This is a genomic window from Nitrosomonas nitrosa (assembly GCF_003051105.1).
Taxonomy (GTDB): Bacteria; Pseudomonadota; Gammaproteobacteria; order Burkholderiales; family Nitrosomonadaceae; genus Nitrosomonas; species Nitrosomonas nitrosa.
In genome coordinates, this window is record NZ_QAOO01000002.1 from 57,672 (window position 1) to 115,342 (window position 57,671).

The 57,671-nt window shown below is 46.5% G+C and carries 48 protein-coding genes, 1 tRNA gene and 1 pseudogene (2 of these 50 cut by a window edge); 26 read left to right on the forward strand and 24 right to left on the reverse strand.

Annotated elements, in window-relative coordinates:
- The 6 genes from C8R30_RS01250 to C8R30_RS01275 form a co-directional block, all read right to left on the reverse strand.
- Positions 1–180, reverse strand: partial view of a protein-L-isoaspartate(D-aspartate) O-methyltransferase gene (locus tag C8R30_RS01250; protein WP_090669651.1) — the start only. The gene continues 534 nt to the left of window position 1, outside the view; 180 of the gene's 714 nt are visible here — the first part of the coding sequence; it begins with the start codon at positions 178–180; the stop codon falls past the left edge of the window.
- Between the two features lie 3 nt (positions 181–183).
- Positions 184–1,509 (reverse strand): erythromycin esterase family protein, encoded by a 1,326-nt coding sequence (locus tag C8R30_RS01255; protein ID WP_181258677.1) that lies wholly within the window; start codon positions 1,507–1,509, stop codon positions 184–186.
- A 271-nt stretch (positions 1,510–1,780) separates the two neighbouring features.
- Positions 1,781–2,956, reverse strand: a complete 1,176-nt coding sequence (locus C8R30_RS01260; protein ID WP_107789352.1) for a DUF3322 domain-containing protein — start codon at positions 2,954–2,956, stop codon at positions 1,781–1,783.
- Positions 2,953–6,351: an ATP-binding protein gene (locus tag C8R30_RS01265; protein ID WP_107789353.1), complete on the reverse strand. Its 3,399-nt coding sequence runs from the start codon at positions 6,349–6,351 to the stop codon at positions 2,953–2,955. Before C8R30_RS01265 ends, C8R30_RS01260 begins: the two co-directional genes overlap by 4 nt.
- Positions 6,344–6,991 (reverse strand): DUF4194 domain-containing protein, encoded by a 648-nt coding sequence (locus tag C8R30_RS01270; RefSeq protein WP_219908806.1) that lies wholly within the window; start codon positions 6,989–6,991, stop codon positions 6,344–6,346. Before C8R30_RS01270 ends, C8R30_RS01265 begins: the two co-directional genes overlap by 8 nt.
- A 2-nt stretch (positions 6,992–6,993) precedes the next feature.
- Positions 6,994–8,460: a DUF3375 domain-containing protein gene (locus C8R30_RS01275; protein WP_107789354.1), complete on the reverse strand. Its 1,467-nt coding sequence runs from the start codon at positions 8,458–8,460 to the stop codon at positions 6,994–6,996.
- A 694-nt stretch (positions 8,461–9,154) separates the two neighbouring features.
- Between C8R30_RS01275 and C8R30_RS16535 the strand changes: the two are divergent.
- The 3 genes and pseudogenes from C8R30_RS16535 to C8R30_RS01290 all read left to right on the forward strand — a co-directional run.
- Positions 9,155–9,838: pseudogene (locus C8R30_RS16535) on the forward strand (Mur ligase family protein); the annotation flags it as partial.
- A gap of 30 nt (positions 9,839–9,868) precedes the next feature.
- Positions 9,869–10,459: a glutamate ligase domain-containing protein gene (locus tag C8R30_RS16540; protein WP_338065843.1), complete on the forward strand. Its 591-nt coding sequence runs from the start codon at positions 9,869–9,871 to the stop codon at positions 10,457–10,459.
- A 334-nt stretch (positions 10,460–10,793) separates the two neighbouring features.
- On the forward strand, positions 10,794–11,792 hold the full coding sequence (locus C8R30_RS01290; RefSeq protein WP_146162666.1) for a hypothetical protein: 999 nt from the start codon (positions 10,794–10,796) through the stop codon (positions 11,790–11,792).
- A gap of 39 nt (positions 11,793–11,831) precedes the next feature.
- Here C8R30_RS01290 and C8R30_RS01295 read toward each other — a convergent pair whose 3' ends face one another.
- The 4 genes from C8R30_RS01295 to C8R30_RS16605 all read right to left on the reverse strand — a co-directional run bounded on the left by C8R30_RS01295 (position 11,832) and on the right by C8R30_RS16605 (position 15,673).
- Positions 11,832–12,977, reverse strand: a complete 1,146-nt coding sequence (locus C8R30_RS01295; protein WP_107789358.1) for a sugar-transfer associated ATP-grasp domain-containing protein — start codon at positions 12,975–12,977, stop codon at positions 11,832–11,834.
- Positions 12,978–13,294: 317 nt separating this feature from the next.
- A complete protein-coding gene (locus C8R30_RS01300; RefSeq protein WP_107789359.1) occupies positions 13,295–13,981 on the reverse strand; it encodes a GNAT family N-acetyltransferase in 687 nt (228 codons plus the stop codon).
- A gap of 40 nt (positions 13,982–14,021) precedes the next feature.
- A complete protein-coding gene (locus C8R30_RS01305; protein WP_107789360.1) occupies positions 14,022–15,209 on the reverse strand; it encodes a GNAT family N-acetyltransferase in 1,188 nt (395 codons plus the stop codon).
- A gap of 266 nt (positions 15,210–15,475) precedes the next feature.
- Entirely contained in the window at positions 15,476–15,673 is a 198-nt protein-coding gene (locus tag C8R30_RS16605; protein ID WP_107789397.1) for an integrase core domain-containing protein, read from the reverse strand.
- Between the two features lie 268 nt (positions 15,674–15,941).
- Here C8R30_RS16605 and C8R30_RS01315 point away from each other — a divergent pair, with 268 nt between their 5' ends.
- From C8R30_RS01315 to C8R30_RS01340, 6 genes are all read left to right on the forward strand, one after another.
- Positions 15,942–16,298 (forward strand): nucleotidyltransferase domain-containing protein, encoded by a 357-nt coding sequence (locus C8R30_RS01315; RefSeq protein ID WP_107789361.1) that lies wholly within the window; start codon positions 15,942–15,944, stop codon positions 16,296–16,298.
- Positions 16,285–16,467 (forward strand): hypothetical protein, encoded by a 183-nt coding sequence (locus C8R30_RS01320; RefSeq protein ID WP_107783149.1) that lies wholly within the window; start codon positions 16,285–16,287, stop codon positions 16,465–16,467. Before C8R30_RS01315 ends, C8R30_RS01320 begins: the two co-directional genes overlap by 14 nt.
- Positions 16,468–16,797: 330 nt before the next feature.
- The gene (locus C8R30_RS01325) at positions 16,798–17,058 is read left to right on the forward strand and encodes a hypothetical protein (protein ID WP_204799729.1); all 261 of its coding nucleotides are present in this window, start codon (positions 16,798–16,800) and stop codon (positions 17,056–17,058) included.
- On the forward strand, positions 17,036–17,467 hold the full coding sequence (locus C8R30_RS01330) for a type II toxin-antitoxin system VapC family toxin (protein ID WP_107783150.1): 432 nt from the start codon (positions 17,036–17,038) through the stop codon (positions 17,465–17,467). The genes C8R30_RS01325 and C8R30_RS01330 overlap by 23 nt, the downstream gene beginning before the upstream one ends.
- A gap of 551 nt (positions 17,468–18,018) precedes the next feature.
- On the forward strand, positions 18,019–19,254 hold the full coding sequence (locus C8R30_RS01335) for a vanadium-dependent haloperoxidase (protein ID WP_090665781.1): 1,236 nt from the start codon (positions 18,019–18,021) through the stop codon (positions 19,252–19,254).
- Positions 19,255–19,324: 70 nt separating this feature from the next.
- Positions 19,325–20,287, forward strand: coding sequence for a hypothetical protein (locus tag C8R30_RS01340; RefSeq protein ID WP_090665779.1), 963 nt, complete (start codon positions 19,325–19,327; stop codon positions 20,285–20,287).
- Between the two features lie 46 nt (positions 20,288–20,333).
- Here the strand turns inward: C8R30_RS01340 and C8R30_RS01345 are convergent, their stop codons facing one another.
- The 3 genes from C8R30_RS01345 to C8R30_RS01360 all read right to left on the reverse strand — a co-directional run bounded on the left by C8R30_RS01345 (position 20,334) and on the right by C8R30_RS01360 (position 25,064).
- A complete protein-coding gene (locus C8R30_RS01345; RefSeq protein WP_090665777.1) occupies positions 20,334–21,737 on the reverse strand; it encodes an MBL fold metallo-hydrolase RNA specificity domain-containing protein in 1,404 nt (467 codons plus the stop codon).
- A gap of 24 nt (positions 21,738–21,761) precedes the next feature.
- A complete protein-coding gene (bioA, locus tag C8R30_RS01350; protein ID WP_107789362.1) occupies positions 21,762–23,099 on the reverse strand; it encodes an adenosylmethionine--8-amino-7-oxononanoate transaminase in 1,338 nt (445 codons plus the stop codon).
- Between the two features lie 858 nt (positions 23,100–23,957).
- Positions 23,958–25,064, reverse strand: coding sequence for a serine hydrolase domain-containing protein (locus tag C8R30_RS01360; protein ID WP_107789364.1), 1,107 nt, complete (start codon positions 25,062–25,064; stop codon positions 23,958–23,960).
- Between the two features lie 480 nt (positions 25,065–25,544).
- Here C8R30_RS01360 and C8R30_RS01365 point away from each other — a divergent pair, with 480 nt between their 5' ends.
- The 11 genes from C8R30_RS01365 (at position 25,545) to lon (ending at position 39,283) form a co-directional block, all read left to right on the forward strand.
- Positions 25,545–26,021 (forward strand): hypothetical protein, encoded by a 477-nt coding sequence (locus tag C8R30_RS01365; RefSeq protein WP_107789365.1) that lies wholly within the window; start codon positions 25,545–25,547, stop codon positions 26,019–26,021.
- Positions 26,018–28,981 (forward strand): HsdM family class I SAM-dependent methyltransferase, encoded by a 2,964-nt coding sequence (locus C8R30_RS01370; RefSeq protein ID WP_181258678.1) that lies wholly within the window; start codon positions 26,018–26,020, stop codon positions 28,979–28,981. The genes C8R30_RS01365 and C8R30_RS01370 overlap by 4 nt, the downstream gene beginning before the upstream one ends.
- On the forward strand, positions 28,978–29,655 hold the full coding sequence (locus tag C8R30_RS01375; RefSeq protein WP_181258679.1) for a hypothetical protein: 678 nt from the start codon (positions 28,978–28,980) through the stop codon (positions 29,653–29,655). Before C8R30_RS01370 ends, C8R30_RS01375 begins: the two co-directional genes overlap by 4 nt.
- A gap of 357 nt (positions 29,656–30,012) precedes the next feature.
- Entirely contained in the window at positions 30,013–30,303 is a 291-nt protein-coding gene (groES, locus tag C8R30_RS01380; RefSeq protein ID WP_090665774.1) for a co-chaperone GroES, read from the forward strand.
- 56 nt (positions 30,304–30,359) lie between these two features.
- Positions 30,360–32,003, forward strand: coding sequence for a chaperonin GroEL (gene groL / locus C8R30_RS01385; protein WP_090665772.1), 1,644 nt, complete (start codon positions 30,360–30,362; stop codon positions 32,001–32,003).
- A 358-nt stretch (positions 32,004–32,361) separates the two neighbouring features.
- The gene (locus tag C8R30_RS01390; protein ID WP_177182253.1) at positions 32,362–33,120 is read left to right on the forward strand and encodes an SDR family NAD(P)-dependent oxidoreductase; all 759 of its coding nucleotides are present in this window, start codon (positions 32,362–32,364) and stop codon (positions 33,118–33,120) included.
- A 67-nt stretch (positions 33,121–33,187) separates the two neighbouring features.
- A tRNA-Leu gene (locus C8R30_RS01395) sits at positions 33,188–33,273 on the forward strand.
- Positions 33,274–33,364: 91 nt separating this feature from the next.
- Positions 33,365–34,684 carry a trigger factor gene (gene tig / locus C8R30_RS01400; protein ID WP_090665770.1) on the forward strand — a complete coding sequence of 440 codons (1,320 nt, stop codon included), beginning with the start codon at positions 33,365–33,367 and terminating at the stop codon, positions 34,682–34,684.
- A gap of 9 nt (positions 34,685–34,693) precedes the next feature.
- A complete protein-coding gene (gene clpP / locus C8R30_RS01405) occupies positions 34,694–35,308 on the forward strand; it encodes an ATP-dependent Clp endopeptidase proteolytic subunit ClpP (protein WP_090665768.1) in 615 nt (204 codons plus the stop codon).
- Positions 35,309–35,388: 80 nt separating this feature from the next.
- Positions 35,389–36,675: an ATP-dependent Clp protease ATP-binding subunit ClpX gene (clpX, locus tag C8R30_RS01410; protein WP_090665766.1), complete on the forward strand. Its 1,287-nt coding sequence runs from the start codon at positions 35,389–35,391 to the stop codon at positions 36,673–36,675.
- 187 nt (positions 36,676–36,862) lie between these two features.
- Positions 36,863–39,283 carry an endopeptidase La gene (gene lon, locus C8R30_RS01415; protein WP_090665764.1) on the forward strand — a complete coding sequence of 807 codons (2,421 nt, stop codon included), beginning with the start codon at positions 36,863–36,865 and terminating at the stop codon, positions 39,281–39,283.
- A gap of 18 nt (positions 39,284–39,301) precedes the next feature.
- Here the strand turns inward: lon and C8R30_RS01420 are convergent, their stop codons facing one another.
- Together C8R30_RS01420 and C8R30_RS01425 are read right to left on the reverse strand one after the other, a co-directional pair.
- Positions 39,302–39,721 (reverse strand): DUF2231 domain-containing protein, encoded by a 420-nt coding sequence (locus C8R30_RS01420; RefSeq protein WP_090665762.1) that lies wholly within the window; start codon positions 39,719–39,721, stop codon positions 39,302–39,304.
- Between the two features lie 22 nt (positions 39,722–39,743).
- Positions 39,744–40,082 carry a hypothetical protein gene (locus tag C8R30_RS01425; protein WP_090665760.1) on the reverse strand — a complete coding sequence of 113 codons (339 nt, stop codon included), beginning with the start codon at positions 40,080–40,082 and terminating at the stop codon, positions 39,744–39,746.
- 114 nt (positions 40,083–40,196) lie between these two features.
- Here C8R30_RS01425 and C8R30_RS01430 point away from each other — a divergent pair, with 114 nt between their 5' ends.
- Both C8R30_RS01430 and C8R30_RS01435 read left to right on the forward strand, forming a co-directional pair.
- The gene (locus C8R30_RS01430) at positions 40,197–40,850 is read left to right on the forward strand and encodes a helix-turn-helix transcriptional regulator (protein ID WP_090665758.1); all 654 of its coding nucleotides are present in this window, start codon (positions 40,197–40,199) and stop codon (positions 40,848–40,850) included.
- Between the two features lie 58 nt (positions 40,851–40,908).
- A complete protein-coding gene (locus C8R30_RS01435) occupies positions 40,909–41,376 on the forward strand; it encodes a DciA family protein (protein WP_090665756.1) in 468 nt (155 codons plus the stop codon).
- 139 nt (positions 41,377–41,515) lie between these two features.
- Here C8R30_RS01435 and nirK read toward each other — a convergent pair whose 3' ends face one another.
- Positions 41,516–42,622 carry a copper-containing nitrite reductase gene (gene nirK, locus C8R30_RS01440; protein ID WP_090665754.1) on the reverse strand — a complete coding sequence of 369 codons (1,107 nt, stop codon included), beginning with the start codon at positions 42,620–42,622 and terminating at the stop codon, positions 41,516–41,518.
- Positions 42,623–42,933: 311 nt separating this feature from the next.
- Here nirK and gshA point away from each other — a divergent pair, with 311 nt between their 5' ends.
- Together gshA and gshB are read left to right on the forward strand one after the other, a co-directional pair.
- Positions 42,934–44,220, forward strand: a complete 1,287-nt coding sequence (gshA, locus tag C8R30_RS01445) for a glutamate--cysteine ligase (RefSeq protein ID WP_090665753.1) — start codon at positions 42,934–42,936, stop codon at positions 44,218–44,220.
- Positions 44,221–44,256: 36 nt separating this feature from the next.
- Entirely contained in the window at positions 44,257–45,216 is a 960-nt protein-coding gene (gene gshB, locus C8R30_RS01450; RefSeq protein WP_107789366.1) for a glutathione synthase, read from the forward strand.
- Between the two features lie 68 nt (positions 45,217–45,284).
- On the opposite strand, the gene C8R30_RS01455 is transcribed toward gshB, so the two are convergent.
- The 8 genes from C8R30_RS01455 to C8R30_RS01490 all read right to left on the reverse strand — a co-directional run bounded on the left by C8R30_RS01455 (position 45,285) and on the right by C8R30_RS01490 (position 54,659).
- Complete coding sequence (locus C8R30_RS01455) at positions 45,285–45,914, reverse strand: HpnM family protein (protein WP_090665749.1); 630 nt, start codon at positions 45,912–45,914, stop codon at positions 45,285–45,287.
- Positions 45,898–46,962, reverse strand: coding sequence for a glycosyltransferase (locus C8R30_RS01460; RefSeq protein WP_258191905.1), 1,065 nt, complete (start codon positions 46,960–46,962; stop codon positions 45,898–45,900). The genes C8R30_RS01455 and C8R30_RS01460 overlap by 17 nt, the downstream gene beginning before the upstream one ends.
- A 167-nt stretch (positions 46,963–47,129) precedes the next feature.
- Entirely contained in the window at positions 47,130–48,299 is a 1,170-nt protein-coding gene (gene hpnH / locus C8R30_RS01465; RefSeq protein ID WP_090665745.1) for an adenosyl-hopene transferase HpnH, read from the reverse strand.
- Positions 48,300–49,069: 770 nt separating this feature from the next.
- Positions 49,070–49,681 (reverse strand): peptidoglycan-binding protein, encoded by a 612-nt coding sequence (locus C8R30_RS01470; RefSeq protein WP_107783160.1) that lies wholly within the window; start codon positions 49,679–49,681, stop codon positions 49,070–49,072.
- Between the two features lie 205 nt (positions 49,682–49,886).
- Positions 49,887–51,167: a glycolate oxidase subunit GlcF gene (glcF, locus tag C8R30_RS01475; protein WP_107789367.1), complete on the reverse strand. Its 1,281-nt coding sequence runs from the start codon at positions 51,165–51,167 to the stop codon at positions 49,887–49,889.
- Positions 51,168–51,170: 3 nt separating this feature from the next.
- Positions 51,171–52,244, reverse strand: a complete 1,074-nt coding sequence (gene glcE / locus C8R30_RS01480; protein ID WP_107783162.1) for a glycolate oxidase subunit GlcE — start codon at positions 52,242–52,244, stop codon at positions 51,171–51,173.
- Between the two features lie 64 nt (positions 52,245–52,308).
- Positions 52,309–53,760, reverse strand: a complete 1,452-nt coding sequence (locus tag C8R30_RS01485; protein ID WP_107789368.1) for an FAD-linked oxidase C-terminal domain-containing protein — start codon at positions 53,758–53,760, stop codon at positions 52,309–52,311.
- Positions 53,754–54,659 (reverse strand): 2-hydroxy-3-oxopropionate reductase, encoded by a 906-nt coding sequence (locus tag C8R30_RS01490; protein WP_107789369.1) that lies wholly within the window; start codon positions 54,657–54,659, stop codon positions 53,754–53,756. The genes C8R30_RS01485 and C8R30_RS01490 overlap by 7 nt, the downstream gene beginning before the upstream one ends.
- Positions 54,660–54,914: 255 nt before the next feature.
- On the opposite strand from C8R30_RS01490, the gene carA reads away from it, so the two are divergent.
- Together carA and carB are read left to right on the forward strand one after the other, a co-directional pair.
- Positions 54,915–56,075: a glutamine-hydrolyzing carbamoyl-phosphate synthase small subunit gene (gene carA, locus C8R30_RS01495; RefSeq protein ID WP_107789370.1), complete on the forward strand. Its 1,161-nt coding sequence runs from the start codon at positions 54,915–54,917 to the stop codon at positions 56,073–56,075.
- A 48-nt stretch (positions 56,076–56,123) separates the two neighbouring features.
- Positions 56,124–57,671, forward strand: the start of a protein-coding gene (carB, locus tag C8R30_RS01500; protein WP_107789371.1) for a carbamoyl-phosphate synthase large subunit. It continues 1,650 nt past the right edge of the window; the window shows 1,548 of its 3,198 coding nt (coding positions 1–1,548); it begins with the start codon at positions 56,124–56,126; the stop codon falls past the right edge of the window.

The window sequence follows — 57,671 nt, forward strand, 5'->3', positions numbered from 1 at the left end:
ACGGGGAACGGCACGCATGGCGCGCAGGACATGGCTATCCTCGATACCCCTTGCCGCGATTTGCTTGGCCACCATTTCCTCGCGTGCGAGGCGTGTCTGATCCGTATCCTTCGCCTGCACCGTCCAGGCGCCAAACAGAAAAATAAACACAGGGAACAATCGCTGTCGATTCATTGCCATGGGTTACTCCTTCTCATGCAACGGTGTCAGGGCAGTGCTATTATCAACGTACAACAAGGCATTGTAGCGCCGTGCGGGCGTGGTGGGCACATATTGCCGATGATCTTGCTCTGGTTGATAAATTACGCCGATGGCCCTATGGCCAATGGTATGTTGCAAAACGGGCGGTAACGCATCCGATGGTGGAAAGATCAACAATGCGTCACCCATGGCGAGCGTTTTCAGCACAGCTTCGAAGCTATCATTGGGCGGGGAGGGTATCCGCATGGATTCTCGCGGTCCTCCCCACCGCCGGCTGGCGAGTACCGTTCCCTGCCCAGTCGTGAAACCGACTAGAAAAACATTGTTTTCCCCAAGTTGCTGGCGGGATAGTTGGCCAATATTATGCATTCCCCGCTGCACCATGCTCGTCGCCCGCGCATCACCGATATGGGTGTTATGCGCCCAAACGATCCCCTTCGATTTAGTGCCGTCAACGGCCAGTAGCCGTCTCACCGTTTCATGCATATGCGTCGCGCGCGTATTCCAGGCATGCGAGGCGGATTGCCCCATGGTGCGATAGTATTCCTCGGCGGCTGAAACGACATGGGCGGATTGTTTGGCGAAGAATGCAGCCTGACGGGTGCTGTCTTGCGAGTTTTGCCACAAAGCAATTGTATTGCGCAGAACTTTTGCTACGCCGCGTTCTTGGTCGTCCATCGCTTCCACTGCCCGGGCGTAGCCATGCGGGTCATCGCGAAACGCTGCAAAAGTCGCGTATTGGTCGCTCATCCGGTCGAATTGATCGGGATGGTGCGAGCGGTACCAATCCAGTACGGCATCCATCGCTTCCCAAGGGGAAAAAATATCGATGCCATACAGGCTTACCCGATTCTCTGGTGAGCGCGCACTGTTGAATGCCCTTAGCCATTCTGCGAATTCGACGAATTCTTCGTTTGCCCACATCCAGCGCGGCCAACGATTGGGTATCATCAATGCATGGCGTGCGCTCGCTAATGTCCACGGCTCGTGCCTGATATAGCGATTGAGACGTGCCAGTGAAATCCAATCCCCCTCTACGGCGATAAAAGAAATACCCCCTGTTTCGATCAGACGGCGAGAAATTTCCGCACGCCAAGTATAAAATTCCCGGGTCCCGTGGCTCGACTCACCCAACAGCACGAGCCGCTTGTCTTTAGCTGCGGAAATCAAGGGCGTTAAATCGCTGGTTGCGGAAAGTGGCCGGGCATGTTTCCGGTAGACGGCGCTCAAATCCTGGGGTGGGGTTCCCTGGGCTAAGGGAATGAACAGCCCCGTGCAGATAAAAACGATTGCCAGACAGTATTTCATAGGTATCCTTCTTTTAAGGCGGGTGGTAAGGGCGTGGCTGGTCGGCATCATGATGGCATACCAAAATCAGACCGAAGTCGATTACGATGATTCCCAGGGTAAGGGTGTTTCCGGCGAAAATTGTGGGTCAGAAAGAATTGTGTACGATCATCAAGGCAAGACACATAAATATTAAGCATACATGGGAGGGTGTATAAGTTTTTCTACCATCAAGAAGCTGCATAATGAAGCCGTTCTGCAGGCGTGGATAGGGCCAATAGGTAAACAGGTTTTACGCAAGTGCATTGAGGGCTGTCGTTACCCAATCGAAGCCAATGCGCTCTTGCTCAAGCCTGACATGCTTGCCCAGGCGGTTATCGCGTAAATCGTCGTACAGTGCTCGTTCTTCTGGGGTCAGACGTGACAAGTTACGCAGGGTGGGCTTGGTCTCCGTGCCCCAGTGCATTTCGAATGCGAGCAAGGTGGCGCGATCCATCAGGAATGATTCGACATGCGTGAACTGGCTGCGTAACTGATCGAGCATGGCGAAGCCGTGGGTGTCGATATCGCCCCAGTAATGGATACGGCAATGTTGTAGCCAGGCCGCCTGACGCAACATTTCAAAGCCATAGCCTGCGCCAAACAGAATCAGGCTGTTTTTGACATCCGGGAAAGCCAGAAAGTTAATTTCATTCTCCGTGATGAACACCCGTGACACTCTGGGATTGAGGCGGGCAAAGCTGTTGGCATCCAACGAAACATCTCGTTCGTAAATTTGGGGGAGCAGGGCATGCGCCTGATCCAGCATGCGAAAACGAATACACAGCGGTTTCTCAAGAAAGCCGTAACGCCGTGCGAACTGATTCACACCCGATGCACTGAAATCGATTGCCCCCGCTGGCAGGATGATGTCCAACCATTCGCTGAGCACGCCGCGATGCCGTTCGATGAATTTACTGTGTATACCAGGTATATCGACCTGTCTGAGATAGACACCTGGACGAGGATGCTCTCTGAGCCAGGCGGCGATAGCTAGCAGCCGGTGCCAATCGTCGGCCAACTCCAATGCCCGCAGTGGTTTTTTTGCCATCCAGCTTAACAGCTCCGGTTGTTGTTCACCTGTCATGGCAGCCAGTGCAGTAAAGCGATCAACTTCCCGTTGTTTGCCTATCAGACTCAAGGCATCTTCCAGGGTGTCGATCCAAATTGCTGATGGAATGGTATTGGTGCCGAATAACCGGTGCTTGAATGCTCGCATCTCCACCCGACAGTGCGGCAACGCTCTGAGGGTCGCGATCCAACTGCGCACTGCGGTAAACTGGTCTGCCATTTCAGCAGAGGTGGGGGGCTTGATCAGCAAACGCAGCGGAAATAGCGCTTTGTCAGTCAACAGACAACTTAAAATTTCCCCCCGATCCCACAGCTTTTGTAGTTGTGCGCGTAAATCTGCTGGACGAGTCCAGTTCATCCGGTCATCCTGGCTTTTTCCTGTTTATATTCTTCGATCGACAGATTGCGCAATTTGGAGGCGCGGCCATCTTCGTTGTGAACAAAGCCTACACTGGAGACGAAAGGTTCGATAATGTGGATTTTCTGTAAGGGAGTGACGATAAGCAATTGCAGATTAAGTTGCGCAAACAATCGTAGTCCATAGTGTGCCGACTCATCAGAACCCCGCCCAAAAGCTTCGTCGATCACCACGAAGCGGAAGGAGCGGGAGCGTACTGCCCCCCATTCCAGACCAAACTGGTAGGCTAGACTGGCAGCCAGAATGGTGTAGGCCAGTTTTTCCTTTTGGCCACCCGACTTACCGCCTGAATCGGAATAATGTTCATGTTCGCTGTGGTCCTCGCGCCAGCGCTCGCTGGCGGCAAACGTGAACCAATTGCGCACATCGGTGACTTTGGCAGACCAGCGGCGGTCTTGCTCCGACAAACCCTCCCGCCCTCGGAAGCGCTCGATGATATGCCGGACTTGCAAGAATTTGCTTTCAGAGTATTGAGCATCATCAGAGCCAGTCAATGCGCCTTCGGTGCAGGCACGCAGTTCGAGCTGAAAATCACGGATATCGGCATCGATCGTTGGTTGAGCTTCCAGCACGATATAGCGGCCGGGGTTGTAGTCGATGCCGGTCAATGATTCATTGATGCGTGCAATTCGTTCCTTGATCGTTTCCCGCTCGCGCGCCAATTGCGACTGAAAATTGGCTACTTCACGGATGGTGTTTTCGTTGAGCAGTTCCTTGAAGCGCGCTTCAAAGCGCGGCAAATCATCGCTTTGCAGATTATGCAGCATATTGCGGTATTCGAAAGCAGCTCCGATGCTGGCATCGATCTCTGAAGTCTCCAGCTTGAATTCTTCCTTGAAAGCGGTCATGGCCTTGACGATCCGCTCTCCCAGCGAACTGAGATGACTGCTTTTGTTGTCGATCTGCTTTTGCAACCAGTCGCGCATATCCCGTTCGCGCTGTTCACACGATTCGACTGTAAGGGTATGTTCGCCCAACGCTTCACTGCGCAGCGTGTCGAGCCTGTCAAAGCTGGCAGCGTGCGTGGTATAGGCTGGATCATCCAGTAGCAATTTAGTCTGGGTGCGTAAGGTTTCAGCATCGCTTTTCTTCTGTTCGATTTTTGAGCGTTTGTCCTTGTGGGCCTCAAGCAGTTGTTCTGACTTCTGTAAGGCAGCCATGACCTCATTCAATCGCCCGGTCAACTGCTTGAGCACATCGGAGGCTGACTCCAATTGCTGTTTCTCATCCTGAAGCTTCGCGAGCTCCCGTGCGAGCGAGTGCCAATCAAGCTCGGCGAAGTCAGTGTATTCACCCAGCTTTGACAGCGCGGTCAGGCGTGTTTTATGGGTAGTTTGCTCGGCTTGGATCTGGCTAATGAGGCTCGCCAATTCGCCAAGTTTCTCGGCCAGTTTGTGCGCTTTATTTTCCAATGCGGTGATCTTGGCCGTATTGCTCCAGCCCAGTACGTAGCGGCTGCGGTCATCCAACCGATGACGGTCATCTTTTTCATGCCGTTCGCCGGGCGCCTTGATTTGGCCTGTGCGCGTGATGGCGCGGGTCTCTCGGCGGAATTGCTCCTGGGTGATGCAACAGGCAAGGTCGAAGCGGTGGGTCAGCTCACGCGCTAGCCAGTCATAGAAAGGAGAGTCAGGTTTGATCAACAACTTGCGTGCCAGCGAATCACGGTGCAGCTCGGAATGTTCACTGCGGACATTTTGGCGCACACGGAAATAAACCAGACGTCCTTTGAGATGGGTGTTATCCACCCAATTGACCACGGCGGGATAATGCTCGTCTGGCACCAGCAGCGATAGCCCGAAATTACGCAATAATCGCTCCGCTGCACCTTCCCACTCGCGTTCATCGTCACGCACTTGCAACAATTCGCCAGCAAACGGCATGTCCGCCTCTATCAGACCCAATGCCTGGCATAGTGCGGTACGCATGGCGATCTGTTCGGCAGGGATGTTGCTGCGCCGCGCCTTTAGGCTGGTGATCTCGGTAGTCAAGGCATCGTGTTCTTGCTTGCCCTGGCGCAAGCTGACGCCATACTCGGTCAGATCGTTTTGCAGTTGGGCGTCGCGTGTTTTGGCCGCTTCCTCCAGCACTGAAAAACGTTGTCGCTGAGCCTGAAAATTAGCTTCATCGTTTACGGGGGTCTCATCGAGCGCACGCGTCAGTTCGGCATAACGCTGTGCTTTGCGTTCACGCATCTGACGCTCCTGTTCTTTTTTACGGATCTCGATAGCGAGCCGCTCCAGGCGATCACCCCCGTTGTTAGCAATATTACGCTTGAGCTCATCGACCTCGGTGCGCTGTGTATCGCGACGCTGTTCGCTCCGCTTGACTAAAGCATCCTGATTCATCCATTCGATCGCCAGTGCGGCTACGCGGTTTTCCAGCAACTCGAGTTTCAGATTGGCAAAGTAGCACTTGAGCGCTTCGCGCCAGGTGCGGCGTTCCTCTATCTGCGCGTGCAGAGAGGCATATTCCCCGCAGTTGGCGATGAGCGGTGTGAGTAATTCCACTTGCCGTTTGGCTTTCAGCACCGCTTCATGCGCGCGGTTGAGGTCATCGAAATGGTTGATGAGTGCGATGATACGAGGTGCGACGTCGAATGGTTCGAGCATGTGGCTGCGCACGAAATCGGTCAGATTACCTACCGATTTCATCGAGACGGTTTGGTGAAACAATTCCAGCGCCTGCTCATTGTCGATACCAAAGCGGCGTCGGAACCAGGCGCCGTAAGGCGGAAAGCTGTCAAAGACTTCGATACTGCGCTGCCCGGTGCCAGCCCGTAACTTCTTACGCAATTGTGCGATATCGGTGCCAAATTGTGCAAAATCAGTAACGATCGATAAAGCATGCTCTGCGCAAACATAGAAACGGGCGGGTTGCCCGGCAGCTTGACCTTGACCATCTTTCATCCAGAACACTTGCGCCAAGGTGACTGTCTGGTCATAACCGGCATTATGAAACACGCCCAAAATTACCGAATAATGACTCGCATCCCGCAGCGCAACCGGTTTGGCGCTACCGCCCATTTCGCTGCGCTCGGATTTGTAATGCCCAAGTACATAGGAGCGCAACGTGCGTTCTTTGTTGTCAGCACCGGCCGCCTTGTTATAAGCGATGCGATGGGCGGGTACCAGTAGGGTGGTGATCGCGTCTACCAGAGTGGATTTGCCCGAGCCGATATCACCAGTCAGCAGGCTGTTCTTGCTCTCGGGCTGCAAGCTCCACACGCGGCCATCGAAGGTTCCCCAGTTGTACACTTCCAGGCGGTGCAAACGGAAACCTGAAAGCGTATCGTCGGCTAAAAAATCGAGTTCCAGCGGTTGCAATTCATTCATCGTGGGGTTCTCCCTGTTTATCGGCTAGCTGCGCCTGGTAAGCTGCCAGGCGGCCGTCTAAATCTGTCAGCCATTGTGCATCGACAAATGCCTTGAGAATACGCCGCACCTCGAATACCGTTGTTTGTCCTCCAGGGTTGGCTGTAGCCGGTTTCAATTTGCGCAAAAATCCCAATTCAACGATCTTATTCAAATGTGTTTCGATTTGATCGATCAGGCGCGCTTCGTTGCTGCTGTCCGGCAGAAATACCCGAATCAGCTCGACGATTTCGTCACGGCTAAGTACCAGCCGGGTATCGCCCCCGCTGGCATCAAATTCAATCTGCTTCTTGCGCAGCAGGGCCAGCAACAAGCTGACTGGAAAGGATAAGGGCCGTCTCACGATTAGACGCGGCAGTTTGGAGGTGACCTCATCATCGGACTCAGCGCGGGCGCGCAAAAAGGCATAGCCTTCGGCTTCGTCCAGCACCAGTTCCAATCCCAGCACCGTGACGTAATCCCTTACCCGTGCCTGGAGTTGAAGCAGAGCTTGCCATAAACCCGCATCATTTTCCTGATAGATCACACCTTTGAGCAAGGGAATGACCAAGGCTGATAACGCGTGGTTGGGTGTTGTATTGTCCAGCATGGATTCTGTCATGGCTATCTTACGAAAATCACGCGTGGCAAACGCGCTTGTTTGATCTTTTCTTGTCCATCCGTGTGAGTGCTTCGCCATAGGATGGTTTCGGTTGTTTCTTCATCTACCACGGTCTTGAAGGTTTCGCTGCCAAGCGCCAGATAAGCGATCAACTCCGCTAAGCCATGCTGCAATGGCCGTAACCCGCACAGCGTGCCTAGGGAAATTTGCGAGCGATCTTGCAAGGCGTGGCGGATGTGGCGCGTCAACTGTTCCTTGTCGATCACGATTTGTGAGTAAAGCGCCTTCATCGAATATTCGGCGTCTTGCTCGCTATCGCCTGACTGCAATTCGATATTCGCGATCGCGGTTTTAACATTTACCGTGTAGAGTGGCCGTTCCATCGGTAACTCAATGGTGGCAGCCATATCGGCAATCTGCATCACTTCACCCACTGGCGGCGATGCCCGTAACGCCAGGGCCTTGACTTCCAGTCCGCGCAGGATGTCCATGATACGGCGATTTTCCAGCCAGGCCTGGTCATCCAGAAAGCGCCGCAACTGTTGCGAGAGCTGAGCCACCGTGCGCTGGGTGTGTTCACCCGCTTCCAGCCAGTCATAGTGTATTCGGCGCGTGCGCACATCGGGCTTGAGTTCGGCAATCGGCGGCAAGGACAAGACGCGTTCGAGCAAAACCGATAACGCCTCCTGGCGGCTGCTCGACATCAAGAAGTCCCAGAAGGCCCGGAAACTGCGCCCTTGGTCTGAATCGGCAATGGCATCGCGCTCCCCCATGATTTCTTCCAGCAATGCACCTTTGGCACCTTCCCAAAGCGCGATGCGTTCACGTACACGCCGGTCCAGATTGCGAAAATTGTGTTCCACTTCACGGAAATCGGTCAGTAATTCGCGCGCCAGTTGCGTGAATTGCTGAAAGCGATCTTTCAGCGCAGTATCATCCAACAGCGGCACATCGCCCGCCTGCACGCGCGCAATTTCGGCATCGATCTCGTCACGCCGTTTATGCAATTCGGCCATACGCGCCTGTGGATCGGTTTCACTGCCTTCATTCATTTGTTTGAGCAACTCGAACAGCGTGAGCAGGCGCGATTCGGTACCAACAAAACTGCGCTCAACCAGCGTCGCTAGCCAGGCAATCGCTTTTTCGCTGGATGGAGTTAGGTCAAAATGGGGCTCATCCGAGCCATGGGTGTAAAACTTGCGCAACCAGCCTTTCTCAGTGCTGGCCCAGTCATTGAGATATTCCAGGGCGGTTTTGGGAAACGCCTCATTCCCCAGTCGCTCACGCAATGCAAACAGTTCATCTTCCAGTGCCTCAGACAAATCTGCTTGTGCCATCACCCGTACATTGGGCACGATGAACACGCGCTGCAGAAAACTGGCGACAAGGGGTGCATGATCGGAGCGCAGCAGCCGCCAAGCCGGGTGGTTTTGGCGCAGTAGATCAAGCGTAGCGTAGTCGAGGGTCATTAAAACTTGGATTCCCTAGTTTGATGAGGGAGGCTGTGCGGTTTAACAGGCACGGGACAAGGGACGTGCAAAAGCCAGTAAATTATAGCGTTAACTCTGCAACCTGACAAAAATAAACCTCGAATCTTCTGGAAATTATTTGATTGGCTTGAGTTTAGCGCACAATGTAAATTCAAAGCGATTTACATCACAAACAAGTACGGGTAGGTGAGGAAATGGTGATTACTGTGCATAGAAAATAGCTTGCCCCGATCTGCCATGATTGCGAGTTAGTTAGCCTGTGCTGCTATCAGCTATCAGATGATAGAAAATCAGCGTGTTGTTGCGGAAAAGATGGGTATTCCTTCCGCAATATATAGCAACTAATCCTCTCGTTAGCGCTGAAAAAGCATCATGTTACTTTGGGTTTACATAATAATTCATAATCAAGTTTAGAATCATGATGCTTGTTACTGACAACATTAGTCCCGGCCGTCATTAACTTGGCTAAACCACTAAACAAGTTATGGGGACAATCGAGCTACACATGAATCAATTTTTTTGTGCAAGCATTGTAATTGGATTAAGCTTACTTTGCAGCGAGAAGTCTTGGAGAGGAAAAATCAGCGCAGTCTCATCCGCTTGTTGAGTAACAGCGTACTGATAGAGAACAACATAGGTTGGTTAGGCATATAGCTAAGGGGGGTGGCAAACGATGAAACTGAGATCAGTGTATTGGTTTTTGAAATTACATAAGCGCAGCGCTGCGATCGCAGAGTGGGTTGTTAGCCAGGCAGCATTTATTTGGCGCCGTCTGTTGCTCAATACTACATTCATCGCTATTACTGGCAGTGCCGGTAAAACGACCACCAAAGAGTTTTTAGCGTCCATTCTTGAGCAGCATTATTCTGTTGTTCGTACTCCAGGCAACTGGAATCATCGAAAATACCAAGGACCAGAAATGACAATTCTTAAAACACGGCCTTGGCATAAGTTTGTTGTCATGGAACTAGGTATTGAAATACCTGGCGATATGGCACCGGTAGCGTAATTTGTAAACCCTGATCTTGTCCTGATGCTGGACATTAAGCTATGTCATACCAATACCTTTAAGACGCTCGAATCTATTGCTCAGGAAAAATCACAGCTTTTGAAGCATGTCAAAAGCGGAGGGTGCGCGGTTCTCAATCAAGATAATCCCTATGTGGCAGAAATGGCTACAAAACCCGGAACAAAATTGATTCGTTTTGGAAAATCTGAGTCAGCCGATATCAGACTCGTTCATGCAGAATCAAATTGGCCAGAACGGTTGAGACTACATATTGTTTATGAAGGTAAGCAATATGAAGTTGACACACGTTTGGTCGGCACGCATTGGGCGCCTACCATTCTAGCATCGCTTGCAGCGGCTATTCACTGTGGTGTCCCAGTGCAAGATGCGATTAATGCCATACGTACAATCGAACCATTCTGGGCTAGATTACAGCCGATTAGTCTTCCTGCTTATGGAAATGCAACGATACTGCGTGACGAATTTAATGGCTCAATAGATACTTTTGACGCTGCGTTGACAGTATTAGCTGATGCAAATGCAGCACGTAAGATCGTTATTTTTAGTGACTTCTCGGATTCCAAGAAAAAAGATCGCGTACGTGCCAGCTATCTTGGAAAAATTTCTGCTTCTCTTGCAGATATCGCTATTTTTGTCGGTGATTATGCAAATCGCTCTAAAGAAGCCGCAATTGAGGCGGGATTAAGTGAAGACTGCGTTTATGCTTTTTTTGATCCTGCTGAAGTGACGGCTTTCCTTAAACAATTTCTTCGAGAAGATGATCTGGTCCTGATCAAAGGGAAAGCCAGTCATCACCTTTCCAGAATATATTTGGGGTTGTTTGGCCAAGTTACTTGTACGCTGAGCTCTTGCTCCATGCAAATATTATGCGATCGTTGCAGCCGACTGGGGTTCGTTTGGCATCCGGAAATTCAGGGCTATATGGCGCCACCGGATTCAGCTGCTTAAGCTCTTTGATAAATTGGCGATTATATCCACTCGAGCGTTTACATTGTGTTTATGCTTATCTAAACGGAAACGTTAAATCATGCAAATTAATGACCTGTCGCACAAAGAAGAAAATGGTTACCAGGTTTTATCCGCTTCGGTGATCTGGGAGGATAATGATTGGTCTGAACAGCAAGTATTTTTTCGCTATCGTGTCGACAAATCTTATATTGTTTCTGATAATTACCATCCTTTCTTGCTTGCAGTACTGATTCCAGCATTACGTTATGGTGAGCGCCGAATCAAAATCAATGGCTCGATTTGCCCATGGTTCAGGGATAATCTCTATACGCTTATGGCGTACTATATCAATTGGTATTGGTACAAGTTCGCTAGAAAACGAGAAGATAAAAGCCTTATTGAAATCGAAGCTGTATTACAGAAAAAGGGATATCAAAAACCAGCCAGAACAGCCGCTTTTTTTTCTGCGGGCGTGGATTCTCTTTATACGGTAAGGCGAAACCAACTCAATGTTCCAAAAGAGCACGCAGGTTCAATCAAAGATCTGATTTTTGTTCATGGGTTTGATATCGGCGTAATTCCGGAACGGGGGGCAGAGGAAGAATTTTTTGATTATATTATTCAGGGATTACAAGAGTTTATTGAAAAGACTGGACTCAATCTAATCCCAACCTTTACAAATCTTCGATCGTTGACTCATAAAGCTGATTTATTTTCATCTAATCAGGTTTGGCTAGATGAGTATATGGGGCCGGCCATGGCGGCTGTGGCGCATGGTTTATCAGGCCGTTTGTCGGATGTGCTGATCTCATCCAGTTATGAAATTCCCAAGTTGCATCCATTTTCAAGCCACCCCATGATTGAGCCACATTTATCAAGCTATGATCTTCGCGTTCATCATGATGGTGAGCGGTTAAATCGAGTTGAAAGAGTCAAGTTGATTGCTGAATGGCCATTAGCGCTTTCTACTCTTCGTGTTTGTTTCGATGGTGAAACTGGACAATTAAACTGTGGCAAATGCCCAAAGTGTATCCGAACAAAACTGGAACTCATGTGTGCTGGAAAGCTTCAAGAGGCGCATACCTTACCGGGAGGCGAACCTACTGCGCAAACTATTAAGGATGGCCTCCATTTGGCAAATCAAACGATTTCTTTTGCCAGTACACTAAAAGCCTCTTTAAAAGAGATTGGGCGGGCAGACCTTGCCAGAGCGATTACCTATAAAGAATGGCAATACTATCTTTCACAAGTGGCAAATTGGAAAAAAATATTCTCGACTGTAGACAAAGTTGTCCTCAAAGGATGGCTAAGGAGAAAATTTATTGGGCCGTAATGTGGGTATCTATGGCTTCCTAGAGAGAATCAGATGGATTTAGCGAAGCTGATCGATCTTTCGCATGAAGGTGGCGCTTATTTTTTGAAACATGCTTAGGGTATGCCAATAGCGTGGATAGGATTGGCATCTTGTTTTCTCAACCGTGTCTGACCAGAAACCTTTGCGGTTACCATGCTGGTGCAGATCAATGTCGGCGATTTCATTATTTTCGACAATGACGGGACCGTGATCCGTTAACGCGATATCCCAGTGATGAAGATTCATGCCCATTAAGTAATGGGCTGCCTGGCTGCACATTTCATTAACCCTGGGCCAATCAGGAAGGGTGTAATTATCAAAGCGTTCGCCTGTGTCAGGATGTTTATCGACGATCTCCACTTTATTGTTGACGAGTCCTACAACTCGATTTATCCGTCCAGTTGCAATATCCACCCCGCCGAGAAGATTGCCCGAAGCGCCATGCTGGAAATTGTCAATCATGTTGGTGCCGGTGGGGATCCGCCAAACGGCGCTGACTATGGAGACATGTCCATCTAATCGTGCTGTAGAGACGCGTATGCTACTTGCGCGCGGCCCGCAGATTCGCGCAATCTCTGGATGAGGCTTCAGCAGTTCCTGAAAAAGAATGCCATGTGCAGAACCCGGGTTGAGTTGACCGACCCATTCATCTAGGTTGCGTTCTTTATTGTCCAGGAACTGCAGATTATTCGATTCAGGGTTGTAAGCTTTAAGACCCGCTGCGCCCCAGCCATAGGCACTATGACTGGGTTTGACAAATAAGGGGTAGTGTTGAGTGGTGCGTAGATAGGTTATGACATCATCTTTATCATGCAGCGTGACGGCACCTGGCAGGCTCCTCCCGGAAGTATCATAGACTGCATGAACTTTAGGCATGGGGATATTCGTCGCCATCATGAACAAGGTCATCGGCAGTTTTTCCCCTAGCATGAACCATTGGGAATCATTGCACACATAATTGAGCCTGAATTTACGGCCGCTACCCAAGAATCTGCTACGCTCCTCCGCGCTCAGATCATCGAGTTCATGAAATCGGTAAGCCAAATATTCGCGGAATGGTAAACGCTGCGATCCAAAGCGCATGCGAAGCGCTTCAACTAAGGTGGAGACAGGCGCTCTACGCGCACGATCGCCTTGTAAGATGGTGATGAGATCTTTAAACATATCAGGTAGATTCCACTCCTTTTAACGGCACCCCAAAAAATCCCTATTTCGTCACAATACATCGTTGTTCACAAAAAAGCTGCCTTTGCTATCAACCCTAGGCTGCGTCAACCTATTTTGCGCTCGCATCGTCTTGTTTATAACTCTGAATTTTTAGAGCTATCCTGAATACTTGGGTATTGTATTGTTTGGTGTACGAACATTTTGTTCGTGGTTTTAAACCAAGCTATTCGCATGATAAACCGAAGTTCATCATCGTTGGGCGATGATTTAAATTTGTCAGTTTATTAATGAATGTAATCAGGACAGCCTTTGTATCATCCATCATTGGCCGGATGATTTGCTTTAGCAATATGGACACCCATTTTTTTTGCAGATCGTGTACTCAGAAGACGGCCATTTGTGCTGGTCAAGATCCAGCCAATTCGTCTCCAGCCGATTTTCTTGAAGGTGTTCAACGAAGGCGCATTGGTTGAACGGATATGGGTGACTATTCTCGAATACTTTCGGAATGCCGCATCTTCGCATACCTTTTCGACGAGTTTCGTCGCTGCGCCGCAGCCGCGGTATTTGGGGTAAGTGAACAGGTATCCAAGAAAGGCATCCTTAGGGCTGAGGGTAAACGTAAGATGTGTGGGTGAGTCGACAGTGATGATCGGCTGCCAGCCAATGTTGAGCTGGGATACGATATTGCTGTCATCAACCAGCGCATAAACGGTACTACCCTGTTCGATCAATCGGTTAACACTCAAGCCGCTTTGCTCATTAAGTTGAGCGATCAGCGCTGAGGGGGCCGAATCGATATCGTGCTGGGTATGAAGTGAAATGAAATCAAAACCAGGATGATGAGTCGATGTTTTTGAGGTAGCAGATCGATTTGCTAAATCAAACGCGTATAAAAAATGCACTTCGATGCGGAAAAGTATTTTAAGAAGCCAAAACGCCGTTGCGCTCAAGCCACCGCGGGATAATGCTTGATTGATCCGCTCATTTAGAAGATGCATGCTTTTTTGCTCGTTTTAACATCCCAGTGGAGATCATTTATCAATTGTTGGTTGCTCGTTTGCGAAGAAAACGGCGTATTTTTGATTTGAGCCCATATTTTTCCATAAAATTACCGAGCTGTTTCGTGGTGAAATTGAATATGCGCAATATCTGTGCAATTACAGATATTGGGAATCTGCGAGGAATGATATAAAAATTTTGTTCTTCGCGAGCGAAATTGGAAAGACTTTTCTTTTTCTCGTTGTCACCGTATAGAAAATCGAGCCTGACCACACCGAGCTGAATCAAATCGCGAATTCTGTAAATTTGCATGATCGTACCGACAGATTGATCCGACCAGTTGGGGTCATAACCCGTATGCTCGGCATAATAGGTACCGTTATGAAGATAACCCTGTTGAAAAGCGACGGGCTGATGCTTGCAGGTAAGAATATAACTTCGCAGCCAGCCTTTCTCGGCAGCAAGCATCAAAGTTTGGCGTGTTTCTGGATTATTGTTGATTCCAAGGCCAAGTAAATTTTTTTGATAGGTTTTATCTGAGACTGTTTGCGCCAATGCGAGATAGGTTGGAATTTCTTCGGGTAGCGTGTATGCCCGGAAGGAGGCCGATAAATCAGCATCATTTTCCAGGTTGCGTATAGCGCGTCGGATTTGTTTTCGAGTGCCATGGCTCAAGTTTTTAAAGTATTCGTCGAAGCTCGTAGGCAGCAAAATAAAGCGCCTGAAATAGGACATGCCATGCGGAAATACAAGATACTCTTTTCTTAGAACATGTTTGTGTTGAAGATACTGCGCAAAATGAGAGGCCAGAGGAACCCCCAATCCAAATAGCGCTTCACGCCGTTCTAGGCTGGTCAGTAATTTGATGAAGAGACCTCGAAAAATGTCTTGAGAAACATGATCAGGTGCGATCAAGGGGGTGGAAGCAATCGTGTAGCGGCGTATACGATAATCGAATAAAGCAAGACCGAACAATTCAAAGCTCAAAGCAGAAGGATGAACAAAGAAAGGCGCATACCCAATCAAAGTGCCATCCGCTGCAAAACAGACAAAAGCACGTACGGATTTTTCCACCCCGCATTTGGCGTAGAGCCATTCAAGATCGTGCTCCATGGTGGCATCGGGATGATTGATGATCAAATGCTGAACCTCAGATAAGGTTTTGCTGCGAATTGTAGGACTTAATGAATCTAGGTCTTGCCATTCCCAGGTACCTTTTATCATCATCTCAAGTCTCGGCGTTCAAAATCGAATTAAATTTCGCTGATTACTTCTATCCAAGTCTACTCTTTGCAAAAAAAGAATCTAACCGCAGAGCTTGCACAAAACGAGTTTTATGTGCTTCGATTGTTTCTCTAAATTGTTCAATGGTACAGCCAATCTGGTGCTTCATACTTGTAAAACCCTCATTAGCAATTAAATCGACTGAAGTGGCTCCCCTGAACTGAACAACCTGAGAGAAAGTTAAGCTCTGTCATGTGATGTTATCAAGCTCAGGCGGCTTGTTGTCGCGATAATTTCTGATAATACACTTCATCGAGTGTCTGATTGTTGAGTCCCTGATGAAAGCGTTCTTGATTGTACCAGTCAAACCAGCAAGTTAAACTGCTTCTTACCTCCTTTAAGTTGTTGAATGCTTGAACATAGAGATGTTCATACTTGACAGTGCGCCATAGCCGTTCAACAAAGATGTTGTCATAGTAGCAACCTTTTTACCGTCCATGCTGATTTGGATTTGATGTCGCTGCAACACTTCGATAGATGCAGTGCTAGTAAATTGAGCACCTTGGTAAAAAGGATAAATTACTATGAATGAAATCTTATTCCTGGTCGAAAAAGCGACGGAAGGTGGATATATCGCCCGCGCATTGTCATTTTGATGAGGGTCAAGTGCCGGAGAAAATACAGTTACTCCACTACGGCAGGTAAGTGATTATTTGATAACAAGACAGCATCGAAATGACCAATTCAGTCGATACCAATAACGAAGAGGCTTTATTGCAGCACATGGTCGATACCATCGTCCGCGAAGCCTCACCAGAAGCGATCATACTTTTTGGTTCCAGGGCGCGGGGGGATGCGCGGCCAGATTCCGATGTCGACCTGCTCATCGTCGAAACCGAGCCGTTTTCTCCGCAGCGCAGTCGCCGGAAGGAGGCGGCACGCTTGTGCTTGTATATCGCACTCAAGGGATTGGCAATATCCAAGGATTTGCTTCTATATAGCCGGGATGAGTTCGAGCAATGGAAAAATTCGATGAATCATGTGGTGGGCCGAGCTGTTCGCGAGGGGGAAGTGCTGCATGGCCGACCTTGAACGGGCGCGTGTGATGCTGCGGATGGCGCATAGGGACTTCAATGCGCTCGTCGGGATGCTGGAAAACCCCTTGTTTGCCGATGTGCGGCAATCACATAACAAAGGAGGATGGTTGCGCCCAGCTCTCACGCACACCGCACTTCCAGGCAGCAGCGTAAAAACTAAGTAATGCTAAAAACCCATTCTTCGCCAAGAGTGGCAATATACCAGGGAGTGTGGCCAATCTTGGCAGAATCACTAAGATAATGCTAGTGCTGCATCAACTCTCGGTAGCGTGGTTCCTCTAATTTGTTCACCGGGCAAACACATGACTGCTCAAGAATGATTCTCATGAGCACTTTTTACACTATTAGTACGCTTTTGTTCAGATCTTTAAATAACTTTCTGAAGTTGACTATGATGGATTAATGAACAAATTTATCGTGCTTAGCTCTGTCTGCTTCCCATCGCCAGAACATAATGTTATAGTTTGTCTGACAAATGGTCAGACGAGGGGCGAATGATGAGAATAACGGTACGGATTGATGACAGTTATGAGCAAAAAATCAGAACCATCCAGCAGAGAACGCAGCTTAATACCACGGATATTATCAAACAGGCTATTGACTTGATGTATGAAAAAGCGGAATTGAGTGCCAAGGAAAAAAACAGAGAGCTGTTGGCTAAATTGGCGGGAATCGGTCATGGGCCGGAAGATGGCTCGGTAAATTATAAGCGCTATGTTGCTGAATATATCGATGAAAAATTTGATCATCGCTGACACAGGATTTTGGTATGCGTTGATTAATGAAGATGATTATTTTCATGCGCAAGCGATTAATGCACTAAAAGAAGTTGATGGAGAATTGATTACAACATGGCCTGTAATAACGGAAACAAGTTACCTGTTGCAAAGCCGGTTGGGTTTGAAGCAGGTGTGCGAGTTTCTGACTTCATATTATGAGGGTTTGTTTGTCAGTTATGAATTTGGTTCAGAACAGCTTTTGCGCATGATTGGGTTGATGAAAAAATATGCGGACCTACCAATGGATTTGGCTGATGCTTCGCTGGTTGTTTTGGCTGAAGTACTAGGGCATGGACGTATCCTCTCCACTGATATGCGTGACTTCAAAACCTATCGTTGGAAGAACCATCATCCATTCCAGAATTTGTTGTTACCCGATGATTGATGTTACTGCCGCTTAAACCCATTGCTATGAAAGAGCAGTTGTCTATTCTGGGGCGATTGCTGAGAGCTAGACTCACCGCACCTCAAAATTCGGTTTTTACCACCCCTCATCCAATCTTCTCCCAGCGGGAGAAGATATACATGCCGGATTTTGAAGTGCGAAGTGTATATTATATTAATCAGCGGACAAGTAGTGTTGCGATTGCCTGCATCGTTGTGTAAACCTGTCTGTAGTTTGTTGCTGCCAAAGCGATCGCATATGAAGTCGCTTTTTAATAAAAAAACACCTGTCTTTCTATTCGGATTGAATAAAAAGACAGGTGGAGTAGAGGAAAGGATAATTGCTTTGCTATGGGCTAAATCTGGTTCGACAGAATTCGCATGAAAATGAATGCTGATCGGCAAGGCCGCACCCTAAACATACTGAACACTGTTAAATCAGTTGGTTTATTATCACCGCGTAGGAAGATATTGAAAATGTGGCAAATTGTCGCAGGGGAGTAGGCTCGGTTTTTATCGCCATAATATCGTTGCTTGAAAAGGAGAAGTATTATGAAAATAACAATAAAAAATAAGGCAATTACTTTGCTGGCCGCCATTATTTGGGTGTTTACCATTTCTTCTGCGCAGGCAGATGCAGTGACTGAATGGAATCAGCGTGCAGGCGATATCGTTGTCAAAGCCGATATTGGGCCGCTTCCTGCTGAGCGGGCATTGGCTATGGTTCATGCGGCAGTTTATGAAGCCGTCAACGCGATTACACGCAAATTTCCGGTGAGTGACCTTAATCTGAAGGCGGACCTCGATGCATCGGTTGAAGCGGCGATTGCGGCTGCAAACCGCACGGTTTTGTCAAGGCTTGCGCCGTCTCAGCAAGCAATGATCGATATCTCCTATCATGCTGCGCTTGAATTGATCGCGGATGGGCCGGAAAAAACAAAGGGTATCGCCATAGGCGAGAAGGCGGCTGCGGCAATCCTGACATTACGGGCAGATGATGGTGCTAACGTAACGGAAGAATATCGGCCGCGTACCCATGCAGGCGTTTACATACCCACCGTCATACCAGAGGCCCCCCAGTGGGTACAACGCAAGCCGTGGCTGATGTCGAGCCCCAGTCAGTTTCGTCCAGCTCCCCCGCCTGCACTCGACAGTGAATTGTGGGCGCGTGATTATAACGAAGTCAAGGCGCTAGGCCGTAAGGATAGCCAGCAACGCACATCGGAGCAAACCGAGATTGCGCGCTTCTGGGAAGAGGTTATGCCGCCGATTTATCATGGTATTGTGCGATCGGTCGCCAACCTGCCAGGCAGGGAAATCACCCAAAATGCACGTTTGTTTGCAGCAGTGACGCAGTCATCGGATGACGCGTTGATCGCGGTGTTTGATGCCAAGTATCACTATGGTTTGTGGCGGCCTGTTACTGCGATCCGCAATGGGGATATCGATGGTAACGATGCGACGGAAAGAGATCCCTCGTGGTTGCCGTTGATCGATACACCGATGCATCCAGAATATCCTTGTGCGCACTGTATCGTTTCCTCAGCAGTTGGTACGGTATTGCAGGCTGAAATCGGCGATGATCCAACGCCCTTGTTGACCACGACCAGTGCAGCTGCCGGTGGGGTAAAGCGCAGTTGGACGACAATCGACGATTTCATGCAAGAAGTGATCGACGCTCGGATTTATGATGGCGTGCATTATCGTAACTCGGGGAATATTGGCGCTGTGATGGGCAAGCAGATTGGCAAGTTGGCTGCGCAAAAGTATCAGCTTGGCTCGAAATAAGCCGCCGGTCAGAAGGGTTGTCGGTCGAAAGGAATAAGTAAGCTAAGCGAATTTCGCTCAAGGAGGAAACATGCTCAGTAGCACGGTGGTAGAAGTAGCAATCGGTTTGGTGTTTTGTTATGCGTCGGTTGCATTGATTACCAGTTCTATTTATGAATCCATTGCTTCTCTGCTCAGTCTTCGTGCTAACAGCTTATTGACCGGGGTGAAGCGTTTGCTGAACGCCAGCAACAGTGTCGGCGAGCAATTATTGTTGAGAATTTACAATCATGCTTTGGTGCATCCGACCGGAAATGGCACGGTGACATCGCTGGCTGATCTCAAGAACCGTCCTTCTTATATCGATTCGAAAAATTTTTCGATCGCCTTGATCGACGCCATTCAGTCAGCGCCAGGTAATTTTGCGAAGATTGGCGAGGACATCAATGCCATTAAAGATGAGCAGATTCGCACATTGCTGAGAGGGATGTACGATCGTTCATCCGGTGAATTAGAGCGATTCCAGAAGGAGTTGGCGACTTGGTTCGATGCCGGGATGGATCGGGTGGCCGGGTCGTTCAAGCGGCAATCGCAGGCATGGTGTTTTTGTATTGCCTTTACGCTGGCGGTAATGTTGAATATCGATAGCCTTCATCTTTTTTCCACCTTGTGGAAGCAACCGACTTTAGCTGCACGCGCCACGCTGACGACCCATTTGCCGGGTTCACCCCCTGTTACAGATCAAATCGTATTGGCTAATAGTCTGCCTGTCAGCGATCATAACCAACAGGCCGTGATGGATACATTGAAACAGCTCGAGACGCTTCCTATCGGTTGGCAGAATCAGCAATTCTGTAAGGCAGAATCCGGCTGTACGAACTTACTCCAGTTTTATCAATATGATTTAACGAGCTTTCTATTGGTTATTTTTGGTTGGTTGATAACAGCATCTGCCGCACTGTTCGGTGCGCCATTTTGGTTTGATTTGCTGCAGCATTTGACGCGCCTGCGTGGAACAGGGCCTAAACCAAAATCGACGACATCGCAAGATTGAGACCGAGAAACGGGTCGGTTTCGGTAAGGCAATCATTTTTCCACATTTAAAGCGTGACGGTGGTGAGTCGCTCTGGCACGGTGGCTTGCCATTCCAACTTTTGTGCGATGGCTTCGGCGAGCGCGGCGGCATTACTCGGCTCACCATGAACGATAAACGTTTTTTCGGGTGCATGTGTGAAATTTCCCAGCCAATTCAATAACCCTGCTTGATCTGCATGTGCTGAGAGTCCGCCAATGGTGTAGATAGCGGCACGGACCGGGATCTCCTGGCCAAAGATGCGTACGCGCTTGGCACCGTCTACCAGTCTTCGTCCCAGTGTTCCTGCAGCCTGGAAGCCGGTGATGAGTATAGTGCATTCCGGCCTTGGCAAATTATATTTGAGGTGGTATTTGATGCGCCCTGCATCACACATACCGCTTGCCGAAATGATTAAGGCGCCTTGCTGGATAGCATTGAGTGTGATCGAATCTTCGACATCCTGGACAAAATTGATTTTCAGTTTGTTGCCACTGCTGTTGAACCATTGCAGCGCTTCTGTTGCCTCTTTGTCCAGCAGATGACCATGTTTCAGCGTAATATCGGTCGCAGCCAGTGCCATGGGGGAGTCGACGTAAACATCCATTTTGCCGAGCTTACCTTGACGATGCAGGTCAACCAGCAGAAACAGTAATTCTTGGGTGCGTCCAACAGCGAAAGCAGGTACGATGATATTGCCGCCTTTGCGATGCAGGGTATCGTTGATGGCATGTTCTAGTTCATCGAGCGTTTCGTCCATGCTCCGGTGCAGACGGTTTCCGTAAGTCGATTCGACGAGCAAGACATCAGCTTCTCGGATCGGTGTTGGGTCGCGTACGATGGGATGGTTTGGTTGACCCAGGTCTCCGGAGAAAACCAGTTTTTTTTGTTTGGCGCCGGAGGCTACCCGAAGTTCGATGATGGCAGAGCCTAGAATATGTCCGGCATCGCGGAATTGACAGTGTACCGAAGGATGAGGGGAAATTTCCGTGTCGTAATTTACGCTGCGTAATTGTTTAAGGAAGGCTTCCGCCTGCGCTACGGTATAAAGAGGCGCATTTTCGCGTACGGAGGAATGGTGCTTGCGGCGGAGTGCTTTGTTTTGCCATTCAGACTCTTTTTCCTGAATATAGGCGCTATCTTTGAGCATGACTTTGACAAGATCAATGGTGGCTTGAGTGGTATAGACGGGCCCTCTGAAACCCCACGCGCTCAAACGAGGCAGAAGCCCGGAATGATCGATGTGCGCGTGGGTGAGCAATACGAAGTCAATCGTTTCGGGATCGAAGTTAAAAGCGGTCCTGTTTTTGCGATCGGCTTCGCGCCCACCCTGAAACATCCCGCAATCGACCAGGAAGCGAGTATGGGGTGTTTCGATCAGATAGCTTGAACCGGTGACTTCGCCTGCGGCGCCTAGAAAGGTGAGTTGCATCGGATAATATCCTTTTGTCTGAGATTATATGGCATCGAGAATGTGTAAAACGGATGTTGCGAGCCAATCCATTTCTTCTTCATTGATGATGTAGGGTGGCATAAAATAAACTGTGTTGCCGAGAGGGCGAAGCAGAAGTTGTTTTTCGAGCCCAAGCTTAAAGAGCGTATTGGCGAAGTTGTCGTCGCTGTTGATCACTTCAAATGCCCATATCATGCCGCGGTTACGAAAGTGTTTTACCTTCGGGTGGGTTTGTAAAGGCAGTAATCTTTGATTGAGGTAGTTTGCTTTGGCGCGGTTGGCTTCGATTACGTTGTTTTGCTCGAATAGATCAAGGGTTGCCAGAGCAGCGCGGCAAGCGAGTGCGTTACCGGTGTGTGAATGCGAATGGAGAAATGCCCGGGAAGTTTTGTCATGATAAAAAGCTTCGAATACGGCAGGTGTTGTCAGAACGACCGAAAGCGGGAGATAGCCACCGCTTAACCCCTTTGACAGGCATAAAAAATCCGGTGTGATATCGGCTTGTTCGCAAGCGAACAGTGTTCCGGTGCGGCCAAAGCCTACCGCGATTTCATCGGCAATCAGATGGACTTGGTAGTGATGGCAGATTTCTTTGGCGCGCGTCAAGTATATCGGGTGATACATGGCCATACCCGTTGCGCCTTGAACGAGCGGCTCAAGAATCAGTGCGGCGGTGTGGGTATGGTGTATCGCGAGGTAATTTTCCAACTTCTGCACAGTGTCCAGTGCATAGTCTTCGGCAGATTGACCTGCAGCAGCATTGCGCCAATCAGGCGATGGCATATGTTCGGTATGGCGCAGCAGCGGTGCATAGGTTTGTTTGAAAATCGCGACATCGGTAACGGATAGCGCGCCCAGTGTTTCACCATGATAGCCATTTTGCAGGCTGATGAAATCGGTTTTGCTGGGGTGACCACATTGCTGCCAGTAGTGGAAACTCATTTTTAAGGCAATTTCTACGGCGGAGGCACCATCACTGGCATAGAAGCAATGGCCTAAATTACCGGGGGTAAGTTTACTCAGTCGTTCCGACAGTTGGACTACCGGTTCGTGAGTGAAGCCAGCGAGCATGACGTGCTCGAGCTTGCTGAGCTGATCATTGAGCGCGTTGTTGATATAGGGATGACAGTGACCAAACAAGTTGACCCACCATGAGCTAATCGTATCAAGATAGCGGTTTCCATCGCAATCATATAGCCAGACGCCTTGACCCCTTTGAATAGATACCAGGGGTAGGGTTTCATGCTGTTTCATCTGGGTGCAAGGGTGCCAAACGACTTGTTGGCTGCGTGCTTGAAGGGGGGGTGATGATTGTGGAATTCCGGAGTTAGTATTAGACATAGTAAATTATTTATTAAATATAATAAGTTAAGCTCACTAAGTGCTTGGGAAAACACTTTTGGGAAATGACCAAAAATGAAACTTTTTAGGCAAAAAATGGAAAATAAATACGGAATTATTGCATGTAAATGAGATTTTCTTGGTTAGGCATGATTGCTAAACTGTGAGCAGAATCTGCTGCACCCATTCTGGTTTATTAAACACAAAGTTACTTTCATTTGCTATGGCAGAAACTTGCGTATTTACAAGGTTTAACGCAGCTGCCTGGCAGACGGGCCCCCGGTGGGAATTAGAGCATTTTATCCGGGAAGAAATCATGAAAGCTGATTTTCGGGTTAACCCTGAAGTTTTAGCTCAATTGAAAAATGAAATGATAAAACAAATCTGGCCAGAGCCTGATACTCAAATCTTAAAGCAGTAATCTGATCAATATTTAATCAATCATAAGCATAATTTCTTTACTGAGATAGGCGAACCATAAGTAAAGAATGGCTTATGATTGATGTGAGCAGTATTTTTTCTTTCATGGCATTGCTTATTCTCCATGCCCAATATGGTTTGCCATGGATCATGACGTATGTTTCTGGGAAGCGCATACCATCATGTAATTAGAACCGTCCACCGCTGTGTAGGGAAACATAGCTGCCCCCGGTTCTGGTTTTTCAATAAAGTTTGCGTATTATCAATCACGCATTACTCAGCCGAAGTAATGCAGCTTCATCATCTCATCATCACTGATAGGGCTGCCGTTTGATTTAACTCATATTTAACGCGGGGGTATCGGATAGTCATCCTCACATACTGTTCAGGTGCTAACAAGAACACTTAAAACGCCGTTTTTTTGAATTTGTATTTTAATTACTTTAAAACAGATTTTTCTTGCGGTACTGAAATGCTTGGGAATGCGAGAGGTACTTCGTGGTTGAGTAGGTGCTTCGCGATGTCATCAACACCTCCATTGGTGTATGCATTTACAAGCGCTACAACGCCTACATTCATTTTTGGTAGGAAACCAATAAAGGAACAATATCCACCAGTGCCGCCGTTGTGCCAGATCATTTCATTGTCACCGTTTTTCATAATACCCCAACCGAGCCCAATCTCATTGTCACCTACGCCAGTAGGTCGCCGAGATGTAAGCATTGTGGCGAATGCAGAAGCAAGTGTTGTTTCTCTGATACCAAGTGCCATTTCCAGGAAGGTCAACAAATCGTTTGCTGTCGAGCGTAAAGCACCTGCACCGGCGAGTGTTGGCAAATCCCAATTTGGAAATGCTTCCAACATCGAGTTATGGCCAGTGGCAAGTCTTGCATTCATCTCAGAAGAAAGGGTGATACCCGTATCCTTCATACAAAATGGCATGAGAATGCGTTCACGAACTAAGGTTTCGTAGTCAGTATCGGCTCGCCGCGCTAGCACATGACCTAAAAGTCCATAACCAAGATTGGAGTACTCCCATTGCGACCCGATATCACGCGTCAATTGATAGTCCGAAAGAAAGTGATATAGTTGCTCGACGGAATAGTCGGCATACGGATTGTCTGGATTCGCCGGAACAAAGTGATCGGGCATGCAAGGCAGGCCTGACATATGCGTTGCCAGATCCACCAATGTGATTACCTTACCACTTCGTTGCGGCACAATGATTTCTTTGGGAAGATATTTCGCAATGGGATCAGTAAGCGCAAGCTCAGCACGCTGAACCATATCGGCAAGTAATAACGCCGTGAAAACCTTAGTGACGGAACCGATTTCAAAAATTGTATTGGCGTCCACTGAACGAGGGTCGTTTGTACCGAAGTGACCATGAGCGATAACGCGGCGACCCTCCTGTCCGATGATCCCAACAACGATACCAACACCTTGCTTATGATGTTCGATTCGTTCCGAAATGATCTGACAAATTTCTGAGTCTGATGGAAAGCGAAAACTGGATGAAGATTGTACTGAGTTAGTAACTGCCATTAAGAGATCTCATAAAATCCCATAAATTTTTCTCAAATTACGTTTAACCCGGTTGATCAGAGTAAGTAACTCCGAACACTAGCAATTAATTGATTGTGAGCAATTCCAGCTAGTTGCAGTTGCTCACTCTCAAGTCCTTATATGGTTCTCCATGGACATGGCGCATGTTCTGAGATGCGGTAATGCTGCCATGTGCTCAGAATCGTCCACTGCCATGCAGGGAAGCATGGTTGCCCCCGGTTCTTATTTTTTAACGCTTTGCTAAAAATTGCGCGTTATTTGATACTGGTTAAAGTTTACAGGAATGTCATGTATTGCAGTTTGTTTTTTCACAAACGAGGCCGCGTACATCGACTATACATCAGCAATTCACAGACAGGATAGTTTTGTTGCAGCAAACCGCTATTTATGCAGCTTCATGTTGCCAGCACCTATTACTGTATGGATAATAGTTTTATTTTCTCGTTGTGAGTAACTAGAATGCATGGGGTAACTGCTATCCAATTCACTCAAGACCAGACACGCATACTTACAGGCGTGTCAGTTGAGACTGTGCGCCATTGGCGAAAGGCAATTCCGTATTTATCAACTAAAATGGGAAAGTCTGCACGATTTACCTTTGCCGATCTAGTGGGGTTGGCTGTCACAAACGAATTGGTCAGTTCGTTTGGTGTCCATATTGCAGCTTTAAGCGTCGGTGTTGATGCGCTTTTCCGATTGTTGGCTGCTAGTAGCACAATTTCACTAGAGGGAGCAATTGTGTTTGTCACTACCACTAATGCAACTTTGTCTATAGCAGGTACTGAAGATATCAATCAGGTGTTGGCTAAACCTGCGCTAATGATTCCGTTAGCGCCATTGATTGCTAAAATAAAACAGCATATGTTTCCCTCTGTGTCGGCCTTAAGCCAGGCGGAGTTACCGTTTCCTCCAGAAATTGTTCGGAGCAGAGCGTGAGTACCACAAAGAAGCTTCGGGATGTGTTGGCGGCTACAGGCTATTTTCCAGATGGACAACCTGCGACAGGTTTGCATTTAGGCTTAGATGCGCAAAGTTTGCGCCGTCGTAGTCGAGAATTTTGTCCAGATGCTCTCTGGCGCAGCCCTTCATTGCTAACCATTTATTTCAAGTTTGAACAAACTACGCCGACTGATGAATTAGTCAGCCGGTGGCGTAAGGAAGTTTGGAACGAAGGCTTTGCCCCGCTACTATGGGTGGTCTCACCCGAATGCATCGATTTATACAACGGCTTTGGCACACCGACAAAGGAAGGTGACGCTCAAAAGCATCTGATCAGGCGCTTCAATAACATCCAATCTTCACTAGCAGAAGTGGATGCGTTTGCTGGTCGGTTGGCATTTGAGACAGGTCAGTTCTGGGATCAAGTGCCAGTAATTGATCGCAAGACCAGTGTTGATCAAAGGCTATTACGAGATTTGGCGTACCTTGAGCGCGATCTTGTTGCAGGGAATCTAGCACGTAGTGCAGCACAAGCACTGATTGGACGGGTGATCTTTACTCAGTATCTGATCGATCGTGAAATTGTTAGCGCTGCACAACTGAAGAAGCTATGCGGTCATACGGAGCTACCACCAATCTTGCGCGATTACACGGCGACAGAACAGCTCTTCAGTTGGCTCAGCAGAACCTTTAATGGCGATATGTTCCCACCATCTTCTATCAATGATACCCCAGCTATCAATTACCTTGCACGTGTTGCCGATTTTTTGGGTGCTGTTGATCCTGAAAGCGGACAACAAAGCCTTTTTCCCTATCAATTCGATATAATTCCAGTTGAACTTATTAGCTCGATCTATGAGCAATTCGCTCATTCTGAACCCAAAACTAGCACACGACGTTCGTCTGCTGAGGCTACCAAAAACGGCGTACACTACACGCGCCTATCTTTAGTTTCGCTAGTACTTGATGAAGTGATGGATGGATTGACAGGTAAAGAGTCAATACTGGATTTAACTTGTGGATCAGGTGTTTTTTTAGTTGAAGCTTTACGGCGCTTGGTGCATTTACGCGCAAATAACCAGCCGTTGACTCGGGATTTGATCCGTTCAACCATGTATGAACAAGTTTACGGTGTTGACATCAGTGAGGCGGCTGTTCGTGTAGCCGCATTTAGTCTTTACCTTGCTGCGCTCGAGCTCGATCCAGATCCACAGCCACCACATTCATTGAAATTTCAATCGCTTATCGGTAAAACGTTACTCATTGGGGATGCTCTCACCATTGAGATGAGCGATGCTGGCAAAGCAGTATTGATGACGCAAGCCGGACTTAAACAATTTGATCTCATCGTTGGTAACCCTCCTTGGAGTTTCAAGGGGCAGTCTGGAACTGCAGCACGTCGCAAGATACTTGTTGATAATGTTCCACGGCAACCACGCGGTATAGGTCTTGATTTTATATTACGTGCGATTGAGTTCTCGCATGAAAAAACTCGCTTTGGGGTAATTCTTAGTGCAATGCCGTTTTTCAGCCGAAGCAAGACGGGTATGGCGGCTGTGCAGCATATCATGCATCTTCTTACACCAATTACGCTGGTGAACCTGTCTAATCTTCGCAGTTGGCTATTCGCGACAGCTGCGATGCCAGCAATTGTGCTGTTCGCGCGGCATCGGTCACAGCCTCCAAATCAAGTAACGGTAGTGCAAATCCCGTGGACTTCCAGCGGTGCAAGAACACACTCGTTTGAAGTGTCGCCTAGTGACATCATCAAACTTTCAATGGAGAGCATCATTGAACAGCCTATCCGCCTCAAGGCGGCAGCTGTTGGGCGTCGCAGAGATATAATGTTGCTAGAGGATGTAACTCGAGATCACCTCAATCTTGAGAAAAGATTACTCAATCTCAATACACATCTTAGCGTTGGTCTAACCCGTGGCAACAAAGCCAACGAGGCGTTAGAATTGCATGACCTCGAAGTACTTGAGACTAACGACCTCCAACATTTCAGCATTCCTAAGAATCTTCCACTTTGGGGAACTGCGAAAGCGGAACGTGCACGTTCTCGAGGCACTTATCGATCACCGTTATTAATTGTAAAAGAGGCGTTCAACGAGGTGCCGCGTGTCATTGCTGCAGTTGCTGATCGAGACCTTGTATTTACAAATGCTCTTTTTGGCGCCTCATTTCCTGTTAACTGCCGTGCATCAGCTCATTTACTTGCTGCAATTTTGAGTTCATCGTTCGCTACTTGGTATTTTTTGATGTCATCATCAGAATTCGGAATCAAAATCGAACGACTTACTCGGTTTGATGTGGTGCAACTACCGACACCTGATCTGAAACAAGCTGTTCTGTCGGATGCTGGTAAGCGAATTCTACAGATAGAAAAAAAGCTACAGCAACAAATAGCCTCAGAACAAGACTGGCGCGCTCTGGATGAAGCAGTATTTGACCTGTATAGCCTTGATGAAGAAGATCGTGTAGTCGTCCGTGATGGCTTGCTTCGCGCTAGTTTGAGATGGCAAACAGGCAGAGAAAAATCAGAAGATGATGCCGATGTTCATATCGATATCGCTCGATATGCAGAAGTTTTCTTGAGTGTGATTGGCGGTTGGCTTTCAGCTCGTAATAAACGGCATATGCGTGCTGAAATTTTCAAGTTACCACGAGGTTCTGTACTCAGAATTGTTCGTTTTGTTCTCGAAGATGGTCCGGGCAATGTAAGTATAGAAGTGGTAACGCCCGAAGGTGAGTTGAATAGCATCCTTGCTTGCATTGGTAAGCGTATGAAGGTCAAGCTTGCTACCGCACTCAGCGGCAATCGTGAACTGCGTATTCATGGGCGAAATGAAGTCATAATCATTAAACCAGCAGCAAAGCGTTATTGGATGGGAGTTGTTGCACTAGAGGATGCAGATGCTGTAGTAGCGGAAAGCTTCAAAGGAGGCAATGCTTGAGAATCCCTTATGAAGTTCCTGCTTCCTTGGGTAAAGAATTCATCGAGCTAGAGCCGGAGATTGTCGCTGCCATTTTGCGCACACTGATTGCTGGGTGGCAGCGTGCATGTAACTTTAACGATGTTAACGCGCAAGCAGGTGAGGTTTTAATGACGGAGCGCTTGCGTGACGGAATGCGCAGCGACCTGAAGACAAAAGGGCATCCTTGGGGAAAAAAGCTGGTAGTGTTGCCAGGAACTGAATCACGATCCAGTAGTGCTGTTGTGATACCTGATGGTCGAACCGATATACCGTTGATGCTGTTCGAAGTGTTCTTGAGAACACAAGAACACGATCCTCACGCGATCATCGAATGCAAGCGCATTGATGGCGCGAATAAGCATTTGTGTCGCGAGTATGTAATAGAAGGTATTGACAGGTTTCGTACTGGAAAATACGGGCGGAGCCATGCGTTAGGCTTCATGGTGGGTTATGTACTTACTAGCACTGTAGAAGCAGCGGCAGATGGTATTAATGCATACTTGAAGCACGTTTCTCGTAATGCAGAGCGTCTAGAGCCTGCAGATTTATGTGAGAAAATGCTAAGTTGGGTAAGTCAGCATGCACGAACAACTTCGCTAACCTCAGTCCGCCTGCATCATGCATTTCTCAAATTTTCTGATGACGTTGCTTGATAAACTAGAAAAACGACAATGTTAGTCTTCATCAAATTTTTATTGATACCTTTAAATTTGCGCTTTATTTGATACTGATTAACTGCCCACTTTTATCTGTTTCGCAGGCTCAGTATTTTTTATTCCGTTTTTTCTTTCTTAATCATTCCACTTTTATTTCCCTTCTTACAGTGCTGACAAATTTTTATTGTTCATTGACTTGAAATTCCTTCTCATAGATCCTATTATTAGCACTCGTCGGCGATGAGTGCTAACACTGTTTATGTAATCGCCAACATCTCTGCAGGGCTTTCCTGTGTCCAGGTCAACATTATTTATTGATGTTCATGTTTTTAATCATTCTTAGGAGATACAACTATGAATATTCGCCCCTTATATGACCGTGTTATTGTCAAGCGGCTGGAGGAAGAACGCAAGACAGCTTCTGGAATCGTGATTCCCGATACGGCTGCTGAGAAGCCGGATCAAGGTGAGATCATCGCTGTTGGCAAAGGTAAAGTGGGTGATGATGGAAAAATTCGCGCTCTGGAAGTGAAAGTGGGCGATAAGGTGCTGTTTGGAAAATACGCTGGCCAGACCGTTAAGATCAAAGGTGAAGAATACCTCGTAATGCGCGAAGAAGACATCATGGGCGTGATCGAAGGCTAATTGGATTCGAGATAACAGGAAATTAGAAAAAATTATTGTAAATTAGGAGAAAGATTATGGCAGCGAAGGAAGTAAGATTTGGTGATGTGGCCCGTCATAATTTGGTTAATGGGGTCAATATCCTAGCAGATGCAGTGAAGGTTACGCTGGGTCCAAAAGGCCGTAATGTGGTGCTGGAGCGCTCCTACGGCGCCCCCACGATTACCAAAGACGGGGTATCGGTCGCAAAAGAAATCGAACTGAAAGACAAGTTTGAAAATATGGGCGCGCAGATGCTTAAGGAAGTGGCCAGTAAAACATCAGATGTGGCAGGTGATGGAACAACCACCGCGACAGTGCTGGCGCAGTCCATCGTCAAAGAAGGGATGCGTTATGTGGCCGCCGGTATCAACCCAATGGATCTCAAACGTGGTATCGATAAAGCGGTTACTGCAACCATTGATGATTTGAAGAAACTCTCCAAACCGTGCTCTACCAGCAAAGAAATCGCGCAAGTTGGGAGTATTTCTGCCAATTCCGATGCGGAAATCGGGAAAATCATCGCCGAAGCAATGGAAAAAGTGGGTAAAGAAGGGGTGATCACGGTTGAAGATGGCTCTGGTTTGCAGAATGAACTTGAAGTCGTCGAAGGAATGCAGTTCGATCGTGGCTATCTTTCACCTTATTTTGTCAGCAGTGCTGAAAAACAGATTGCATTGCTGGAAAATCCTTATGTCTTGTTACACGACAAAAAAATCTCCAATATTCGCGATTTATTACCGGTACTGGAACAAGTTGCCAAAGCAGGTAGACCACTATTGATTATCGCTGAAGATGTAGACGGTGAAGCGCTGGCTACGCTGGTGGTCAATAACATACGCGGCATACTTAAAACATGCGCGGTCAAAGCGCCGGGTTTTGGCGATCGTCGTAAAGCAATGTTGGAAGATATCGCTATACTTACTGGTGGTACGGTAATTGCCGAAGAGGTAGGCTTGTCTCTCGAAAAAGCTAAGCTGGAAGATTTGGGGCAAGCTAAACGGATCGAAATTGGTAAAGAAAATACCACTATTATCGATGGTGCCGGTAACGCTAAAAATATCGAAGCACGCGTAACCCAAATTCGTGCCCAGATCGAGGAAGCTACCAGCGATTACGATAAGGAAAAACTGCAAGAGCGCGTAGCGAAATTGGCAGGTGGCGTTGCGCTTATCAAGGTAGGTGCTGCGACCGAAGTCGAAATGAAAGAGAAGAAAGCGCGTGTTGAAGATGCGTTGCATGCAACGCGTGCAGCAGTCGAAGAAGGTATCATTCCTGGAGGTGGCGTGGCATTGATGCGGGCCATTAGCAGTGTTAGCAAATTGAAGGGTGATAATCACGACCAAGACGCCGGCATCAAAATCGTATTGCGTGCGCTGGAAGAACCGTTACGTCAGATTGTGGCAAATAGTGGTGATGAACCGTCGGTCGTGGCCAATAGAGTGAAAGAGGGCGATGGGAATTTTGGCTACAATGCGGCTACCGGCGAGTATGGGGACATGGTTTCGATGGGTGTCTTGGACCCAACCAAAGTTACCCGTTCCGCATTGCAGAACGCTGCTTCTGTCGCGGGCCTGATTTTGACGACCGATGCGATGGTGGCTGAACTGCCAAAAGAGGAATCGGCAGGTCCAGGCGCTGGTATGGGCGGCATGGGTGGTATGGGCGGCATGGATATGTAATTTCCTATCCCCAGGCGGATTGTGTTAGGATCGCCGCGGCGGCAGTTTTGCATGGGCAAATCTGCTGACCGTGGCGATTAGTTTTTTATAGCGGTTTTGATGTGCAATGTATACGCTTCGTGCCTCAAAATCGGGTAACTATGTCTACTTCCGCAGGGAGAAGGCTGGATCAAGGATGATAAAAACCGAATTTTGAAGTGCGATAAGTAGTGAAATCAGTGGGTATCTGCTTTCATTGATGAGGGTAAGAAAATAATTGTCATGTTGTCTCTTCCTTTCCCAAAAGCACGGTGTGGCAGACAAACCAATCCTCGTATGGGCTGGTAATCAGTCGTTATTTCAACGTTGTTCTTTGTTAATGAATAATATAAAGCATTATCAGGCAAATAAAGATTTGCTCTGCGACCGCGTCATTTTGATCACGGGAGCAGGGCAGGGGCTTGGACGCGCAGCAGCGTTAGCTTTCGCGTCACATGGGGCTACCGTTATATTGCACGGCCGTAAAGTCAAGAAACTAGAAAGCGTGTACGATGAAATTCAAGCTTTGGGGAGAGAGGAAGCGGTTATTTTCCCATTTGATTTTGATAAGGCAGCAGAACAGGATTTTCAGATGATCGCCGATGCGATTGCATCTCAATTGGGTAGATTGGATGGCATTTTGCATAATGCTGCGTTTACTTTTGGGCCAATGCCATTGGAGCTGCATACCCTTGAACAATGGCGAATACTCTTACAAATTAATTTACTGGCCCCCGTTGCGCTGACCCGAGCCTGTTTGCCGTTGCTAAAAGCATCACCCGATGCGAGTGTTATCATGACATCGGATTCGCATGGTCATGAACCCTCTGCTTATTGGGGCGGGTTTGCGGTTGCTAAGGCGGGCGTTGAAGCATTGGTTAAAATCCAATCCCAAGAGTGGGAGTTGTTGTTTCCAAATTTACGTATCAATGCGCTCATTCCAGGCGCCGTTCATTCGCCTCAGCGCACGAAAACACATCCTGGTGAAGTTAAGCAGCGATTGCCTCAACCAGTTGATTTGATGCCATCTTATCTTTTCTTTATGGGGCCGGATAGCAAAGGAATAAGTGGGAAAGTGTTGTCTTGTCAAGAGATTTAATAGTGCACGGCTGCGGTTTCATCAATAACAAGGTATAATTGAATCAAATTAAGGGGATTGGCTAGACGCGAAAGTGGCGGAATTGGTAGACGCACCAGATTTAGGTTCTGGCGCCGATGAGGTGTGGGGGTTCGAGTCCCCCCTTTCGCACCAAAAGATCAAGTTAAGGTTGAATTTTGTTTGTATTCTCAGCATGGTAATTCGTCGAACCAGTTATATTGGTGGTTATATTTAGGAAGATTTAATGCAATCAAACGTTGAAAATCCCAATATTCTAGAGCGGAATCTCGATATTTCGATTTCTCAAGAAAAAATCCAGGCAGAAGTCAATGAACGTTTAAAACGCTTGGCTACGAAGATAAAGATTCAAGGTTTTCGTCCAGGCAAAGTACCGCTCAAAATTGTATCCCAGCAATATGGCGCTAAATTACATGAGGAAGTGTTGGGAGAAATGTTGCAGAAACATTTCAGAGATGCTGTTCAGCAGCAAAAATTGCGGATCGTAGGTTCATCGACCTATTTTGAGACTAAATCAGTTGGTGAAAATGGCGCAGATTATGAATTCAGTGTGAAATTTGAGGTTTATCCGGATATCGCGGTCGGTGATTTGACCGCGTTGAGCGTGAACAGGCCAGTAGTGAATATCGGCGATAAAGAAGTCGAGAAAACATTGCAAATTTTGCGGAAACAGCGCGCTCAATTCATATCTGTTGATCGTCCTGCTGCGCTTGGTGATCGGGTGAATATAGATTATGAGGGATTGATCGATGGTAATTCCTTCCGAGGCGGGACAGCACAGGATTTCACGTTGGTTTTAGGTGATGGATATATTCTTGAAGATTTTGAGAATGCTATCGCCGGAATGAGCATAGGGCAGGAAAAATCGTTTCAAATGGCGTTTCCAGCGGATTATCACGATAAGGATATCGCTGGAAAAACGGCTACTTTTAATGTCAAACTCAATAATGTTGAAGAGCCTGTGCTGGCGGAAATAGACAGTGAATTTGCTAAATCGCTAGGTATTCAAGATGGTGATACCCAAAAAATGCATGAAGAAATACGATTGAGTCTTGAGCGCGAAGCTTTCCAGCGAACACGCGCTAAGCTCAAAGAACAGATCATGCAGTGCTTGCTGGAAAATACAACGTGTCAAGCACCCAAGACTTTGGTCGAGCAGGAAGCACAGCATTTGATGCAGGATGCGAAAAATAATCTTGCTGCTCAAGGTGCGCGCACTGAAGATATTTCTCTTCCTCTCGAATCGTTTCGAGAGAGGGCTGAGCGACGAGTAAAGTTAGGTTTGATTTTGGGTGAGCTAGTAAAGCTTCATAACTTGAATGTTAAACCTGATCAAGTAAGAAAATATGTAGAGTTTTACGCACAAAGTTATGAGAACCCAGAGCAGGTTATAAAATGGCACTATGCATCACCTGAGCGGTTGCAAGAAATCGAATCATTGGTGCTTGAGGATAACGTTGTTTCATGGGTGTTGGGCCAGGTCAAAGTGGTTGATCAAGAGATCGCTTTCGAAGATTTGATGGGGTATTCCCATTCAGCGGCTTAATCAGGAGAAATGAGCTTGGATACGAGAGGATTGGGGTTGATTCCAATGGTTATCGAAACCAGTGGAAGAGGCGAGCGTGCTTATGACATTTATTCTCGGTTGTTAAAAGAACGGATTATTTTTCTGGTGGGGCCTGTCACCGAAGCATCAGCCAATTTAATCGTGGCGCAGCTTCTGTTTTTGGAATCTGAGAGTTCGGATAAAGATATATTTTTTTATATCAATTCTCCTGGTGGTTTAGTTTCTGCAGGACTGGCTATTTACGATACCATGCAATTTATAAAGCCGGATGTCAGTACTTTGTGTGTGGGGCAAGCTGCAAGTATGGGTTCTTTATTATTGACGGCTGGCGCAAAAGGTAAGCGATTTTGTTTGCCGAATTCTCGTGTCATGATTCATCAACCGATGGGGGGATTCCAGGGCCAAGCTTCTGATATAGAAATACATGCCAAAGAAATTCTCTATTTAAAAAAACGTTTGAATGAAATCCTGGCAAAGCATAGCGGTCAGCCGGTTAAAACAATTGAAAGAGACACGGATCGTGATAATTTTCTGAGTGCTGAAGAATCGGTAAAGTATGGTTTGGTGGATGCAGTGTTAACGAGTAGAGACAATAAAAAATAAATTGAGCTTGTTTTGCTAGATTGGAGTCCAATAATTTTCTGTTAAAGTGGTGTTTTGCTCAATGGTCGTGGAGTTAAATTATGTCTGATAAAACGAATGGCGATAAACTTCTCTATTGCTCCTTTTGTGGCAAAAGCCAACATGAGGTGAGGAAGCTCATAGCTGGTCCGTCTGTATTCATTTGCGATGAATGTATCGACCTTTGTAATGATATTATTCGTGAAGAAATGCAGGTCAATGAAACAGCCAAGCTAGCTAAATCAAGCCTGCCTGTGCCTCGCGAAATATGTCAGATATTAGATCAATACGTCATTGGTCAAGAGTCTGCCAAGAAAATCCTGTCTGTTGCCGTCTATAACCATTACAAACGGTTAAGAAATTTAACCAAAGTAAGTGATGGGGATGAGATTGAACTTGCTAAAAGTAATATTCTTCTAATCGGCCCTACTGGCTCCGGCAAAACACTATTAGCTCAAACCCTGGCAAGGTTGCTGGATGTGCCATTTATCATTGCGGATGCGACGACACTGACTGAAGCAGGTTATGTGGGAGAAGATGTCGAGAATATTATCCAGAAACTATTGCAGAAATGTAACTATGATGTAGAGAAGGCTCAGCGAGGGATTATTTATATCGATGAAATCGATAAGATTTCACGTAAGTCTGATAATCCATCCATCACCCGGGATGTATCGGGGGAGGGTGTGCAGCAGGCACTATTGAAGTTAATCGAAGGAACGATCGCGCTTGTACCTCCACAGGGTGGGCGGAAGCACCCCAATCAAGAGTTTATTCAGATTGATACCACCAATATTCTATTCATATGCGGCGGCGCATTTGATGGGATCGATAAGATCATACGATCCAGATCAGAGAAGGGCGGGATTGGTTTCGGTGCGGAGATCATTAATCGAAATAATCATAAAAAAATTAACGAAGTTTTAAAAGCGGTTGAACCGGAGGATCTTATTAAGTATGGTTTGATCCCAGAGTTTGTTGGACGCTTGCCGGTAATAGCGACATTAGATGAACTTAATGAAGCTGCTCTAATCCAAATTTTGACTGAACCCAAAAATGCACTGGTTAAGCAATATTGGAAGCTATTCAATATGGAAGGGGGCGTCGAATTAGAGTTTCGTGAGCAAGCACTTACTGCCATAGCAAAAAAAGCACTGATGCGGAAGACCGGTGCTCGAGGTTTAAGATCCATTCTAGAAGAGACACTACTCGATATCATGTATGATCTGCCATCTTTAGAGAATGTTTCAAAAGTAGTTATTGATTATGGGGCCGTTAACGGTGATATTAAGCCCATTTTAATTTACTCTGAACAACCTAAGGTCAACAAAAGCTCAAAACAAGCTTAACCTGCATAAGAACAAGTAGTCATGGGATATTCGAGTATATCTTTTGGAGATTTCCTAAATGACTGTTAAAAAACAACGAGATTATTCATCTTATTGAAATAATAACAGTCTGTAGCGTGTTCCCAGTTTGATATTCTTGAATGACTTTTTCTAATTTTGATTGTTGGTACTTAATTAAAATATAAATATGACTTTAGTAACCGACGATAACGAGTCAAACCAATTAGTTCTGCCATTATTGCCGTTGCGTGATGTGGTCGTGTTCCCGCATATGGTCATACCATTGTTCGTTGGACGACCGAAATCTATCAAGGCGCTAGAGCTGGCTATGGATTCTGGGAAAAATATCCTACTGGTGGCCCAGAAGTCAGCGGCCAAGGATGATCCGACTCCACGAGATCTGTATAGCATATGCTGCGTGTCAAATCTTTTGCAAATGCTCAAGTTGCCCGATGGCACTGTTAAGGTGCTGGTGGAGGGAAATTATCGTGCTCAGATTCTGGAGTTTATTGATTCAGAATCGTATTTTTCGGGAAAAGCGCTTCAGGTGCCTATCGACAGCATCAATACTCCAGAAATAGAGGCAACTCGACGTGCACTCATTTCCCAGTTTGATCAATTCGTTAAATTAAATAAAAAAATACCGCCAGAAATCCTGGCTTCGCTTTCAGGTATTGATGAGGCAGGACGGCTTGCTGATACGATTGCAGCTTACCTCCCACTGAAATTGGAGAAAAAACAGGAAGTTCTTGAAATTTTTGACGTGCAACAGCGGCTGGAACATTTGTTGGGCTTACTTGAGACAGAACTCGATATACTGCAAGTAGAAAAGAGGATTCGTGGCAGAGTCAAGCGGCAAATGGAAAAAAGCCAGCGGGACTATTATCTGAATGAGCAAGTTAAAGCAATTCAGAAAGAGCTGGGTGAAGGTGAGGATGGAGCCGATCTCGAGGAGATCGAGAAAAAAATAAAAGCAGCCTCTTTACCTAAGGAGGCGCGTACAAAAGCAGATGCAGAATTAAAAAAATTACGCCTTATGTCACCGATGTCTGCGGAGGCGACAGTTGTTCGTAATTATATCGATGCGCTCGTTTCACTGCCATGGAAGCAAAAAAGTAAGATTTGTAAGGATCTTGATACAGCTGAGGCTGTTTTAGAGCAAGATCATTACGGATTAGAAAAGATTAAAGAAAGAATCGTAGAATATCTGGCTGTACAACAAAGGGTTAGTAAATTAAAAGCCCCCATTCTTTGCCTAATCGGCCCGCCGGGAGTAGGCAAAACATCCCTCGGAAGATCAATCGCGCGTGCTACCAATAGAAAGTTTGTTCGCATGTCACTTGGCGGCGTGCGGGATGAAGCGGAAATACGAGGGCACCGACGAACTTATATTGGGTCAATGCCCGGGAAGATTTTGCAGAATATTACTAAGGTGGGTGTCAAGAATCCACTCTTTCTGCTAGATGAAGTTGATAAGATGGGTATGGATTTTCGGGGTGATCCAGCATCGGCGTTATTGGAAGTGCTCGATCCAGAACAAAATAGCACCTTTGTGGATCACTATATTGAGGTTGAATACGATTTATCGGATGTGATGTTTGTGGCGACTGCGAACACACTCAATATTCCTCCTGCATTACTTGATCGCATGGAAGTCATCCGCTTATCAGGCTATACGGAAGATGAAAAGCTTAATATCGCCAAGCGGTATTTATTGCCCAAACAAATGAAGAATCATGGGCTTGAGGAAGGTGAGTTGATCATGTCTGAATCTGCTCTTCGAGACATTGTTAGGCACTATACGAGAGAATCGGGTGTGCGGAACATGGAGCGGGAAATATCTAAGATATGCCGCAAGGTTGTTAAAGCGATTGTAAGTAAGAAAGAAGATAGCAATGAAGGGGTTACGATCAACTCGCGTAATCTTAGTAAATATTTAGGAGTTCATCGTTATAACTATGGCGTAGCGGAAGAAAATAGCCAAGTAGGGCAAGTTACTGGTTTGGCATGGACTGAAGTGGGTGGTGAATTACTTACAATTGAAGCTGTTGCATTACCTGGTAAAGGAAAAACAATTACCACGGGTAAGTTAGGTGAGGTGATGCAAGAGTCTGTCCAAGCTGCATTGTCAGTGGTACGGAGCCGGTCAGCCGTGCTGGGTATTGCTGATGATTTTTATTTGAAGAAAGATATTCATATTCACCTACCTGAGGGGGCTACACCCAAGGATGGTCCAAGTGCAGGTATCGGTATTTGTGTCGCCATGGTTTCTGTATTAACAGGCATTCCCGTCAAATCAACCATTGCCATGACAGGAGAGATAACACTCCGTGGCGAAGTACTGCCAATTGGTGGCCTCAAGGAAAAGTTATTGGCTGCTCATCGTGGAGGGATCAAAATGGTGCTGATACCAGAAGATAATGTTAAAGATTTGAGTGAGATTCCAGCGAATATAAAAGCAAAACTTAAAATTCAACCTGTGAAATGGATAGATCAAGTTCTCGAATTAGCGCTAGAACATAGACCGGAAGCACTGCCTTCTACAGTGCAGAACACCCTATCAACAGTAGGTGAAGATGATGTTACGAATGTGATTATCAAACACTAGCTAAATAATCAATTGTAGTTATTTTGGGTGAACGCCAATGCCATGTTCGTAAACAAGCTTTCCTCCTAACCATCCTGCAATACAAAGGAAGATGAACCCAGCAACAGACATGATAATAGCGAGAACACCCGGTTGGCTCAGCTGAGTACCATCAAGTCGAAGGAACAAGCTTACGGCATAACAAGACCAGCTAATCATGATATACATCATATGCTGATTCGCGATTTTCATGGCAGGATTTTGTGAATCTATTTTACTGAGCTCTATTAGGCCCGTTACCATGGCAAATAATGCAGTAATCGTTCCAATGACAAGTAACACCCCAGCCACCCAACTTACTTGTTCATTTGTGAATAAGCTTGTAATGTCTCCTAGGGTAGAAATAATCCAAGCTGCTATGGGAAAATGAACTAGGATGGGGTGCATAGGGTGTTTCATGTAACTTGTTTCCTTTTATTTCTTAGAGTAAGACACTGAGCAGTGTGAGAAAACCTGCAACAGCAACACCAGCATGGATAATGACGATATTCTTGGGCGCAACATTACCTTTTGCATGTATCGATGCAAGATAGAATCCACCTAGTGCAGCGATAACGAGTAAGGCCAGCGCGGCTGTGAGGCTACCACTACCCGAGCCTTCAAGTACAACCATTATTAGCATGATCAAGCCAGTCGCGCCTAATAAGGCGTGAACGATAGATAAAGGCCATGGTGCTAATTGACCTGAGAAAATTTTTGATGCCAAAAATAAACCACCTACAGCAGCAATTGCTAAAACTATAATTACATAAGTAAGCATCCGTTCTCTCCTCTTTCTCAAATTAGGGATTTTTAATATACTGCATATTCTGCACCTTTTGCAATATTTACATGTCAAAAGTTATAAAAATTTTAGCTATTGGTTGAAAAAAAGATGTCAGCATTGTCACTGCTAGGTGAGCGTCAACAGTCTTTATTAACAGCATTGCTTCATCACCGTAATGGACTCACAGTAGAAGAATTGTCGCGCCTGCTGGCGATATCCCGTAATGCTGTCAATCAGCATCTGACCAGTTTGAGTGGCGATGGTTTTATTCAGAGTGAGATGTTGGAGAGTACCGGCGGCAGGCCGAGTAAAGTCTATACGCTAACATCGACTGGTTTAGAGCTATTTCAAAGACAGTATTCTTTTCTTGCCAAATTGCTATTATCCTGGATGAACAAGAATCTCGGTGAGCAAGAGCTGAATGACTGTTTGACAGAGCTTGGGGAGCAGATGAGCGAAGGGTTTGTAAGCCGTATCTCCAAGCATTATTCGCGAAACGACAAGCTGCATGAGGTGGCTGCAATATTAACCGAACTTGGCTATGATGCAAGTGTAGGGCAGAGCACAGACAATTATGCAGAGATTGTTGCAAATAATTGTGTTTTTCATGAGCTGGCAAAACAACATCAAGGGTTTTGTGTGCTTGATCTGAGTTTCTTGGCTTCTTTATTAAAAGCGGATATTGAGCACAAAGAATGCATCGTCAAGAATGGAGAGCGGTGCTGCTTTAGAGTCGCCGACCAGTTTGAGCATTTACCCTAGTTTTTTTACAATTGTGATTCAATAATTGGGTAGGTATATAAAGCTGTTTCTTTTTTGTATGTTTAAGACGAATAAATTCATAAAAAGAAAAGCTGATATTTGCAGAATTAATATTTTTCTTCACACATTAGGTAAGCTACCTGCCTATCAAGAAGTTTACTCTTCGGTAAATCATATTATTCAATTACAACATACTTTCTTAGCGTTGGTACCGCCTAAATTAGCCGAGCACTGTGTCATTGGGAAACTTTCTAAGCAAGTGCTCACCCTATATGTGGATAGTAGCGCCGTTGCTGCAAAACTTAAGCATATCGAACCAACACTCCTGGAGAAGTTCGGTCCTCAGGTTGTCTCGATCAAGATTATGCTGCGTAGGCAACAGAGTGAGCAGGGCGGCAACGTATCTTCAAGACAGAAACCTTCACTTAGTCAGACAGCAATTGATAATCTAAATCGATTGGCTTTGAATATGCCTGCATCACCCTTGAAATCAGCAATCGAAATTATGCTTGCGAAGTGCCTATAAACGCCTTAACAAGATTCAGTAAGCAAAAAGAATTTGGTTTTTCCAGGAAAGAAAAAATCAAACCAAAAAAAAACGGCCCCGCATAGGGGCCGTTTAAATTAGAACGAGTTTTATCTAAATCTAAATTCTAATTATTTGCTTAGTGATCCATTGCAGCTGCTGGATTGAAGCTAGCAGGTGCCTTGAGTTGTTCCATGAGATCGTTGTCCCATTCGCCTTCAACATTCATATGAAGCGCTGCGCCGAGCAAGACGGCTTCGATAAGATTGTGGCTCAGATAGACATACAATCCAGGCATTTTGAATTCATACAATGCGGCCACTGCAGCACCACCCGGCACAAACCAAGTTTCTTGGCTTGTCAGAGGAACGTCGCTGAATGAGCCACCTTGCCACACCAGGTCACCGTGTCCACCAATTAAGTGAGGACGTGAGTCACGGTTTGCTTGGGAATGGATAAACAGTACTTTCTCGCCCACTTTAGCTTTCAAAGCATTGTCGCCAGTGATGGCACCAACTGCGCCATTGAACACTACGTGGGTAGGAACTAAGCCTTTCGCCAGTTCAAGCATATCGGCCATACCTGCTGCAGGCTGATCATAAACTTTGTATTTACCATCAGCACCTTTAGGCAGATAAAAATCTTGTTCGCCAATGTAGAATGCACGGTCGTAGCGAACTGGTTTGCCTTTAGCATCTTTTAAGCCATCACGTGGCAATACCATAATGGCGCCATTCATTCCTGAAATGACATGGAAAGGAATCATGGTTCCACCGGGAGCGCAGTGATAAACAAATACGCCTGGTTTAACTGCTTTCCAACGTAATACAACTTCTTCGCCAGGATTCACGAGTGTCAATCCTGCACCACCGAGTGCACCTGTGGCAGCGTGGAAGTCAACGTTGTGAGCCATCGTGCTTTCTTTAGGGTTTACCAAGGTTAATTCTACATAATCACCTTCATGAACGACGATCAGCGGACCGGGTACAGTACCATTGAATGTTAAAGCCCAAACTTTCGCGCCAGGCGCAACTTCAACCAATTTTTCAATCGTTTCTAGTCTGACTTCAACGATTTTAGGGCCGCCTTTTGCAACTTGATCATGCTCGGGCACAAAGGGTGGATCAACTAATTGTTGTTTGACGCGTGGCAACTTAGAAATATCGTGTTTAGCTGCAACTGCAAATGAAGCAGAAAAACACAGCAGTCCTAACCCAATAACTGCTTGTACAACTTTATTATTCATATATCCCTCCAAAAATTTTTGAAAATTGCGCAAAACCCTATATGCGCCATTATTTCTCGGTACTGCGTCCCATATATCACCGCGACCGTACTGTCCTTGCTTTCAGACGAGAGCAAAAGAAGCTCGCTAACTATACACTTTAATGATAAAACTGTCCACGAGTTGTAATTTTCCGCAATGCGCTGGAAGGGGTGATTTATTTAATCGGAATAAATTCGTTTAGATGATTTTTGTTATTTTTGCGCAATGGCGATGATTAGTTTGCGTAAGACTGGATGCTATAATGCCCGATTCTGATTAAACGAGTCACTATGCCACCAGTTCCACACCTTACCACTGCTTTGAGCGGTCCAATTCTTGAGTTAGAAAAGCGAATACTCGAGGCAATGCCAACTATTGAGCATTGGTTCCGTGGGAAGTGGCAGAGCCATACAGTACCTTTTTATTGCTCGGTTGATTTGCGTAATAGTGGTTTTAAGTTAGCTCCAGTTGATACCAATCTGTTCCCAGGAGGGTTCAATAACCTCAATCAAGAGTTCTTGCCACTTTGTGTGCAAGCTATGATGGCGGCAGTGGAAAAAATCTGCCCAGATGCACATAGCATTTTGCTTGTGCCTGAGAATCATACCCGCAATACGTTCTATTTTCAGAATATTGCCGTATTGCAAGGAATTATGCGGCATGCAGGTATGAATGTTCGTGTCGGCTCTCTTTTGCCAGACATCACTTCAGCGACCACGATTCATCTGCCAGGTGGAAACAGCCTTATCCTGGAGCCTATTAGGCGTAAAAACAATAGATTGTCGGTGGAAAATTTCGACCCTTGTGCTGTCTTGCTCAATAACGATCTTTCGGGCGGTATTCCGGAAATATTGAAAGATCTTGAACAGATTGTTATTCCCCCGCTTCATGCCGGTTGGTCGACACGAAGGAAATCTCAACATTTCTTCGCATATGACAGCGTAGCGCAGGAATTTGCCGAGCTTATCAAGATCGATCCTTGGCTGATTAATCCTTACTTTAGTTCATGCGGCAAAATCGATTTTCATGAGAAAAAGGGGGAGGACTGTGTTGCGGCGGCGGTGGATGAAATATTAAAAGAGCTTAAAGAAAAATATAAACAGTATGGTGTTCATGAAAAACCTTTCGTGATCGTCAAGGCCGATTCGGGGACTTATGGTATGGGAATTATGACCGTGAAAGATAGCGAAGAAGTCTACAAGCTTAACCGTAAGCAACGCAACAAAATGGCGATCGTCAAAGAAGGTTTATCGGTTTCGCATGTATTGGTGCAAGAAGGCGTTTATACTTTTGAGAGCATCAATCAGGCTGTTGCAGAGCCCGTTGTTTACATGATTGATCGTTATGTGGTTGGTGGCTTTTATCGTGTGCACACGGGAAGAGGTATGGATGAAAATTTGAATGCGCCAGGTATGCATTTTGTTCCTCTGGCATTTGATTCATCCTGTGTGTTGCCAGACCATGAAGCGCTGCCTGATGCGGCTCCGAATCGATTTTATGCTTATGGTGTGGTAGCGCGGCTTGCCTTATTGGCTGCCGCACTCGAACTAGACCGCAGTTCTCCCAGGTCTTCTTAATAGATTAGTTTTGCATCTTTATGGCGTAAATACTTTATGAAGCTAGCTTTCGTACTGGATCGACTGGATTCGATCAAAATTGAGAAAGATTCTAGTTTTGCGATGATGCGCGAAGCGGCTAGCCGTAATCATCAACTGTTCGTCATGCAGCAAGGCGATCTTGTTTGGAAAGATAATCGGGTCACTGGTTTTTGTCATGAATTGATTCTTCTTGATCCAATCGAGGAAAAATATCGCTGGTATCAGGAAGGTGCTGCTGAAGCAATCCCTTTACAGGAATTCGATGCCGTCTTGATGCGCAAAGATCCACCTTTTGATATTGAATATGTCTATAGCACGTATTTATTGGAGTTTGCTGAGCGACAAGGTGCCTTCATCGTGAATAGCCCCCGAAGTATACGTGATCACAATGAGAAAATTGCAATTACCGAGTTTCCGCAATTTATCCCGCCTACACTTATAACAAGGCAAGAAAGCTTGATACGTTCATTTTTGGAGATGCATCAAGATATCGTTCTGAAACCACTTGATGGGATGGGCGGGGCGAGCGTTTTTCGCGTTTATCGTGCTGATCACAATATCAGTGTGATTCTTGAAATGCTAACGCACTATGGAACCCGTACTATTATGGCGCAGCGCTTTTTACCTGATATCAGTAAGGGGGATAAACGGATATTACTCATCGCTGGAGAGCCGGCGCCTTACGCTTTGGCACGCAAACCTAAGCCAGGTGAGACACGTGGTAATCTTGCTGCTGGCGGAATTGGTACGGCACAACGCTTATCGGGGCGCGATCTCGAGATAGCAAAGACGATAGGCCCCCTATTAGATAAGCGGGGCTTGTTACTTGTGGGGCTCGATGTGATCGGCGATTTTCTAACCGAGATCAATGTGACTAGCCCAACCGGTATGCAAGAGATCGCTAAACAGACTGGTTTTAACGTGGCCGGAATGATGGTGGATGCGCTAGAGAAGCGTATCCATAGCCGCAAGTAGTTTCGGTGGGTATGGATGAAGCCTGTAAGCGTTGTTGAGCGGACTCCTGGGTGACTTTTCTTGCAGGATTAGTTTTTTTCTGCTTGAAGAATCTTCTGCTCTAGCATGTCAAGCAATGCAGGGAAGCCATCTCGTTTGAGGATTGCATTATATTCGGCACGTTTTAAGGCGAGGTCACTGACGCCATCAACCAGAATATTAATGATGCGCCAGCCCTCGCTGCCATTTCGCAACACATAATCAAAGTTTATCGGATTGCTATCATTTTGGATGAATTTGCTCCGAACCAAGATCTGGTCACGTGGCAATGGTCGCTGCTCAATGATTTCAAAGCGTTCACCCTCATGGTGATTAAATCTTTCTGCGTAGGTGGCGATACTCAATTTTCGAAAGGCTTCTGTAATATTTTGCTGCTGTTCTTTATTGAGTGTGTTCCAGTTGGCGCCAAGCGCAGAGCGTATAATGCTATCGATATCGTGCGAATGATCAATGGCGGGAGCAAGGAGCTCAAAGCGCCCTTGGTACCCTAGCTCATCACCTTTTTGCATCGCTTGGATGAGTGTTTCCTGGAAAGCGCGAACAACCTGCTCTGGCCCATTGGATTGAGTGTCATCAGCGCTTGCTATCGTAACAGGGAATATTAGAATTGCTGAAAGCAATACTTGGGTAAAGATTATGGCGTTAAGTAGTGATTTCATATCGGCGATTTTTCCATTGTGCTCGTTCACCACGCCAGAAACGGATAGCAGAGGTCCATGTCATCAGTAGAAACAAAGTTCCAATAACGGGTAGTGCAAGCGCCCAAAGTGGGGAAAGCTGGTAGTAGTGTAAAACAGGGATATACACAATTATCATGGCTATCCACGCGAGCATGCAAATAACTATACTGGTTTGTCCAGGAAGAGCGAATAGCAATAAGATAGGAGCAAACCAAAACATGCTTGACATGAGCAGGGTGCAAACGATAAGTAATAAAGGGGAGTAATGTAATTGTGTATACGCCGTTCTTGCGACCATGTTCCAGATCGTTTTTATGTCTTCGTACTCCCGGTGGCTTCGAGCGGAATGGCTCAAACCAATCCAGGTAGGCATACCTGCACGTTTAATACGAGATGCCAAGGTGCAGTCATCTATCAATGCATCACGTAAACTGGCGAAAGCACCAATTTTCCGTAAGGCCTGTGTTTCAACTAAAATACACCCGCCAGCTGCGGCTGCTATCCGTGAGCCAGGTTTGTTCGCTAGGCGGAAAGGGTAAAGCAGTTTAAAGAAAAACACGAAGGCAGGCATCAATAATTGCTCTGATAAACGAAAAAAAGAAGGGGTTGCCATTAAGGATACCAGTACGAGATGTTCTTCGCGTGCTTTTTTGAGTAAAGCTGCAATCATCCCGGGTGCAAGCGTGATGTCCGCGTCGAGGAGTAATGTATACGGTGTGCTAACTTTAGCTAAGCCCTGTTCCAGCGCCCATAATTTTCCACTCCAGCCTGGAGGAGGCGTCGTGCCTGATATTACCGTTGCACCGCATGTTCGAGCTTGTAGGGCCGTATCATCTTCTGACTGATCATCGACCACAATAATTTGATGACCCTTTCCTTGAAGACTTAATGCATTGAGCGTTTGTTCGATAAGCGATCCCTCGTTACGAGCCGGAATCAGTATCGTGATTTCTTTTAAGGAAACATCTTTCTCGTTGGATGGTTCTAATGCCTCCTGTGTCCCCCACGGTCGCCATGGAGCAAGCAAAATTACCCACCAAAATAAAACTCCAGCAAATGCTAAGTATGTTACCAGCGATATCACCATACTTTCTGAATCAAACTGCTTTTAATTGAAGAAAAGGCAGTTTTGCTTGCGAGCTTTCTGCCTTTTGCGGTGTATGTCTAAAATGTGATAAGAAAAATTCTTCTCTACTAATTGTCGGACCGGGTGAAGTTATTTGATGATGAACTCGATGAGCCGGTTTTTTGTTCCACTATCACGGATATAGGAAATTCTTTCTGTGAGCCATTCGTTTTAGGAGTGGTTAAATTCTTTTGTGACGGATCAGGCGCCATGGGGCCTTCGGTACGTGGTCCTTGTAAGCTAACACGCAATGCTTTGATAGGATTAGAAAAGGTGTCATTAATCGCCGTGGGCTCAAATCCACAGTGAGCCATGCAGTTCGCACATTTTGGATTGTTACCTACACCATAGTTATCCCAATCGGTTTCCTCCATGAGTTCACGGAAGCTGTTGGCGTAGCCTTCGTCGACCAAAAGATAACAAGGCCTTTGCCAGCCGAAAAGATTACGTGTGGGGTTACCCCAGGCAGTACATTGATAGTTCTGATTGCCTGCCAGAAAATCTAAATAAAGGCTGGAATGATTAAATCTCCAAGCTTGTTTACGTTTTTTGCCTTCTTGAAAAATTGCACGAAAGAGACGCTTGCTTACCGATCGCTGCAAGAATACATCCTGTCGCGGTGCATGTTCATAACTAAACCCTGGGGAGACATTGATGCCTTCCACACCTAATTCTGTGACGGTATCGAAAAACTCAGCCACTTCCTCTGCTGTTTCGTTTTGGAAAAGTGTGCAGTTGACGGTTACTCTGAAACCACGCTTGAGGGCTTCCTGAATAACTGGAATCACTTTATCGTACACACCTTCACGGCAAACGGAGGTGTCGTGACGTTCTTTATTGCCATCTAAATGTATTGAGAAAGTGAAATAGGGTGAAGGGCGGTAGTCATCCATGCGATCCGCTAGCAGCAATGCATTGGTGCATAGGTAAACGAATTTTTTCCGTTTAATGATGCCCTCTACGATCTGGGGCATTTCTTTGTGTATCAGTGGTTCACCGCCTGCGATGGAAACGACGGGCGCCCCACACTCATCTACTGCGTCTAGGCAGTCTTGAACACTCAACCGGCGCCTTAAAGTATCATCGGGATAATCGATTTTACCGCAACCCGCACAAGCCAGATTGCACTGAAATAACGGTTCGAGCATTAGTACTAACGGATAGCGTTTATTACCACGAATTTTCTGCTTTAAGATATAGCTACCTACACGGTATTTTTGTAAAAAAGGAATACCCATTTAATTCATCTCCGTTATTTTTTAGTACTAATTTGTTTTTTTTTAGACTCAATCAAGAGGATGTAGAATAGATCTACAGTGCCCTCCCATCATTACTTTCGGGGGCTTGCTTCTCGTCTATTTAGTCTATCTATTTAATATTTAATATATGATTATGCCGAATCTTCACTTTCATCGCTTCTAAGCTCGCTTTGCTGGGATATGCTAGCATGTCTCATTTATAAACCAAAGCGACATCAGAAAGTTTTGGTATTTTTGATTTTATTTTTAACATTTTTCCAACACTTTTTGGACGATAAGAAAAAAGATAAAAGAGGACCAACCCTTTAGGCGTGTCTAGAAATTCAATTGCAGGCAAGAAAAAGGCTTTTTGTTGCTCATAGATTCCTCCGGTTTTGATACCTGCCTGACTCCTTCAGAATAATCCTTGATTTTTTCTAACCAGCACAAGCAACCAATTAACCACCCGAATTTCTCATAAACGGCTACTGCCTTCGCTTGTTCTTTGATTAATAGGAAAGATTAAGCGGGTTGGGTATATGAATCTTTACACTTCGCCTTCTCAAAACTTCCCTGTCAATCAAATTGCTGCGTGATCATCATGTGAATGGATGTACCCCTAAAAATCCCTATTTCCTCACCATACACCGACTTTCACAAAAGAATGTTTTCTTAATATAGCCAGCATATGCCACGTCAACATTGTTTGCTTTAGCCCCGTCTTGTTTAAAGCTCTGAATTTTTAGAGGTACTCTCAATATCATCAATCTTTAATAAGGTACACCCAGCATCTGGAGTGTTTCCTTGGTCAATTGGCCTTCAGCTAGGTTGTTTTGATTTTGAAAGCGCTTTAGAGCAGACATCGTTCTTGGGCCGCTGATACCATCGGCTGCACCAGGATCAAATCCAGCGTTAGCGAGCGCTTGTTGTACTTTTCGGATCAAATCGGGAGTGGGTTTGACGACTTCGCTTAAATCCTCTTGCTCTGCGATTTGTGTTTCATCTTCTGCAGCTATTGCTGCTGATGGGCTATCGGCCATAAATTCGGAGAGAGCATCCTCGGCTTCAGCTATATTCTCAGCTGCATCGTTAAGTAAAGTGTCGGTAGTTTGCTCAAGAGAGGCTATTGCTTCTTGAGTTTGTTCACCTATTTCTTCAGTGATGGATTCGGATGGCGCTTGAGTTGGGGATTCGGTAATCAACTCGGGTTCAGTCATTAATTCTTCTGATTCGGTTGTTTCAGCAACTGCTTTTTCTTTATTTTGTGCATCTGCTGCTTCTTCTTTTTTACCACAACCTACTAGCCCGATTGTGACTAATAAAGAAATCACTAATAGTAGGTAAAAGCTCGGTGCTAATTGGTTGGCAGCCGTAGTTTTCATTCTAACATTCTCCTTCTAAGTAAAAATCCAAAAAATACACAAATGTAATAACTGCTCTCTTCGATTTTTATAATAAACTGAAACGCACTTTTAATGTTTTATTTTGATTGTATTGGGTCGCTTATTAGAGCTGTAGAGCGCTTTAGAGCTGAATTGATGCGGGTGGCGGATAGCAAATAGGTGCAAATAGGTAACAATGCATTTTTTACTGATCTGAAGTTTTGGGGTCAGCACCAGCATCAAGGGTAAGATCTAAAATTTCAATCCAATGCTTAACGGGAAGTGAAGTGCCGCTTTGCAGATGCATTAAGCAGCCGATGTTGGCTGTGACCAGCTGACTGGGTCTATCAGAAGTCAGTGCCGCTATTTTTTGTTTAAGTAGTTGTTGTGATAATTCGGGCTGAAGGATCGAGTAAGTCCCCGCTGAACCACAGCAAAGGTGTGCATCCTTGACAGTGCAAAGCGTAAATCCGGCGGTACTGAGGATTTTCTCAACACTCCCTCGAATCTGCATGCCATGTTGGAGCGTGCAAGGTGAATGAAACGCAAGTTTTGTCAAAGCTTTGTCGCCTAATCGTTTGAATAGCGTGGCTAAAGCGTTTGTCTCCAATGTCAGGATCTCACTGATATCTTTTGCTAATGCTGAAATATGCTGCGCTTTGTCCGCATAGGCGGGATCATGACGTAATAAGTGCCCATATTCTTTAACTGTAGCCCCACATCCACTGGCGGTGATCACGATGGCTTCTATCGGCTGCGAATTTGTTCGTTTGTCGATAAATGGCCACCAAGCATCAATATTTCGGCGCATCTGATCCATGCTCTCCTGGTGTGCGTCTAAATGATATGAGAGCGCGCCACAACAGCCTGCTTTTTCTGCTTTGATCAGTGATATGCCGAGCTTGTCAAGCACATTTGCCGTGGCGATATTGATATTGGGTGAAAATGAGGGTTGCACGCAGCCATCCAGCAAGAGCATTCTGCGGGAATGCCGGGTTGTTGGCCAATCTTTGTTTTTTAGGGTGTGGCTAGGAATCGATTTTTTTAACTTGGCCGGGAGAAAAGGCCGGAAAAGTTGACCTAGTTTAAACAAAGGTCTAAACAGATATCGATTGGGAAGTGTTTTTATTAAGAGATAACGTATTGCCCTATCACGCAGCTTACGTTTGACTTTTTTGTGGACAACCCCTCGGCCAATATCAAGCAGGCGGCTATATTGTACGCCCGATGGGCAGGTTGTTTCACAGGCGCGGCAAGTAAGACAGCGATCAAGATGTTGCTGAGTTTTTTGGGTGACAGATTGTCCTTCTAGCACTTGCTTCATTAAGTATATGCGTCCTCGGGGACTGTCCAACTCGTCGCCCAATAACTGATAAGTGGGGCAGGTAGCCAAACAAAAGCCACAGTGTACGCAGGATCTCAGTATGGTATCGGCTTCTTCGCCTTCCGGTGTGTGCTTGATGAAATTAGCGAGATTAGTTTGCATTGGTCAGTACTCGGGATACATTTTTCCGGGATTCAGTATGCCGGCTGGATCAAATTTTTGCTTCAAACGTTTATGGAGCCCCATCATAGCGGGTGGGAGCGGGTGGAATGCCTGGATAGAGGTTTTATTGCCTTTAAAAAAGGTAGCGTGACCTTTTGCGGCTTCTGCCTGGGAACGTATTGTCGTTTCGTCTACGCTCTCATCGGTTGCCAGCCAGCGTAATGCGCCTCCCCATTCAATAAGTTGTTGTCCTGGTAGGGGTAAGGGGGGCGTAGAAGATTTGATCGATAGGCGCCACAATCGAGTTCCAGAGCGAAAAAAAGCGTGAGTATGCTCTCGAATGGATTGCCAGAAGGTTTTTCCCTGATCGATTTCTTCTCCGCCAAGCTGAGTACGGGTGGCGTGCACAGCAGACTCAGCGCCCGAGAGCCTTACGAAAAGATGGTTTTCGTAAAAGCAGGTGGCTGATATCGGTAAGGGCTTGCTTGCCCATTGATGCATTTTCCCAATCGCTTCCACTTCTTTCATGGACATGCACAGCGTTATCTCCATCGTGGGTAGCGGTAATACCTTGAGTGAAACCTCCAATAAAACACCCAAAGTTCCCATGGCGCCCGTCATGAGGCGTGAGACATCATAACCGGCAACATTTTTCATTACTTGACCCCCAAAATGCAGGTCATTGCCACGACCATCCAGAATTCGAACGCCCAATACGAAATCCCTCGCTGCGCCAGCGTAGGCTCTGCGCGGCCCGGATAAGCCGGTTGCAATACATCCGCCTAATGTTGCATTTTCACCAAAATGGGGGGGTTCAAAAGCCAGCATCTGCTGATGCGTCTGCAAAGCTGTTTCGAGATCGGTCAAACGTGTTCCTGCTTTTGCTGTGATTACAAGTTCACTGGGCTCATAATTGACGATACCCGAATAATTTGAAACATCAAGTATGTCAGGGGCTCGCTCTGCTATTTGGTTTCCATAAAAAAGCTTACTGTTACTTCCCTGAATAGAGAGCGGCCGTTTGCTTTCTGCTGCGGTGTTAATTTTATGGATAAGGTCTTCGGCCGTATTTAGCATGAGATAGATAAAACGGTGTGATATGCGAGAACTGTTAGGGACATAATCAGGGACATAGCCTCCATCAAAATCGAGGTATAGTCGCAAATTTGGTTTCGCCGCGATGTACGTGCATACCGCCAAGTTCTGCGCAGCGATGAAGTGTTGGTATGGCTTTGCCTGGATTAAGCAAACCATCGGGATCAAATGCAGCTTTGATCGCGTGAAACAAATCGCGTTCCGCGGGCTTAAATTGAAGGCACATTTGATCGAGTTTTTCGATCCCCACCCCATGCTCACCAGTGATAGTTCCGCCTGCCTCGATACACATTTCCAGTATTCTGGCGCCGAAAGCTTCGGTTTTTTCCAGCTCTCCAGGTTGGTTGGCATCATAGAGGATCAGGGGATGTAAATTGCCGTCACCGGCATGGAACACATTCATACAGCGTAAACCGTATTCGACAGAAAGGGTTTCGATACCCCGAAGTACTCGAGCGAGGTGTTTGCGTGGGATAGTGCCATCCATACAATAATAATCGGGAGACACTCTCCCCGCAGCTGGAAAGGCTGCTTTACGTCCTGCCCAGAAACGGAGTCGATCTGCTTCATTCTGCGAGATGCTGATTTTGACGGCGCCACTTTCTCGCATAATCGTGCTGATCTTTTGAATTTCTTCGGCCACTTCTTCGGTCATGCCGTCGGCCTCGCATAATAGAATTGCCGCAGCATCCAAATCATAACCGGCATGTATAAAGTCTTCTACTGCATGAATCGTTATTTTATCCATCATTTCCATGCCAGCGGGTATGATGCCTGCGCTGATGACGTTAGCGACGGCGTCCGCCGCTTTTTGAACATCATCGAATGCGGCCATCACTAATTGTGCCTTGTCGGGTTTGGGTATTAACTTGACAGTGACTTCGGTGACGATGCCCAGCATTCCTTCACTGCCAGTCATTAACGCTAACAAATCATACCCGGGGCTATCGAGCGCGTCACTGCCCATTTCGATCACTTGTCCATCTATCATCAATACTCTTAGTTTGAGGATATTGTGTACGGTCAACCCATATTTCAGGCAATGTACGCCACCGGAATTCTCGGCAACGTTTCCACCAATCGTGCAGGCTATTTGTGAAGAAGGATCTGGCGCATAATACAGGCCGTACGACGCAACAGCCTCGCTAATCGCTAAATTTCTAACGCCAGGCTGAACGCGTGCCGTCCGCGTGACGGGATCAATTTCCAAAACGTTTTTTAATCGTGCCAGTGATAGCAAAACACCTTGGTGATGAGGCAGGGCGCCTCCTGATAAGCCGGTACCAGCACCACGCGCAACCACTGGTGTTTTCGTGCTATGGCAGAGTTGTAAAATCTTGATGATTTCTTCCTCCGTTTGCGGGAGTACCACGATCATCGCTGTCCGCCGGTATGCAGACAGGCCATCACATTCATAGGGTTTCACATCTTCTGCTTCATATAACACTGCATCGGGTGGGAGAAAGGCGCGCAGTTCGTGGATTAATTCTGTCAGCATGGATCGCTATCAACCATCTGATGATTAGCTAATTTTTCTAGAATGCGAACAATGGCGGAGTTGTCCCATTTGGCGCCACCCTGAGCAATGCATGCATTGTAAAGCGATTGGGTGGTGGCTGTGTTGGGCAGGCTGACACCGAGATCGGATGCACAAGAGAGTGCGATTGCAAGATCTTTTTGTTGCAGTTCTATGCGAAACCCAGGATCAAAGGAGTGTTTGATCATTCGGTTTCCATGTACTTCGAGCACACGCGAAGAGGCAAAGCCGCCCATCAGGGCCTGTTGTATTTTAATGGGGTTGGCCCCGGCCTTGGATGCAAAAACCAGCGCTTCTCCCACAGCTTCGATCGTGAGTGCCACTACGATTTGATTGGCGATTTTGCAAATCTGGCCTGCGCCATTATCACCGACTAACGTGATTGTTTGTCCCATTAAAGCGAGGATCGGTTCGATTTGTTCAAATACGTTTTCACTTGCACCGACCATGATGGTCAGTGTCGCGTTTTGTGCACCCACATCACCTCCTGACACGGGCGCATCTGCATAATCACAGCCCAGTTGATTGATTCTGGCAGCGATTTTTTTGGTTTCAATAGGTGAGATGGAGCTCATATCTATGATAATTTTTTTTGCAGTAAGCTTGCCTAAGCCTTCAGCGACACCATTATGAGCGAACAAAACCTTTTCTACATCGGATGTATCAGGGAGCATTAAAATAATTATATCCGCATGTTGAGCGACTTCCTTAGGTGAGGCACAGGCTCTTCCACCTTGTTCGATTAAACTTTCGGGTACGCCGCTGCGGGAGTGCAGAAATAATTGATGCCCGCCTCGAATGAGGTGACTAGCCATGGGTTTTCCCATAATGCCTAAGCCGATGAAACCAATATTTGCCACTCGGTGATCCTCTCTGGGTTGTATCACAAAAAATTAAGCTGGTCGAAATCTTTCTTTTCCTATGTTTAATAATGATGATAACGAAAAAAGTATTTTTTATTGCCATTAATTTTACATGACGGGTGCAGTTCGCTCCCAGCGGCGCATAGAAAACTCATGGCTTATCACGTATAATCATTTGAAATGATATTTTGACGTTGGTGGCTATTAGCCCCCTGTCTTTTTTGTGTCTGGTCAGATCCTCAAGGAGCTTTTGTGTCACAACATCCACGTGCCATCCTCGCATTGGAAGATGGTACTGTTTTTCACGGCGTATCTGTCGGTATTGAGGGCATCGCTACAGGCGAAGTTGCATTTAATACCGCAATGACAGGTTATCAAGAAATACTTACTGATCCTTCCTATTGCCGGCAAATCGTAACGCTTACTTATCCTCATATCGGTAATACCGGTGCGAATACTGAAGATATCGAATCGTCTGATAGCGATCGCGTCTACGCCGCTGGCCTAGTCGTGCGTGATTTGCCTATTCTTGCGAGTAGCTGGCGGAAAACGGCCTCTCTTTCAGGTTTTCTAAATGAACAGAAGGTGGTAGCGATTGCCGAGATTGATACCCGTAAACTTACGCGAATCCTAAGAGAGCGGGGCGCGCAAGCTGGCTGCATTATGGCAGGAGAGATCGATGAGACCACTGCATTGCAACAGGCACGCGCTTTTCCAGGCTTGGCGGGCATGGATCTTGCCAAGGTTGTCAGTTGCGGTAAAGCCTATGAGTGGCACGAAGGTGAATGGAAACTGGGCGAGGGTTGCCAGAAGCAGCAGACGAGTCAATTTCATGTGGCAGCGCTCGATTTCGGAATAAAGCGTACGATTCTGCGGAAACTTGTGCAACGCCATTGTAAGGTGACGGTGTATCCTGCGCAAACTCCCGTTGGTGAGCTATTGGCATCGCAACCTGATGGTATATTTCTGTCCAATGGACCAGGAGATCCGGAGCCCTGTGAATATGCGGTTGATGCTACCCGTCGATTTTTAGAGATAAAAATTCCGCTATTTGGCATTTGTCTCGGTCATCAGATTCTCGCGCTCGCCAGCGGCGCCAAGACGATCAAAATGAAATTTGGTCACCATGGTGCTAATCACCCCGTTCAAGACTTGGATAATGGTCGCGTGATGATCACAAGCCAGAATCATGGGTTCGCTGTCGATATCGATACATTGCCGACTCAAGCTCGTATTACGCATATATCTTTATTTGATCAAAGCTTGCAGGGGTTTGAGCTTACGGATAGCCCCGCATTCAGTTTTCAGGGACACCCCGAAGCCAGCCCCGGTCCACACGATGTGGATTATCTTTTCGATCGTTTTGTCACGCGCATGAAGCAGCACAAACAAAGCCAATGTGGATCGCGGTAATTTGTAATTAATGCTCAGTCTATATACAGATTGTCTGGTTAAAGGAAAATGCCTAAACGTACTGACATAAAATCTATTCTAATTATCGGAGCAGGACCCATCGTCATTGGTCAGGCCTGCGAATTTGATTATTCCGGCGTGCAGGCATGTAAAGCTTTGCGTGAGGAAGGTTATCGTATCATTTTGATCAATTCTAACCCCGCAACCATCATGACCGACCCTGAGATGGCGGATGCGACTTATATCGAGCCCATAACGTGGACGATGGTTGAAAAGATTATTGCAATCGAGCGTCCTGATGCCCTTTTGCCAACAATGGGCGGGCAAACAGCGTTGAATTGTGCACTTGATTTAGTTAAGCACGGCGTGCTCGATAAATATGGGGTGGAACTCATCGGCGCTTCTCGAGAGGCTATCGATAAGGCAGAAGATCGGGAGAAATTTAAGCAGGCGATGTCTCGAATCGGGTTGAGCTCAGCACGCTCAGCAGTTGCGCATAGTCTCGAAGAAGCATTGCAGGTGCAGGCCATGATTGGTTATCCGGTGATTATTCGTCCATCGTTTACCTTGGGGGGGAGCGGCGGAGGCATTGCTTATAATCGGGAAGAATTTGTCGAAATTTGTGAGCGTGGCTTAGATATCTCTCCAACTAAAGAGCTTCTTATCGAGGAATCTGTTATTGGTTGGAAAGAATTCGAAATGGAAGTGGTGCGTGACAAACTCGACAACTGCATCATCATATGCTCCATTGAGAATTTCGATCCGATGGGTATACATACAGGTGATTCGATCACGGTTGCTCCCGCACAAACTTTGACAGATAAAGAGTATCAACTTATGCGCAACGCATCTATTGCCGTGTTGCGTGAGATCGGTGTCGAGACAGGGGGCTCCAATGTACAGTTTGCTATCAATCCGAATGATGGGCGCATGTTAGTGATCGAAATGAATCCCCGTGTGTCGCGCTCTTCAGCGCTGGCGTCCAAAGCAACGGGTTTCCCCATTGCAAAGATAGCAGCCAAGCTGGCGGTGGGTTATACGCTTAACGAGTTGGGTAACGATATTACGGGCGGGGTGATTCCCGCTTCTTTTGAACCGACTATCGACTATGTGGTGACCAAGGTTCCACGTTTTGCTTTTGAAAAATTTCCACAGGCCAATGATCGTTTAACCACCCAAATGAAATCAGTGGGCGAGGTCATGGCGATTGGCCGCACTTTCCAGGAATCCTTGCAGAAAGCATTGCGGGGATTAGAAACTGGGGTAGATGGCTTGGATGAAAAAACCACGGATGTCGAATTGATCGAAACCGAACTGGGCCATCCTGGTTCTGAACGTATTTGGTATATTGCCGATGCATTCCGTTGCAATATTTCTTTCGAAGAAATACATAAACTGACCCATATCGATCCTTGGTTTTTATCACAAATCGAAGATCTGGTGAGGCGGGAACAGGCGCTAGCAGGAAAAACTCTGGATTCACTCGATTTGCCTACTTTTCGTACATTGAAGCGGCGTGGGTTCTCTGACCGGAGATTAGCCAAATTACTCAAAACGAGTGAAGAAATGGTGCGTGCGCGCCGACACGAGGAGAAT

What these genes read in the sequence shown, in the direction of transcription:
- C8R30_RS01255 (WP_181258677.1), bottom strand. Translation starts at nt 1,509, where the DNA reads ATGAAATACTGTCTGGCAATCGTTTTTATCTGCACGGGGCTGTTCATT.
- C8R30_RS01260 (WP_107789352.1), bottom strand. Translation starts at nt 2,956, where the DNA reads ATGAACTGGACTCGTCCAGCAGATTTACGCGCACAACTACAAAAGCTG.
- C8R30_RS01265 (WP_107789353.1), bottom strand. Translation starts at nt 6,351, where the DNA reads ATGAATGAATTGCAACCGCTGGAACTCGATTTTTTAGCCGACGATACG.
- C8R30_RS01270 (WP_219908806.1), bottom strand. Translation starts at nt 6,991, where the DNA reads ATGACAGAATCCATGCTGGACAATACAACACCCAACCACGCGTTATCA.
- C8R30_RS01275 (WP_107789354.1), bottom strand. Translation starts at nt 8,460, where the DNA reads ATGACCCTCGACTACGCTACGCTTGATCTACTGCGCCAAAACCACCCG.
- C8R30_RS01290 (WP_146162666.1), top strand. Translation starts at nt 10,794, where the DNA reads ATGGCGTACTATATCAATTGGTATTGGTACAAGTTCGCTAGAAAACGA.
- C8R30_RS01295 (WP_107789358.1), bottom strand. Translation starts at nt 12,977, where the DNA reads ATGTTTAAAGATCTCATCACCATCTTACAAGGCGATCGTGCGCGTAGA.
- C8R30_RS01300 (WP_107789359.1), bottom strand. Translation starts at nt 13,981, where the DNA reads ATGCATCTTCTAAATGAGCGGATCAATCAAGCATTATCCCGCGGTGGC.
- C8R30_RS01305 (WP_107789360.1), bottom strand. Translation starts at nt 15,209, where the DNA reads ATGATGATAAAAGGTACCTGGGAATGGCAAGACCTAGATTCATTAAGT.
- C8R30_RS01315 (WP_107789361.1), top strand. Translation starts at nt 15,942, where the DNA reads ATGACCAATTCAGTCGATACCAATAACGAAGAGGCTTTATTGCAGCAC.
- C8R30_RS01320 (WP_107783149.1), top strand. Translation starts at nt 16,285, where the DNA reads ATGGCCGACCTTGAACGGGCGCGTGTGATGCTGCGGATGGCGCATAGG.
- C8R30_RS01325 (WP_204799729.1), top strand. Translation starts at nt 16,798, where the DNA reads ATGATGAGAATAACGGTACGGATTGATGACAGTTATGAGCAAAAAATC.
- C8R30_RS01330 (WP_107783150.1), top strand. Translation starts at nt 17,036, where the DNA reads ATGAAAAATTTGATCATCGCTGACACAGGATTTTGGTATGCGTTGATT.
- C8R30_RS01335 (WP_090665781.1), top strand. Translation starts at nt 18,019, where the DNA reads ATGAAAATAACAATAAAAAATAAGGCAATTACTTTGCTGGCCGCCATT.
- C8R30_RS01340 (WP_090665779.1), top strand. Translation starts at nt 19,325, where the DNA reads ATGCTCAGTAGCACGGTGGTAGAAGTAGCAATCGGTTTGGTGTTTTGT.
- C8R30_RS01345 (WP_090665777.1), bottom strand. Translation starts at nt 21,737, where the DNA reads ATGCAACTCACCTTTCTAGGCGCCGCAGGCGAAGTCACCGGTTCAAGC.
- bioA (WP_107789362.1), bottom strand. Translation starts at nt 23,099, where the DNA reads ATGTCTAATACTAACTCCGGAATTCCACAATCATCACCCCCCCTTCAA.
- C8R30_RS01360 (WP_107789364.1), bottom strand. Translation starts at nt 25,064, where the DNA reads ATGGCAGTTACTAACTCAGTACAATCTTCATCCAGTTTTCGCTTTCCA.
- C8R30_RS01365 (WP_107789365.1), top strand. Translation starts at nt 25,545, where the DNA reads ATGCATGGGGTAACTGCTATCCAATTCACTCAAGACCAGACACGCATA.
- groES (WP_090665774.1), top strand. Translation starts at nt 30,013, where the DNA reads ATGAATATTCGCCCCTTATATGACCGTGTTATTGTCAAGCGGCTGGAG.
- groL (WP_090665772.1), top strand. Translation starts at nt 30,360, where the DNA reads ATGGCAGCGAAGGAAGTAAGATTTGGTGATGTGGCCCGTCATAATTTG.
- C8R30_RS01390 (WP_177182253.1), top strand. Translation starts at nt 32,362, where the DNA reads ATGAATAATATAAAGCATTATCAGGCAAATAAAGATTTGCTCTGCGAC.
- tig (WP_090665770.1), top strand. Translation starts at nt 33,365, where the DNA reads ATGCAATCAAACGTTGAAAATCCCAATATTCTAGAGCGGAATCTCGAT.
- clpP (WP_090665768.1), top strand. Translation starts at nt 34,694, where the DNA reads ATGAGCTTGGATACGAGAGGATTGGGGTTGATTCCAATGGTTATCGAA.
- clpX (WP_090665766.1), top strand. Translation starts at nt 35,389, where the DNA reads ATGTCTGATAAAACGAATGGCGATAAACTTCTCTATTGCTCCTTTTGT.
- lon (WP_090665764.1), top strand. Translation starts at nt 36,863, where the DNA reads ATGACTTTAGTAACCGACGATAACGAGTCAAACCAATTAGTTCTGCCA.
- C8R30_RS01420 (WP_090665762.1), bottom strand. Translation starts at nt 39,721, where the DNA reads ATGAAACACCCTATGCACCCCATCCTAGTTCATTTTCCCATAGCAGCT.
- C8R30_RS01425 (WP_090665760.1), bottom strand. Translation starts at nt 40,082, where the DNA reads ATGCTTACTTATGTAATTATAGTTTTAGCAATTGCTGCTGTAGGTGGT.
- C8R30_RS01430 (WP_090665758.1), top strand. Translation starts at nt 40,197, where the DNA reads ATGTCAGCATTGTCACTGCTAGGTGAGCGTCAACAGTCTTTATTAACA.
- C8R30_RS01435 (WP_090665756.1), top strand. Translation starts at nt 40,909, where the DNA reads ATGTTTAAGACGAATAAATTCATAAAAAGAAAAGCTGATATTTGCAGA.
- nirK (WP_090665754.1), bottom strand. Translation starts at nt 42,622, where the DNA reads ATGAATAATAAAGTTGTACAAGCAGTTATTGGGTTAGGACTGCTGTGT.
- gshA (WP_090665753.1), top strand. Translation starts at nt 42,934, where the DNA reads ATGCCACCAGTTCCACACCTTACCACTGCTTTGAGCGGTCCAATTCTT.
- gshB (WP_107789366.1), top strand. Translation starts at nt 44,257, where the DNA reads ATGAAGCTAGCTTTCGTACTGGATCGACTGGATTCGATCAAAATTGAG.
- C8R30_RS01455 (WP_090665749.1), bottom strand. Translation starts at nt 45,914, where the DNA reads ATGAAATCACTACTTAACGCCATAATCTTTACCCAAGTATTGCTTTCA.
- hpnH (WP_090665745.1), bottom strand. Translation starts at nt 48,299, where the DNA reads ATGGGTATTCCTTTTTTACAAAAATACCGTGTAGGTAGCTATATCTTA.
- C8R30_RS01470 (WP_107783160.1), bottom strand. Translation starts at nt 49,681, where the DNA reads ATGAAAACTACGGCTGCCAACCAATTAGCACCGAGCTTTTACCTACTA.
- glcF (WP_107789367.1), bottom strand. Translation starts at nt 51,167, where the DNA reads ATGCAAACTAATCTCGCTAATTTCATCAAGCACACACCGGAAGGCGAA.
- glcE (WP_107783162.1), bottom strand. Translation starts at nt 52,244, where the DNA reads ATGCTAAATACGGCCGAAGACCTTATCCATAAAATTAACACCGCAGCA.
- C8R30_RS01485 (WP_107789368.1), bottom strand. Translation starts at nt 53,760, where the DNA reads ATGCTGACAGAATTAATCCACGAACTGCGCGCCTTTCTCCCACCCGAT.